This is a genomic window from Pseudovibrio axinellae (assembly GCF_900110875.1).
GTDB classification, from domain to species: domain Bacteria; phylum Pseudomonadota; class Alphaproteobacteria; order Rhizobiales; family Stappiaceae; genus Pseudovibrio; species Pseudovibrio axinellae.
The window spans coordinates 1-49,260 of sequence record NZ_FOFM01000017.1; the positions used below are offsets into that span (position 1 = coordinate 1).

At 51.0% G+C, this 49,260-nt stretch carries 35 protein-coding genes and 5 pseudogenes; 13 read left to right on the top strand and 27 right to left on the bottom strand.

Going from position 1 to position 49,260, the window contains the following annotated elements:
- Positions 1 to 275: pseudogene (locus tag BMZ51_RS24165) on the top strand (IS5 family transposase); the annotation flags it as partial.
- A 296-nt stretch (positions 276 to 571) separates the two neighbouring features.
- Here BMZ51_RS24165 and BMZ51_RS21030 read toward each other — a convergent pair.
- The 4 genes from BMZ51_RS21030 to BMZ51_RS24810 form a co-directional block, all read right to left on the bottom strand.
- Entirely contained in the window at positions 572 to 1,825 is a 1,254-nt protein-coding gene (locus tag BMZ51_RS21030) for an NAD(P)/FAD-dependent oxidoreductase (RefSeq protein WP_068008943.1), read from the bottom strand.
- Positions 1,825 to 3,207, bottom strand: a complete 1,383-nt coding sequence (locus BMZ51_RS21035) for an FAD/NAD(P)-dependent oxidoreductase (protein WP_068008946.1) — start codon at positions 3,205 to 3,207, stop codon at positions 1,825 to 1,827. Before BMZ51_RS21035 ends, BMZ51_RS21030 begins: the two co-directional genes overlap by 1 nt.
- Entirely contained in the window at positions 3,197 to 3,601 is a 405-nt protein-coding gene (locus BMZ51_RS21040; protein WP_082825682.1) for a (2Fe-2S)-binding protein, read from the bottom strand. Before BMZ51_RS21040 ends, BMZ51_RS21035 begins: the two co-directional genes overlap by 11 nt.
- A gap of 845 nt (positions 3,602 to 4,446) precedes the next feature.
- Complete coding sequence (locus tag BMZ51_RS24810; RefSeq protein WP_420848502.1) at positions 4,447 to 4,629, bottom strand: helix-turn-helix domain-containing protein; 183 nt, start codon at positions 4,627 to 4,629, stop codon at positions 4,447 to 4,449.
- Between the two features lie 97 nt (positions 4,630 to 4,726).
- Between BMZ51_RS24810 and BMZ51_RS21050 the strand changes: the two genes are divergently transcribed.
- The 4 genes from BMZ51_RS21050 (at position 4,727) to BMZ51_RS21065 (ending at position 14,599) form a co-directional block, all read left to right on the top strand.
- A complete protein-coding gene (locus BMZ51_RS21050) occupies positions 4,727 to 5,230 on the top strand; it encodes a recombinase family protein (RefSeq protein WP_275078217.1) in 504 nt (167 codons plus the stop codon).
- Between the two features lie 574 nt (positions 5,231 to 5,804).
- The gene (locus BMZ51_RS21055; protein WP_068009450.1) at positions 5,805 to 6,254 is read left to right on the top strand and encodes a hypothetical protein; all 450 of its coding nucleotides are present in this window, start codon (positions 5,805 to 5,807) and stop codon (positions 6,252 to 6,254) included.
- 26 nt (positions 6,255 to 6,280) lie between these two features.
- Positions 6,281 to 7,336, top strand: coding sequence for a hypothetical protein (locus BMZ51_RS21060; RefSeq protein ID WP_068009454.1), 1,056 nt, complete (start codon positions 6,281 to 6,283; stop codon positions 7,334 to 7,336).
- Positions 7,337 to 7,492: 156 nt separating this feature from the next.
- Positions 7,493 to 14,599 (top strand): LamG-like jellyroll fold domain-containing protein, encoded by a 7,107-nt coding sequence (locus BMZ51_RS21065; RefSeq protein ID WP_068009456.1) that lies wholly within the window; start codon positions 7,493 to 7,495, stop codon positions 14,597 to 14,599.
- A 95-nt stretch (positions 14,600 to 14,694) separates the two neighbouring features.
- Here the strand turns inward: BMZ51_RS21065 and BMZ51_RS21070 are convergent.
- The 3 genes and pseudogenes from BMZ51_RS21070 to BMZ51_RS21080 form a co-directional block, all read right to left on the bottom strand.
- Positions 14,695 to 14,928 (bottom strand): annotated as a pseudogene (locus BMZ51_RS21070) (IS30 family transposase); the annotation flags it as partial.
- A gap of 46 nt (positions 14,929 to 14,974) precedes the next feature.
- A complete protein-coding gene (locus BMZ51_RS21075; RefSeq protein WP_275078220.1) occupies positions 14,975 to 15,619 on the bottom strand; it encodes a Tn3 family transposase in 645 nt (214 codons plus the stop codon).
- 17 nt (positions 15,620 to 15,636) lie between these two features.
- On the bottom strand, positions 15,637 to 18,528 hold the full coding sequence (locus BMZ51_RS21080; RefSeq protein ID WP_068009459.1) for a Tn3 family transposase: 2,892 nt from the start codon (positions 18,526 to 18,528) through the stop codon (positions 15,637 to 15,639).
- Between the two features lie 93 nt (positions 18,529 to 18,621).
- Here BMZ51_RS21080 and BMZ51_RS21085 point away from each other — a divergent pair, with 93 nt between their 5' ends.
- A complete protein-coding gene (locus tag BMZ51_RS21085) occupies positions 18,622 to 19,227 on the top strand; it encodes a recombinase family protein (protein WP_074882309.1) in 606 nt (201 codons plus the stop codon).
- Between the two features lie 508 nt (positions 19,228 to 19,735).
- On the opposite strand, the gene BMZ51_RS21090 is transcribed toward BMZ51_RS21085, so the two are convergent.
- From BMZ51_RS21090 to BMZ51_RS24650, 4 genes are all read right to left on the bottom strand, one after another.
- Positions 19,736 to 23,512, bottom strand: coding sequence for an Ig-like domain-containing protein (locus BMZ51_RS21090; protein WP_161941234.1), 3,777 nt, complete (start codon positions 23,510 to 23,512; stop codon positions 19,736 to 19,738).
- 458 nt (positions 23,513 to 23,970) lie between these two features.
- Positions 23,971 to 24,174: a hypothetical protein gene (locus tag BMZ51_RS21095; protein ID WP_068008495.1), complete on the bottom strand. Its 204-nt coding sequence runs from the start codon at positions 24,172 to 24,174 to the stop codon at positions 23,971 to 23,973.
- 75 nt (positions 24,175 to 24,249) lie between these two features.
- On the bottom strand, positions 24,250 to 25,641 hold the full coding sequence (gene mauJ, locus BMZ51_RS21100; RefSeq protein WP_068008498.1) for a methylamine utilization protein MauJ: 1,392 nt from the start codon (positions 25,639 to 25,641) through the stop codon (positions 24,250 to 24,252).
- 515 nt (positions 25,642 to 26,156) lie between these two features.
- The gene (locus tag BMZ51_RS24650; RefSeq protein ID WP_082825678.1) at positions 26,157 to 26,321 is read right to left on the bottom strand and encodes a PAAR domain-containing protein; all 165 of its coding nucleotides are present in this window, start codon (positions 26,319 to 26,321) and stop codon (positions 26,157 to 26,159) included.
- Between the two features lie 53 nt (positions 26,322 to 26,374).
- On the opposite strand from BMZ51_RS24650, the pseudogene BMZ51_RS21110 reads away from it, so the two are divergent.
- Positions 26,375 to 26,674: pseudogene (locus BMZ51_RS21110) on the top strand (IS6 family transposase); the annotation flags it as partial.
- Between the two features lie 44 nt (positions 26,675 to 26,718).
- Here the strand turns inward: BMZ51_RS21110 and tnpC are convergent.
- From tnpC to BMZ51_RS24575, 7 genes and pseudogenes are all read right to left on the bottom strand, one after another.
- Positions 26,719 to 27,819, bottom strand: coding sequence for an IS66 family transposase (gene tnpC, locus BMZ51_RS21115; RefSeq protein ID WP_208979614.1), 1,101 nt, complete (start codon positions 27,817 to 27,819; stop codon positions 26,719 to 26,721).
- Positions 27,820 to 27,848: 29 nt separating this feature from the next.
- Positions 27,849 to 28,157: an IS66 family transposase gene (locus BMZ51_RS24390; protein ID WP_208979615.1), complete on the bottom strand. Its 309-nt coding sequence runs from the start codon at positions 28,155 to 28,157 to the stop codon at positions 27,849 to 27,851.
- Positions 28,158 to 28,342: 185 nt separating this feature from the next.
- Positions 28,343 to 28,690: an IS66 family insertion sequence element accessory protein TnpB gene (gene tnpB / locus BMZ51_RS21120; protein ID WP_068006540.1), complete on the bottom strand. Its 348-nt coding sequence runs from the start codon at positions 28,688 to 28,690 to the stop codon at positions 28,343 to 28,345.
- On the bottom strand, positions 28,687 to 29,070 hold the full coding sequence (locus tag BMZ51_RS21125; protein WP_068006537.1) for a transposase: 384 nt from the start codon (positions 29,068 to 29,070) through the stop codon (positions 28,687 to 28,689). Before BMZ51_RS21125 ends, tnpB begins: the two co-directional genes overlap by 4 nt.
- 57 nt (positions 29,071 to 29,127) lie before the next feature.
- Positions 29,128 to 29,370: a hypothetical protein gene (locus tag BMZ51_RS21130; RefSeq protein ID WP_068006535.1), complete on the bottom strand. Its 243-nt coding sequence runs from the start codon at positions 29,368 to 29,370 to the stop codon at positions 29,128 to 29,130.
- 2 nt (positions 29,371 to 29,372) lie between these two features.
- Positions 29,373 to 29,519 carry a helix-turn-helix domain-containing protein gene (locus tag BMZ51_RS24570; protein WP_244271387.1) on the bottom strand — a complete coding sequence of 49 codons (147 nt, stop codon included), beginning with the start codon at positions 29,517 to 29,519 and terminating at the stop codon, positions 29,373 to 29,375.
- 57 nt (positions 29,520 to 29,576) lie between these two features.
- A pseudogene (locus BMZ51_RS24575) lies at positions 29,577 to 29,914 on the bottom strand (recombinase family protein); the annotation flags it as partial.
- Positions 29,915 to 30,045: 131 nt separating this feature from the next.
- On the opposite strand from BMZ51_RS24575, the gene BMZ51_RS21140 reads away from it, so the two are divergent.
- Entirely contained in the window at positions 30,046 to 33,063 is a 3,018-nt protein-coding gene (locus BMZ51_RS21140; RefSeq protein ID WP_068006533.1) for a Tn3 family transposase, read from the top strand.
- A 38-nt stretch (positions 33,064 to 33,101) separates the two neighbouring features.
- Here the strand turns inward: BMZ51_RS21140 and BMZ51_RS21145 are convergent, their stop codons facing one another.
- Positions 33,102 to 34,367, bottom strand: a complete 1,266-nt coding sequence (locus BMZ51_RS21145; RefSeq protein WP_068006531.1) for a DUF4158 domain-containing protein — start codon at positions 34,365 to 34,367, stop codon at positions 33,102 to 33,104.
- A gap of 147 nt (positions 34,368 to 34,514) precedes the next feature.
- Between BMZ51_RS21145 and BMZ51_RS21150 the strand changes: the two are divergent.
- Positions 34,515 to 35,156 (top strand): annotated as a pseudogene (locus tag BMZ51_RS21150) (recombinase family protein).
- Between the two features lie 79 nt (positions 35,157 to 35,235).
- Entirely contained in the window at positions 35,236 to 35,484 is a 249-nt protein-coding gene (locus BMZ51_RS21155; RefSeq protein WP_082825639.1) for a recombinase family protein, read from the top strand.
- Between the two features lie 164 nt (positions 35,485 to 35,648).
- Here the strand turns inward: BMZ51_RS21155 and BMZ51_RS21160 are convergent, their stop codons facing one another.
- The 5 genes from BMZ51_RS21160 to BMZ51_RS21180 all read right to left on the bottom strand — a co-directional run bounded on the left by BMZ51_RS21160 (position 35,649) and on the right by BMZ51_RS21180 (position 41,069).
- Positions 35,649 to 36,515: an endonuclease/exonuclease/phosphatase family protein gene (locus BMZ51_RS21160; RefSeq protein ID WP_068006529.1), complete on the bottom strand. Its 867-nt coding sequence runs from the start codon at positions 36,513 to 36,515 to the stop codon at positions 35,649 to 35,651.
- 3 nt (positions 36,516 to 36,518) lie between these two features.
- Complete coding sequence (locus BMZ51_RS21165; protein ID WP_068006527.1) at positions 36,519 to 37,577, bottom strand: ABC transporter ATP-binding protein; 1,059 nt, start codon at positions 37,575 to 37,577, stop codon at positions 36,519 to 36,521.
- 4 nt (positions 37,578 to 37,581) lie between these two features.
- Positions 37,582 to 38,682 carry a carbohydrate ABC transporter permease gene (locus tag BMZ51_RS21170; RefSeq protein WP_074882311.1) on the bottom strand — a complete coding sequence of 367 codons (1,101 nt, stop codon included), beginning with the start codon at positions 38,680 to 38,682 and terminating at the stop codon, positions 37,582 to 37,584.
- Between the two features lies 1 nt (position 38,683).
- On the bottom strand, positions 38,684 to 39,640 hold the full coding sequence (locus tag BMZ51_RS21175) for a carbohydrate ABC transporter permease (RefSeq protein ID WP_068006524.1): 957 nt from the start codon (positions 39,638 to 39,640) through the stop codon (positions 38,684 to 38,686).
- A gap of 64 nt (positions 39,641 to 39,704) precedes the next feature.
- Entirely contained in the window at positions 39,705 to 41,069 is a 1,365-nt protein-coding gene (locus tag BMZ51_RS21180) for a sugar ABC transporter substrate-binding protein (protein ID WP_068006522.1), read from the bottom strand.
- 157 nt (positions 41,070 to 41,226) lie between these two features.
- Between BMZ51_RS21180 and BMZ51_RS21185 the strand changes: the two genes are divergently transcribed.
- The 3 genes from BMZ51_RS21185 to BMZ51_RS21195 all read left to right on the top strand — a co-directional run bounded on the left by BMZ51_RS21185 (position 41,227) and on the right by BMZ51_RS21195 (position 45,061).
- Complete coding sequence (locus tag BMZ51_RS21185) at positions 41,227 to 42,321, top strand: ROK family transcriptional regulator (RefSeq protein WP_068006520.1); 1,095 nt, start codon at positions 41,227 to 41,229, stop codon at positions 42,319 to 42,321.
- 449 nt (positions 42,322 to 42,770) lie between these two features.
- Positions 42,771 to 43,373 carry a TetR/AcrR family transcriptional regulator gene (locus BMZ51_RS21190; protein ID WP_068006542.1) on the top strand — a complete coding sequence of 201 codons (603 nt, stop codon included), beginning with the start codon at positions 42,771 to 42,773 and terminating at the stop codon, positions 43,371 to 43,373.
- Positions 43,374 to 43,477: 104 nt separating this feature from the next.
- Entirely contained in the window at positions 43,478 to 45,061 is a 1,584-nt protein-coding gene (locus tag BMZ51_RS21195) for an AMP-binding protein (protein WP_068006518.1), read from the top strand.
- A 79-nt stretch (positions 45,062 to 45,140) separates the two neighbouring features.
- Here BMZ51_RS21195 and BMZ51_RS21200 read toward each other — a convergent pair whose 3' ends face one another.
- Genes BMZ51_RS21200 through BMZ51_RS21210 form a run of 3 tightly spaced genes read right to left on the bottom strand, consistent with a single transcriptional unit; the run spans position 45,141 to position 48,954 of the window.
- A complete protein-coding gene (locus BMZ51_RS21200; RefSeq protein WP_068006515.1) occupies positions 45,141 to 46,130 on the bottom strand; it encodes a HupE/UreJ family protein in 990 nt (329 codons plus the stop codon).
- The gene (locus BMZ51_RS21205; protein WP_082825637.1) at positions 46,130 to 47,011 is read right to left on the bottom strand and encodes a peptidyl-prolyl cis-trans isomerase; all 882 of its coding nucleotides are present in this window, start codon (positions 47,009 to 47,011) and stop codon (positions 46,130 to 46,132) included. Before BMZ51_RS21205 ends, BMZ51_RS21200 begins: the two co-directional genes overlap by 1 nt.
- A gap of 14 nt (positions 47,012 to 47,025) precedes the next feature.
- Positions 47,026 to 48,954: a DUF3604 domain-containing protein gene (locus BMZ51_RS21210; protein WP_082825636.1), complete on the bottom strand. Its 1,929-nt coding sequence runs from the start codon at positions 48,952 to 48,954 to the stop codon at positions 47,026 to 47,028.
- Between the last annotated feature and the right edge of the window lie 306 nt (positions 48,955 to 49,260).

The following is a 49,260-nucleotide window of genomic DNA, read 5'->3' on the forward strand; positions in this document are numbered from 1 at the left end:
CAGCTGTTTTAAGTCCTGAGGCTGACCGGAATCCGTCATCGCGAGATAAACATATTCTTGCGATCAAAGACAAAGGGCGCCTTGGCTGGCAAAAGCAAACAGGCTACAATCAGCGCTCCCGAATTGAAACCCAGATGGGACGCTGGAAACAGGCCATCGGCAACAAACTGAAGGCACGCACCTTTAACAATCAGAGGACCGAAACAAAGATTGGCGTTCGCATTCTCAACACAATAACCGAACTCAGCAGGCCCGCGTTCGAAGCAATCTCATGACCTGAATTGACGGGTTTGGGAGTGCTGTAAGCTATTCACGACCCCTGCAACAAGGCCATGCAGGGGTATCGATGACAGACAGCCGAGCAATCAGCTGCGTAGATCTTACTTTTCCCGTTTCTACTCTTCTGCATAACTTGGTAACCGCACCAGGTCCTCACTTCGTTTCATCAGAGTTCCCTCCACTTTTCATAAGCTAGTCCAGAACGTTTTGGTTGACATCAATTGTTTAGCGGCATCCATAAAATGCCCTAGGGAAGTTACCTTGCCCTAGGGCGTCTGACATTCCTTCCCTCTTACAGACTACTTTCCAGATGGTACTTTCCAGTCATCTCACCCTCAGCATTCAGAAATCTCCCGAAAGCAAACGGTTCAATGTCAACGGAAGTTGGCTGGCCTCGTACCAGTTCGTTCAAGACCTGACCGGTTATTGCCGAGGTCAACATGCCGGTGCGGAAATGACCACACGCATTGAAGTACCCTTCGACACCAAGGACTGGCCCAAGTATTGGTAACTCATCGGGTGAACCGGGGCGCAGCCCCGCCCAGCAACGCTTGATGTTCATTTCTTTCAGGGCGGGAATTGACTTCATAGCTCCTTGAGCCAATTGCTTGAGGTACCTGATATCGGTTGTGGTATCGAACCCTCGTTCCTCCGTTGTGGAGCCGATAAGAATTTCGCCATTGTCCTTCTGTGCGATGTAGCAGTCGCTCGTGGTCAAACAGCCGTTAAGCAGCTTCGGCAGCTTTTCGGAGACGACCACCTGTCCTTTGACTGGGAAGACTGGTAATGCATAGCCCGTTGCCCATTTGCAAATCGTTTCCGCCCATGCCCCAGCTGCATTGATCATTACCTTGCAAGGCAAAGTGCCGCTCTCGGTATCTACGGCAGTTATGCGGTTACCTTGACGCTCTACACCAATCACTTTGGTATTCAAGTAAAGCTCTACGCCATTTTGTCGTGCAGCCTCAAGATATCCTTCGTTAAGGCGATAGGGATTGATTTGATGATCACAGTCAAACTCCATTGCGCCAATCGCTTCCTGAGACACATGGGGCTCGCTGGCACGCAGCTCATCCTGATCTAACCAACTAACTTGATTTTTCCGATTTGGAACTGCCGCAGCAATTTGCTCGGCGTAGAGGCGATCGTATTTATCGAACATCACGAACTTCAATCCAGTGCGTTCGAATTTGAAATCGACGCCATGCTTTTCTAATAGCTCTTCATAGAGTGCTGGGTATATTGCATTGGACATCATTGCCATTTCGAAGAAACTCTCTGGCATGATGTGCGGTTTCATTTGCGGGATGTTTGTATCACCTGTTTCCTGCATCTGCTTGGATAGGGTTTTAAAAAGGATTACCCCGCAACCCAGGCCGGTTGACTCGCCCATTGGCCATAAACCGCCCGCAGAGGCGCGCGATGCATTGCCTGGATGTTTATAATCCACAAGGGCAATGTCCAGATCCTTTTGACGGCTGAGAAAATACGCAATTGCAGCGCCAATTACACCGCCGCCACAGATAACAACATCATACCTTTTCATTATTCGCCCTCCATCGCAGCAAAGGGAATTGGGTCAAGCGGAAATCTCGGGCGAACGAGACCTTGATCTTGACTGAAGCCTTCGTGTTTCAGGCGGTCGTAACAATAGGGTGAACAAATTTTTCCCTGACAGTCGCCCATTGTGACGCGTGTTCTCATCTTTAGCGTAATGATGTCACGGGTACCCTGTGCAATGGCTGCATCAATTGCTTGTTTCTCCACTTTTTCGCAACGGCAAATGATTGTGTCGTTCTTGGGCAGAGTGAGTAGACCCATCTTACGATAGCCCGAGCTATCAAAGCCCTGTCTGAAGCGATACTGACGCGCCAGTTTTCGCCGCAATGGAATGAGCTTACGCTCCGCAGCAGAATGGTCTACTTTGCCATGATCGCGTGCAACTGCCAGACCCGCGATTGTTCCCTCAATCATTGCAGCATCAGCACCAGCAATTCTGGCGCTGTCACCAGCACAAAAGACCCCGGTGTTGCTACTGCACTGCCACTCATCCACTTTTGGTATCGTACCGCACATATGGTCGTATTCAACATCAAGACCGATTAGTTGCGCTAACTGAGAGCGTGCCGTAAATCCATATCCTACACCCAGCGTGTCTGTCGAAAGCGTGACAGCTTGTGAGCGATCTGGTGTCCATTCATAATCATAGGGAGCGACGGTAGCTTCACTCACTTGATTATTGCCTGTTGCTTCAACCAAACCCCAACCATAATGAATTGGGATATCCTTCTTTTTCAGGTACCACATCATTGATAAACCGTTCAGCGCTTGCTGTGGGCGGTTTAACAATGCCAAGGCCTCTTTCGCGATATCGCTGAATTTAGCTGCCTCATAAACACCGAGGACGTCGCACCCGGCTTTACTTAATTGGCACGCCACAAGCACGAGCAGGGGCCCAGTTCCGGCTATGACCACTTTGTAACCCGGTCTCACGAGCCCACTCTTCAGCTGTAATTGAAGGCCACCGAGCAGCATAACGCCCGGAAGATGCCACCCGGGAAACGGAACGCTACGCTCCTGACATCCCGTTGCTAGAATGAGTTGATCATATTCCACAATGGAGAGTTCATTGTTTCTGGAGATCAGCAGGCTATTTGTGCTCAAAGGCCCCAAAACGCGTATTTGGGTTTGAAGATCTATGAAAGAAGAGTGGGTTTGATATGCTTGCTTGAGCTTGTCCATAGATGCAACGAGCTTTTCATCCAAGTGCGGCATGTCGGGTGTTTTACGCCAGGGGCCCCTATAGATAACCCCGCCTTGTTTCGGCGCTTCATCAAATACGGTTGTTTGGATGCCGTGTTTGGCCAGCTCAACTGCGGCAGAGGAACCAGCAGGGCCTGCTCCGACAATTACGACATTATCGGTCATGTTTTTCCTCCTGTTCCAAAACCATGTTCCGTTGAGTCTGGATGCGCATACCTGGCCTTACGATTGTTTGGCAGGCACGCTGTTTGTGCTTGCCGTCAATATGCAATAAGCAACAGTGACACACTCCCATTCCGCAGTAAGCCCCGGATAGGGTGCCATAATCGCTTTTCATTAATTGGCGAATGTCTGAGGCGAGCAGAGCACTAAGCACGTTTTCTCCCTCAAGCGCGGGAAACGACACGCCATCAACGTTGATCGTAAAAGGCCGGTCGACTATTTCTGTAATATCTTGTTTTCTTTTAACCGCCGGAATTGCAACCGGGATGTTGTCCTTAAATGCTTCGCCCGCGCGAAGAGGAACCGCATTGCAAGTTTTTTGAAATTCCTTTGTCATACCTTCATACCTTCATACCTTTTGAGGTAGATCCACACTCCCCCCAAATGGGCAAGCAGAGTCATTTCGGCGTATGGCATGCTTTTAAGCACTACCAACAATCCCAAACTCTCCGGCATCCCGCCGCCTTTTAGGCAGAGTGACAGCCATAATTTTGGACGGAGCTATCTTCTGCGATGAGAACGAAGTGGTGCGATGGAGTTGTTATGAGCTCCAAGGCATAGTTTATTAGCGACTAGAGAATGGGAGGGCGTAAGGGAGTATCTTGAAGTAAACTGGGAGGCTGAGGGGGCGTAAAACGCCCTCTAATTTTCGACCGCACCGGTGCTAATGGCGCCGAATAATAGCCAATAAAACAGCACGATTTGGTACAATTTGTAGAAGCAAGAGAAGAGTCACGTCTATCTTCAAGACAAAGGTCTGGAACACTCTTTATGACCAGATAGTTAGTCGTTGTTTTATATGTAGAGACGCCTGAGAGATAGGTACTATTATCGAAGTCGTGATACACGGAAGCGCTAGCAAAACTATGCATAGCTGAAATTGGCACAATGATAAATAATAGAAAGATTCTCTTCATAAGCGTTACTATCAGCTCATTTAAAGCACATCAATAGTAATATTGTTCACAAAAATGACATTTTACACTATCCTTAAATTTATTAACTTATAAGAGTCAGATTAATATCTAAATAATTCAATATTAACGCCGCTTACTAAGCGCTTCTGTAAGAACCTAAAGCTAAATCCAGCTCATGAATCAATCTTCTACTTACTCTTCTTATAAATGACGTACAGTATCGTTTCAGCAAGTTTCTTGACTTCGCTGGTCTTGACCTGACGGGCTATGTCCTCGGCAAGGCGCTTTTTTTTTGCTCCCAGGTATTGGGATGTGCGGCTGAGAGGAACGAAAAAGTACCACAAGGCAATTTTTTCTCCAGACAGCGATAAATTGTTGCCGGATGCACGCCAAATGTCCTTGCCACAGCACTGATTGATTTGCCCTGATGAACGAGGTCTCGGGCAATTTCTTTTTACTCCGGGCGCATCTTTTGTGGCCTGCCAAATGCCACGCCGCGGGCTTTGGCTGCCTCGCGTCCCTCTTGGGTTCGACTTAAAATCAGGGTGCGTTCGAACTCGGCAACACCGCCTTCCGGCACCACGAAAAATAGGCTTGCCCGCAATCGAATTATGGACTTGGCCCAAGCCCGAAAAATCGATGCTATTCTTGTGACTGAACTCTCTCGGTGGGGACGCTCTACTCAAGACTTATTGGATACTTTGAATAGGCTGGCTGGTTGGAAAGTCACCGTTATTGCCATGAACGGCATGACGTTTGAGCTCGATACTCCCCACGGACGCATGATGGCAACCATGCTCGCCGGTGTAGCTCAATTTGAGCGTGATATGCTCAGCGAACGGGTAAAATCCGGCCTTGCAGCTGCAAAGGCACGTGGCATAAAACTGGGGCGCCAGAAAGGGGACCGGCCAAAGTCAGATAGACTGGCTCCCAAGGTGATCGATGCCATAGAGAATGGTAAAAGCTACAGATGGATAGCCCGTGATTGGGTTCGTTCCAACAAAGGTACCAAAAGCCCCATAAATCAGAGAGAGGACCTTTTGTTCTGAAAACGGGTTTTCAGCGCAGAAGGGGCCAGAACAAGTTTTGCTCGCAGGCGTACGCTAAGCAATTTATCTTTTATAGTCAGTAAGGTGCCTAATATGTCCGTTTACGGATAGGGATAAATTACTTGGCCATAAAATAGGTAGATATCCTTTTGAACATTCCAACGTTCTCTGTTTGTCTGTCTTACCGTACGATTTTTGACAGATCTTGTCCTTGCCCCATCTCAAAAGCGACATAGACCAGATAAAATTATAGATCGCCAACGCTCAGGCTACGTAATTTTACTCCATATAAAATAACCCATGAAAATTAGTAGGAGGAAAGTTAGTTGAGGATTCTTCTGAGTTAATATTGATCTTTGTAATTATACGATTAATCATAAGTAACGATGATTCGATTATAACTAATATTACTCTTACTGTACGTGATCGTAGTATTGTTATTTATTTGCCGTGATATTTACATAGGGAATTCGATATGAGCAATTTGGGTTCTTATACATTTTCTTCGACATCATATAAGTCCACTTTAAACGCCAGCAGCGTGCTGGGGTCAGTTTCAAGTGTGACTTTAGATATGGTAGAAGTTACGACTGATGAAGCCACCGGCTATCAGAGGACGAACCTTTCCGCGAGTAGCCCGTCCGAGCCGCCGGATAGTGATGCTGTTTTGACGGGAAGCCTGTCGACAAAATGGAATGACGGTGATCGACCCGTTACGTTTTTGGTCGCTTGTAATAATAAATATCCAATCGGCGGATTTATCACGCTTGTAAGTGATGAAAGTCCTCCCACGATAAAGCTCGGTCCCGTTAAAGTTACTCAGCAAAACTTCATCACAAGCACAACTGTCGACTTAGCCGGTGACTACACCGGAACTTTATTGCTGAAGCTCTCTTTTGACCCTTCTGCCATGCCGGAAAGTGGCGCGTCCATATCTGTGAGCCCTTCTGTCCCCAAGGAAAACTCCGAAGATAAATCGCCACCACAGATGGTCCGGATCGGTGAGCAGACATTGACATTTTAAGAAGCATTTCAACGGAGAGTTTAATTATGGCAACTTGGGATGACGTATATTTTCGAAATAGCCTTGACGATGATCAGGGAACCTATCCGGTCAACGGCAGTTCGAGCTGTCCGGACATAATACCATGGGGGCCGGAACCCCTTGCAAATCCAGGGACGTATCTTAGCGAAAACTATGATCAAACCTGGAACAGGGCCTTGACGCCCGGGATTAGAAACTATGTGTATTTACGTGCAAAGAACTTGAAGAATGCCGCTCAAAGCGGGCATGTAAACCTTTACTACTCCAAAGCCTCATTGCTCATGTATCCATCTTTTTGGACTGAAAATGTTCTGGCCAACGAGAGTGGTGATCAAGATATCAAGTTCACGAATTTGGCGTCAGATGGAATATTTGTGACCGAAGAGCCTTATATCTGGACACCGGATGCAATTCAAAATGATCACTACTGCATGGTGTCCCGTGTTGTAACTCCTGATAATCCCAACCCGTTGCCAACAGAATCCAGCATCAATGATGTTGGGGGACTGAGAAATTATGTCGGTCAAAATCCAAATGTAGGTTGGCGCAATATTGCTTTGGGTGACGGCGCTGGTATCATTGAAAAGGTCTTGAACTTTTCTCAAGGCACAACTGAAGATCAAACCTATGTGCAGATCAGCGTAACCGGTGCACCAGGCGGTTCGGAAGTAGCGTTCAGCACATCAAAGCAGGGTCCAAACCCACCTTTAGTCCTTCAAAAAACAACGGTTCCAGACAATCAACCAAACTTTCAAGCAGGCCTTCAAAGCTTGGTTCCTGCTAATTTTAATGCGGATATTGTCTATCAATACTATTCAAACGGTAAGCCACCTACTGGCGACTTTAAATTGGAACTTACCTATTTCACATTTACGACACCCTCCAATTCGCACCAAGACGTTTATAACCGGTCAATGGATATCCGGCGTTTATCCTTAGCCGGTCATGAAATTGATGCACTGCGTGCGTGGTTCGGGTCTGATGTGCCCCGGGCATACGTTCTTGGCCGCCATACGACGCTGGACAGCAAGGTCGGGCGGGTTGCCAACGCCTGCTGCTAATTGAACGAGAGAGGGTTGAGGGCCTTTATAGCCCTCAACCCTGCCATTATTAAACATTATTTGGCCTGTCCAAATCGCTGAAACTCACCAGAGCTCAAGCGGTCTGGCTGGGCATGCGCAATCGTACTCTTCGCAGAAGTTTAAGGAGTGTGTCCTATGGTACAACGTCAATTTAAAGATGTACGCTTGATCACGTGTCAAGGAACCGTGGTGGCTCTCGCCCGCACCACAACTCAAACGCACTGTGATAGCTTGTGGTACAATATTCTCGATCTTGATATCGATTCCAGCAGTGATGCTTTAGACTGGTCCGGGTTTACCGAATTGGCGTTTCCAACGTGGTTGCGACCAGCGGGCATGGCGCTTGTTGATGCTGAACTGGATATGATTCCGGGTCTGCAGACTGCCGATGCACCTTTTGCTGCTTGGGCAGATAACGAGTTTATCTATATATTTCGGCAAAGCACGACGAACACTTTATGGTTTAACCGTTTTCGGCTGACACGGGACAAGCCCAATGACCAAGGAGAAGCGCCGCTTATCTTAACGCCCGCTTCAGAAGTCCGCTTTCGGGAAACCGGACGATATGCCTATGCCGACAGTACACGCGATCCGCAAAGCAGTTTGAATGCTGACGGAGCGCCCTACATTGAGCCGACCTACGACCTCTCGTTTGTGTCAGGTCTGGAGGAGGGACGGTTTACGGTTACTGCAACCTCATCGCCCTCAATAGGTGGACGGATCTGGCATATATTCACGACAACAGCCAGCTCGGGGACAATCAAGCTCTATGCAATTCCATCTACGGATGCGGCTATTTTTGACCTGTCAGGCACTACGATCAATAGTGACTATACGATTTCACCCACGAACACGATAGAGTTGCAAGATGAAGCGGGGAACGCCTTGAGTGCAACAGCCGGTCCGGCAACGGTTCTTTATGCACGGCGCGAACGCCATGTCACCGCCACCGGCGAATCCGAGCTAAACCGTGAACTTCGTGTTCTGTTTGCACAGCCGGTGGTTTCAGATGCCAAAAATGCGGGTACAGCCCTTCTGGATTTCGGTGTTGCGGCACAAGGTACTTTAGCCCGGCCAAAATCGACGCTTATGCTGCCGCCGCTGGCGCAGGCGAACTACTGTCTGGCATTTAAATCCGGTACGGATGTTACGCTGCCAAACTCGAACGACAGTTTAAATGTTACCGGCGGGTATAAAATCGATATCTGGCTTCGGCCAACCAGAAACCTTCCCAATCGGGTTCAGGTGGTTGGGGATGACAAGTCGGATAAGACACGCGGCCCCTATCTGGATCTGGTTGAAGGCGGGCGGGTTGCAATAGGCTTTGGAACCGGAAGCGCTACGGTTGAGGCCATTACCACCGATCTGGTGACACCTGTGAATACGTGGACGCATGTTGTGGCAGAGTTTGTGGCGGACGGTTCTGGTGGAACTTTTTCAGTTTTAATCAATGAGGACGCCGTGGATGTGGCAGGGGCGAGCGCTGCGTCATCGCCAAACGGACCAATTACACGCATTGCCAGACAAACTGGCGGGTATATTGGGGAATTGGACCAATTGGAGATCTCCATTGATGGCGATATTGCCGGAACATGGCCGCTGGATGCTGTTGACTATAATGCTGATCCACCTACGACACCGGACACGCATACTGGCAATGCAAACCCTGGAACCGTCCGCGGTGCAACATTGGTTGCAGCCGCAACACCGCTTCAAACAGGCAGTGGGGGGCATATTGATGTTGATAGTAACGGTCTTACGGTCGAATTCGGCTTAGCCGATTTTCTGTTGAGCGGACAAACGCCTTCACTTCTATCGGGTTCGGATGGATACCTTCACCTGTACCAAAGAGGTGAGGATAGTGTTTTCGAGGTTGCTCATTTCAGCACTTCTACAGCACGCGCATCCTTCCAGTCTGACTGGAAGGCGAATGCAACTTCCGAAGGGGGGGAGAAGCAAACAGGTATGGTCTCCTATGTCTCCAGACGCACGGGAACCATGATGAATGCCGCGACAACGACTGTCTCAGCAGCCTCTTCCGGTGATGCGGGCTTGTGCGATGTCATATTTGAAAGCACAACCGGTGGGGCCAAAGAAACATGGACGGGTGTTCCACGTCGGGCCGACGCCTTTGTTGCCGCACTAAACGGAAATGCAGTTGCCCAACCAACCAACTCAGAAATTGGAGCGGGCGGGACCATCTTCTTCGACTATGACGGGATTTTCCCTCAGGTGAGACTGCCAGTGGGGGAGGCCTTCTGGGAGGCCGTCTTGGTTCTGATCAGCCTGTTTCCCGAGAGTTGCCCACTAACGAAGGTGGATATCACCGAAAATGGCGGAGTGCTGGATCTTATACTCACCTATCAGCCAATGCTGTGGGACAACTCACCACCGGTGCCTTTTTCCCAAAAATGGGCAGGAGTTCCGGCAACTTCCCAAAAGTTACTCTCTGTACTTTCTGGCGTATCGGAGACCTATGACTACACTCCCACGGACAGTTACGGGGATTCCGGTGACCAGAGTATTTGGCAATTGAACCCACCGGGTAATGGGCTGGACAGTCCCAGCCTGCTCTTTCTTGGCAAGGCGGGCGTGTCTGATGTGAGCTTTAAGGTTTCAAAGGCTGCAAAAGCCGACCAAGCGAATATTACATGGGGCGCTAAAATCGGCAATGACGACAAATCAGCCAGTTTCAAGGATGTTCCCCGCGACCTGGCGAGTGTCGTTGATGTCTTGAACGGCACATCTTCTTCCTATGACTATTCCAATCTGTCTTCTGGAGATCGTCAGACGTTAAACGAAAACCTTATGGTGCTGGCGTCCGGCCCAACTGCAACACTTTCCGACATGCCGGAGACCTCTCTTCTAAAAGCTGACATGCTTGGCGGAGCCGCCATGCTGCGCATAATTCAATCTGGTGGCGAACAGCGCGATTTGGCCGTCAGCGCACCTGTTTCCAAGGCGGCCTCAGTTCTACAATCTGCCCATCTTGAAGGCGTCGGTACCCAAGGCAGTTCATCAAACCCGCTACGCCGGGGATCAACGCTGTTTGGAATTTCTGCTTCGCAAGCAAGCAATGGCGCGGTTCCCATCGTTCAGGATACGGCGCACCAGACTGGCGGAACTGCCAACCTGTCTATCCAAGGGACAAATGGCGGATGGATAAGAATAGCACCCCCTTTTGCTTTGAATATTTCGGCATCCACAACGACGGTAACATGGGACATGTCGGCGCCTCTTGCCCCCGTACTGGCACCTCCGGGAGACTTTTCGCTGGAGGGATGGCTGAAACAGCCTCTAACACAAGCGCCGATAACCAGTAATATTGACCGCGTAATCACTTACCAGCGCACTGGTACTCCGGAGTTCCCCACCCGTGTCTTCAAATGGATGGTTGGGACAAGGCCCTCGGCTACTTTAAAGCTCACGCCAACGACCCGCATCTATCAAGGGATCACCATGGCGCAGGGTGCAGGTACAATGGAATGGCGTATCGGTGTGCTTGGTGGATATACCGGATATATCGGCAGCATGAATGTCATCGGTGCCTCTACGGTTGTTTTTAAGGTCCGGTTGAATTCTGATAATACAATCGAGGTTCTGGATTCGGGTGGTACAGCCGTCGCAAGCTGGCCCACCGCGCTGGCGCCAAGTGAGTGGCACTATGTTTCCCTCGCATTTACAACAGATAATGGCACAATGTCCTTGCGCCTCTCGGTCGATGGGGGGGCTCAAGTTGCGGGCACGATCTCAAACCTTGAGAGTGATATCAGGCTTGGGCAGTGCTTCTTTGGGGATACGAGTCAGGGCCAAAATGCGGTCTACATCAATGAAGGGTCCATTTGGCGCCGCGCTTTGACCAACGAGGAGATGATTGAATCTGCAACCCGACCACTTTCCAACAGCTCCCCTGATTTGGGTGCAAGGTACCTGTTTACAGAGGGGAGTGGTTTAAAAATTGCCAATGTTTCAAGCGGCGGCGACACCTTGAATGTTTCCATTCAAGGTGAAAGCAATCCAAGTTGGCAAGCTGGTAAGGGTCTTTATCGGTTGCCAATGGCAGGAGTTGCGGAGCGGGCAATGCTGGCCTCTAGCTCGCCTTTGCTTGGTTGGTCACAATTTGCGTTAACATATTCAATCGGCAATGCGTTACAGACCCAAGATGGGTGGTGGGCCGAGGCTGGTACATCCAGTGCACTGAGCCCCGGAGCGGAATTAAGTTTGGAGACATGGGTAAATCCGTCCGTGAACAATGCCAATCCACAAGGACTTATCGCCCGTCAGGGCTCCTATATTCTGCGGCGGGAAGCCAACGGAACAATTACCTTCGAAGTTTCGACAAATCTGGGAAGTTTTCAGGTCTCGACCAGTCCGGACAGCAGTGGCATTGCACCGGCCAGCACCGCAACATACATTGCGGCCACGGCTTATACAGCGGTTGTCAATCCAACGACAGACCTGCAAGGCGAGCAAAAGATCCAGTATCAGCTGATCTTAAAGATTTATCTGAATGGCGAACTTGCTCAAGCCTATGAAAAGTCTGACTTCGATGACAGCATTACATTGTCCTCATCTGAAAACATCTTTTACATGGGGCGGGATGAAACCGGCGCACAGCCGTTTGACGGGTGGATAGCTCAAGTCCGCGTCTGGCAAACAGCGATGTCTGCCGGCCTCGTCGCCAATGCCTATGCAAGCCGCTGGATTCCCGATGGCCAAACGGGGATGGTGTCATTTTGGTCTTTTGAAGAGATGAGCGGCAAAACGGCTCAAGATCAGGAAAAAGTGGCCAATGCGAAGCTCACCAGCAATGAAATGTGGCTGTATCAGAACGATACGGGCCGCATATCGCTCTACGTCAATGGTGAAGCCTCTGCGCTCAGCGAAATATCCATCAAATCAATGGGAGGATATGGTGCGGACGATCAGTTCGTCGTGTCGAATGCGAACCTGGCGGCATCAGTACCTTACGCAGGGTTTTCGGGTTACATTGATGACCTGCGATTATGGAGTGTGGAGCTGACGGAAGAGCAGATCAGTGACAGCATGTTCCGGCTTCTTACGGGGGCGGAGACTAATCTGGAGGGCTACTGGAAGTTCGACAATGGATCTGGTTCTGTCATTACTGACTTTACGGGGAGAGGAAACACAGGAACCGTGACAGGGAGCCTTAGTGGAGTTTGGTCTGCCCAAGGTGCTCCGGTCAGTAATGAAGCCCCTGCGGTTTTAAATGTGCTTGGCGGCGTGGAAAACCGGCTGAACCGAAATATCAGTGGTCCCCCAACTGCCGTGGAATACAGCGATTTGCAACGGGATTCTTCTGGAAACCTGTTCAGCGTTATGAAGCGGGCCTATATGGCCCCCACCAGCGGCTTTGAACCCAATGGGCTCCTGACCGTCAGCGGCTTTAAAGTGGGAGATCTGGATACTGTCCATGTGGGTCAGGTCCAAACCCGCCCGAGTTTGATAGGCTTCATAGAAGGCGCGCCTCCTATTCCCTCAGAAAATCAAACCAGTCCCTATTACCTGACAGTTGGAACCTATTTCAAATATGTTGGTATTACCAAGGTTGCTCTTACACAAACGTCGGGGGTCGCCTATGGATTCTCAGCCAACGAAAGTCAGGATTATGCTTTCAAGATCGAGCCTAAACTAGGGCCCGCATTTGAAAGTGTTGCGGGTACTTCTGCCGGTATTGGCGCCGAGGTTCAGGTTGAACCTGTCAAGATCAAGTCCAAAATCACCTTCAGCGATGCTTTTTCATTCAAATGGGGCTCCAGTGAGAACGCAGGCCTGTCAATCGGCTCCATGGGCACGTTTTCTGACAGTCTGGCGCCTGCTGGAGTGTGGGAGGCCGAGGGGGAGGTGTTCAATCAAACAACAGGCAGGCGTTTCATCACTGATAGTGTTGGATATGCGCTCGTTAAATCCCTGACGGCGGACTTGTATTCCAGCCAACTCAAAGGAACCGACACGACGGTGAAGTTGACCGTTGTTCCCTCTGAGGACATCCCACCCGATGTCAATCTCATAGATTTTCCACTGAATCCGGCCTATATTCAGACAGGCTCACTGGATGGTAAAATCGGGTTAAAGGAGCTGCCGGAGAACACGCCAAGTTTCTTCAGACCGGTTGAGGCCTATGCGCTCAAACGAGAAGCGGAAAGAATTGAAGCCGAGGCCCAGACTTACTACGATTCCTTTGATGTTAGCACTTACCGCGCAAGCCGCTTTGCAAGCGAAACGGGGTTGGAGCGATTTAAAAATGACGCTGTTTCAGATGATCCGTCCTACAACTGGACGAGCGACGTTAATAAACGCTCGATCGTCAATACATATGTCTGGACTGCAGGAGGGGGGTATCACAGTGAGGAAACCCAACTGGCCAATACCTATTCCGAGAACTATGCGGGATTAACCGAGACGGCAGGCCAGATAAAACTGGGGTTCGAGTTTGAAGCCCCCGGTGTGCATGGCGGTGCGGACGCGACCTTCGATACTTCGGTAACGGTGACTGCGGAAAAATCCCGCGCTCGGGATCGCGGATTTGCCCTGTCTGCCTCTGTGGACGCGGATGGCTGGCTCAACAAACCTATCGTTCAAAACGAGACCTTTGCCGGTTATGAGACAAATGCAGCTCCCGGAAAAGTCGATAGCTATCGTTTCATGTCCATGTATCTTCCGCCCAGCCATGATGCTTTTAATATGTTCTTTGCGCAAGTGGTGGATCCTGTCTGGCTGGCTCTGTCAAATAGTCCGAATGCTGCGGCATTACGGGAGACGAGTATCGCAGAAAACGGATGCTGGCGCGTTCTTTACCGAACGACTTTTGTCTCCAGAATACCCCCTAGTTTTCAAACCGCCCCGACCACTGAGGACAGTCCGGACATAAACCCACCCCCGCGCGTCGCAGCGGTGAATTGGCTGACTGATATCGTAGAAGGCGAGTTAAAGGCCGCAGGTCACGATAAAAATCCAACTCCCGAACAGATCGGAACGGCTTTACAATTGGCGTTGGGAACAGGACCGTCCGAGACTGGAGTGCTTGGAACACTGATCCCATGGTGGCCGGCTTTTCTCACGGCTTCAGAGGACCTGCAAAATGAGGCATCTTTGATGAATTACGTTATCCGAACAGATGCATTGAATTGGATGAATAGTCGTTGGCTTGCAATAGAAGCGGAAACTGGTGCGACTTTGACAATGTCAAAACTCGTACCACAACTTAATCCGGTCGACTGATTAAGCATTACGCTCTGATCGATGCGGAACAACTGAAAGGGGTGCCCGCTACATGAGCTGCGACTCCTGCCTGAATTTAGGGTAAAGGATCGCGCTCAAGATGCCAGCATCTTTTCCCGGAAGACTTCAACCGGCGTCTTCCAGCCAAGGCCCTTTCGGGGCGTATTGTTGAAGCGGTCACTGATCCTTTTCAAGTCTGGTTCAACAACCTGGCGCATATCCAGTATGCGTGGCAACCATCGCCTTGCACGGCGGTTTGTGTTCTCGAAGGTTGGGTCCGTCCCCGCAAAAGTACTGAATGCGAAATAGGATTTCAGCCAAGGCATTGAAGTCTGTTGCTGATTTGAGTTTTTCTCCCCCATCGGTGGTCTGGGTTCATGGTCTGGTTTTCAGGGGAAGGATGCCGAAGTTGTCTGCGAGCTTTTTATCGGAGAAATCGTATTCTCCAAGCATGTTGATGTGCGCCCACGACTGCGGCGAGTGGGCCTTGATGATTTTCATCATTTCGGCACGAGTTTCGGGATCGGCTGCCTGTAGTTTCGTTTCGAGATAGAGATAGTTCCAGCAGATTATGGCGTTCTTGATCAGTCGGTTGCAGGCTTCTGCCACCTGCTGGTCTTCCTGCAGGGCGAAGATGAACTCGCGCGGGCTGCCAACTGCCACCGCCCGGGTAAAGCGGTTGGCCAGTTCGACCTTGTTGAGCATGGCCTCGATATCCATTCGCAGACCGACACGATCGATGTAGCGCAGGATGAACAGGGTTTTGATGATGCGGCCGAACGTCTTGAGCGCCGTGTAGAGACTGTTCTGCCTGGAGTAGGAATTGAGCCGCCGGAAAATGTCCGAGGCCGTCGTTTCCTTGAGTTTGATGATAACCATGAGCCGCAGGATTTCCTCCCAGTGGCTGCGGATAACGTCTTCGTCGACATATTTATCCGGTTGCACTGCCCAGGTTTTCTGGTTTTCATGGGACATTGACTTGAAGCCGTAGAGGGGGGCCGTTCCAGTATGGGGCGGAATGACACTCTAAGGTTCAATCAGGGTTTCTTAGACCATCGATATTCCCCTGTGAGCAGTATATGTGCCCATCCTAGCGGAGAGACATGCGCCAAGTGTTCAGGTTGAACAGGCAATCTCGCACGCTTCCGGCTACTGACGGCCTCTCCCAGACGAGCAGTGGTCCAATAAATGACGATGGCAGTGAGCAGATTTAGACCAGCTATACGGTAGTGCTGACCTTCTGTCGTGCGGTCTCCGATTTCACCCTGACGCCCAATACGCAGAGCGTTTTTCAAAGCATGATGAGACTCCCCTTTGTTCAATCCTATCTGGGCACGGCGCTGCAAATCTGCATCCAAAATCCAGTCGATCATGAACAAGGTACGCTCGATGCGACCAATTTCACGTAATGCTGCGGCTAAGTCATTTTGGCGAGGGTAAGAAGCCAGTTTACGCAAGATCTGACTAGGGGCTACCGTTCCCGCCGCCATTGTAGCTGCAATCCACAAGATGACTGGCCAGTTTGTCGTAATTAGTTTTTCTTTGACCTTGCCGCCGATTAAACCGCGAAGTTCTCTCGGAGTAGCTTTGGGATTAAATACGTAGAACCGCTTGGATGGTAAGTCTCTGATCCGAGGGAGGAATTGGTAACCCAGTATCGAAGTGACGGCGAATACATGATCAGTGAACCCACCGGTGTCGGCATATTGTTCACGGATGCGCTGCCCTGTGTCATTCATCAGTAAACCATCCATAATGTACGGAGCCTCGTTGACTGTCGCCGGAATGGTCTGGATGGCAAAAGGGGCGAATTGGTCGGAGACGTGAGTATACGCTTTCAACCCCGGTTCGGTGCCGTATTTTGCGTTGATCAAGTTCATAGCCTCTCCTTGCCGCGTTGTGGGAAAGAATTGGCCATCGCTAGAAGCGGTAGTGCCCAATCCCCAGAACGCAGACATTGGAAGTTGAGCCTGAGCTGCAACCACCATGGCCAAAGCATCGTTCATTGCTTCGCTTTCGATATGCCACCGGGAAAGGCGCATCAGTTCCCAATATTCATGCGTGTTAGTTGCTTCAGCCATTTTACTAAGACCAAGGTTTATTCCTTCGGCCAACAGCACGTTCAACAGTCCTAATTTATCCTTGCAAGGAGCGCCCGTGCGCAAATGAGTAAAGGCTCCAGAGAAGCCTGTGGCGGCATCAACCTCCAACAAAATGTCAGTAATCCGCGTATCAGGAATACGTCTGTAAAGGTCGAGGAGCAGGTCTTCAGCTTCATTCGATGGATTGGCACTTAGTCGGCTGACATTCAGAACACCATTCTCAATACTACCTGAAGGAATTGTTCCAGAGCGGGCGGCTTTTGCTAATCGCCTCAGCCCAATGCTTAACCGCGCTTGCCGATCAGCAATCCAACTTTCAGGTGTGAAGGGCACGGCCAACCGAGCATTGGCGGTAACGGCCTCGGCCGGGATAAGGATTTGCTTCAAGTCAGCATAGCGGCGGGAGTGCCTTAACCAGATATCGCCGGATCGGAAGGCATCTCGCAGATAAAACAAAACCGACACCTCCCAAAGACGGTTATCATCAATGGGCTGGGCTTTAAGGTACCGGTGCCATTTCGATGTTTTGCGCAGGAAAGCAGTAGGCCGGCGCTTATGGTCTACGCCATCGCGCACCAAATTTGCTGCTTGCAACAGTGGCTCAGCAACGGATGCACCCTGAATTTCCAACACTCGTAACATCCGCGGAGCGTATCGCCGAAACCGGTTATAGCCTTTGATGACGTGGACCAATGGATCCGCCGACAATGTGTTAGTCAGGCGAGAGGCAGAGCTTACCAGAGCGCGTAACCCATCCCAGCCAAGATGTTCCGAAACGACCTTCTCGAGGTGAACAGCATCCTCATGTGCCTCCAGCAATGCTCCGCCGAGATCGACAAACGACTGCAAGGCGGAATTCACGGTTGTTTTTGCTTCGGTAATTTGAACATCACAGAGTTTTTTGGATTCTCGCCAGGTCTTACCAACAATACGATCGTGGGTTTCTATGAGGGTATCAGCCAGAGACGCCTGCCACTCCACAACGCAAACGGCCAGAATGGCGTATCTACGATCATCTGAAAGATCTCGCAGACCGTCTGCAAAGTAACGCTCCCCTTGTCTTTTGAGGCGGGTGATACGATGGAGTGCTACGCCTTCAATGACCTGTCTGGGTAGCTTCAGCTTCTGAAGGAACTCTAGTCTGTCTAACAAGCGACTTGCATCTGCGGAGTTAGTACCGGCCTCGAACTGTCGGAGCCAGACAAAGCGAGTTCGATGATCGTCAACCACTTCTGAAAGTAATGCGTTAAGAGCAGAACGCTGTTCATCGTCAAGTCGCTGCGCTATTCGCGCCTCGATCCTGCGCTCAGCCGCAACCAGAGCTTCGGCGCACAACCGCTCAATTGTAGAGATGGCTGGAAGTATTACCTGTAGGCGGCGGCATTCTTCAATCAGTCGTCGGGCAAGGTCTTCGTTCGAACGAGCGTCTTCGGCTTGTCTATTGAGCCAAACCTTTAGGTCACGGGCGCGTTGCCCGGAAAAAACTCGATAACCATAGATCGATCGGAGAGCCTCCATGTGTTCATGACGAGTTTGGCGACGAGACGCATATGTCAGCAGAGCATCCCCAGTAATGCCCAACTGTGCGCCGATGAACTTTAAAACCTCGGTAGGGATTAACTCACCTGAATAGAGCGCTCGCCCTGGAAACCTTAATGCACAAAGTTGAAGTGCAAAACCAATTCGGTTCTCAGCACGTCGTCGTTGCCGGATGTGCTGAAGGTCATCATCGGCTAGGGTGTAGTGCTTTAAAAGAGACGGGGTGTCGGTCGGCAGGTCGAGCAGGGCCGAGCGCTGACGCTCTGTCAGAATATGACGTCTTGGCATTCAAATTGTCCCAGTTGATCTTTAGTCTGTTTTGGACAACAATCGCATCAACAAATTCAACGACTTGCAAGGCAAAAATCCGGAGGGGTTCAATTGGGACAACGTGCCGCTATTTATGCCCGGGTTTCCACTTCCGATCAGTCCTGCGAACGCCAAATTGAAGAACTAACAGCCTTCGCTGAACGTGGTGACTTTGAAATAATCGGAAGCTTCAAAGAAACGGCTTCCGGCACCACGAAAAATAGGCTTGCTCGCAATCGAGTTATGGACTTGGCCCAAGCCCGAAAAATCGATGCTATTCTTGTGACTGAACTCTCTCGGTGGGGACGCTCTACTCAAGACTTATTGGATACTTTGAATAGGCTGGCTGGTTGGAAAGTCTCCGTTATTGCAATGAACGGCATGACGTTTGAGCTCGATACTCCCCACGGACTCATGATGGCAACCATGCTCGCCGGTGTAGCTCAATTTGAGCGTGATATGCTCAGCGAACGGGTAAAATCCGGCCTTGCAGCTGCAAAGGCACGTGGCAAAAAACTGGGGCGCCAGAAAGGGGACCGGCCTAAGTCAGATAGACTGGCACCAAAGGTGATCGATGCCATAGAGAATGGTAAAAGCTACAGATGGATAGCCCGTGATTTAGGGATCAGCAAAAACACCGTCACCGATATTGTCAAAAGGCACGCCCAAAAGCCTTAGAGTGACATTCCGCCCCCTACTGGATCAGACCCCTTTTACGCCGTTATCATGACAGACAACGACATCGGCCTGCTGCGCCAGACCCCAGAAAACTCACGCACTACCTGAAACAAGCTCAGCAACAGGCCCGAACCGGGTACCCGATCCCGATATTCCAACTGCCACACCTGTGCCAAGAAAATAGAGCGTTACTGCTGAACGCAGGTCCGTTTAAAGCAGTTTACTAACGTAGCACGTAGCAGTGTGACCATTGCTGTCGTTGGCTTAGTCACGGATCAGCCCCATCCAGAGCGAGATGTCATTCTAGGATTGACCTTAATCAGCTTGTAATCAGGGCCAAGAGCCGCCGTTAGGGTGTTTCCAGCAAAGGTTGAAGCGGTCCGAGTTGCGGCGGTTGGAGTTGGTACAAGGCAGAAACTACACAAAAGGAAGAATTGCTTTTCGGATTAGTCGAAAAAACGGTGGTGCCCGCATTTATCATAATGCAAACACCACCATATGCTTATGATCAGACAAATTCAAAGTCGTCTGAATGAAGTTCAGAGACCAGAACACCTGTTAGGGTCACGGAGTTGTCTTCATCAAGCACAATAACTGTATTTGACCCATCATCCGTCGCAGCGGCCACAACAGCATCATAATCAGCAAACACATCCGCATCAAAACTGATCACGTCTTCGGATCCCTCTCCGGCGGTGAAATCTGCAATGACATCATTGCCGAAGGAAGAACTATCAAATACAAAGGTGTCGCTGCCGTCAGCTCCTAACAGAACATCATCCCCGGAAGTTCCTGAGATAATGTCATCTCCATCCGTTCCAGTCAGCTGAACACGCCCGTCATCCAACAGTTCAATGCTGCTGAGCGTCGTACCGTCAGCAAACTCAAAGCGTTCAATTGTCTGAGAAAGGCCGGATATCCTTAGCTGATCACCGCCCTCATTTCCAATCCAATTGAATTCCAGGACCGTTCCATAAGGGCTTTCATCGCCGTATTCGTAGGTCGTAAAAGTTACGCCCTGCAAGCTGAGGTCCTTGAAGATAACCGTATCACTGCCATGATCGGCTGACTCGTGAATAAGTGTATTTCTACCACCGAGACCGAACAAGTAAGTATCATTTCCATCGTATCCACGCAGATGCTGACTTCCACTGCTTGCGGTTCCAGCATCCAGGATATCGCTCCCATCGCTGCCAAAAATAAGGTCAGCGTTTGTAGTACCGTAGACAACATTGTCTGCACCTTCAACCCCGTAGAGTTCCAAGCGCCCATCATCCCGTACGGAAATATTGCTCAACACCGTCCCATCAGCAAACTCATAGCATTCGATATTTTCTCCCATATTAGCAATCTGCAACTGGCCCGCGAGGCGATCGCCATCTGCTTCCCAGGAGATCTTCAGAGCAGTCCCGTTACCATCATCGTGCTCAACCGTAGTGATGATCAGGTCAGAAAGAGACAGATCCTCAAAGACAATCGTATCAAACCCGCCATCAGCAATTTCCGTGGAGTAGTCAATCATAGATGATCCACTGTTGGCCCAGATGGAATATGTATCATCTCCCGTAGTGCCGCTAAGGATTTCACTGTCCCCTGCCACAGTTACAGTAGCCGTCGCCGTTGAGCTTTCTCCTGCGCCGTCTGTAACCGTGTAAGTGAAGGTGTCTGTAAAAGTTTCACCAAGACCAAGTGAGCCCACCAGATTTGTCGGATCATAAGAGAGCGTACCATCCTCGTTCACTGTCAATGACCCAGCCGTGCTGGTGGTATCCACGGTGAGACTATGCATGTCGGAACCATCAGTATCAGAATAATCCGGCGTGACTGTAACAGCGCTGTCCTCATCGGTGCTGGCTGTGACCGCCGCAGCCACAGGCGCATCATTAGCACCGTTAATTGTTACAGTGACCGTATTCGTAGAGCTTGCACCGGAGCTGTCGGTTACCGTGTAGCTGAAGGTATCTGTGGTGCTCTCACCAACGGCCAGGTCCTCAAACGCACCATTGGGATCATAGCGGAAGCTGCCATCAACCAGAGTGACAGCGCCCGATGTTTCGCTTGCATCAAATGAGATCGTGTGGGTGTCTGAGGCTTCCGCATCTGTAAACACCGGGTCGATCAGGACACTGGTGTCCTCTGAGGTTTGCGCAGAAAGACCAGAAACAACAGGGGCATCATTCACGCCTGTGATTTCAATTGTGACGGTTTCAGTGGAACTCGTGCCGGAAGCATCTGTAACCGTATAGGTAAAGGTGTCTGTGGTTGTCTCACCAGCTGTCAACCCATCAAACGCACCACTCGGGTCATACGAAAACCTACCATCCTCATTTACCGTCACCGAACCAGCCGTATCGGAGGTATCCACGCTGAAACTGTGGGTGTCTGAAGTGTCTGCATCTGAATAATCCGGTGTGATCGTGACAGAGCTGTCCTCATCGGTACTCGCGGTAACTGCAGCAGCCGCAGGCGCATCATTAACACCGTTGATTGTCACCGTGACAGTATTTGTGGAGCTTGCACCACTACCGTCCTTTACCGTGTAGCTGAAGGTATCTGTGGTGCTCTCACCAACGGCCAGGTCCTCAAACGCACCACTCGGATCAAATGAGAACGTGCCATCGTCATTCACCGTCACCAAACCAGCCGTACTGGTGGTATCCACGCTGAAACTGTGGGTGTCGGAACCATCAGTATCAGAATAATCTGGCGTGATGGTAACAGAGCTGTCCTCATCGGTACTCGCCGTGACCGCAGAAGCCACAGGCGCATCATTGGCACCGTTGATTGTCACAGTAACGGTATTCGTGGAGCTTGCACCGGAACTGTCCGTCACCGTGTAGGTGAAGGTATCTGTGGCGTTCTCGCCAGCGGCCAGGCCCTCAAACTGACCAGTCGGGTCATAGTGGAAGCTGCCATCAACCAGAACAACTGCACCCGATGTCTCGCTTGCATCAAATGTGATGGTGTGGGTGTCTGAAGCTTCCGCATCTGTAAACACCGGGTCGATCAGGACACTGGTGTCCTCTGAGGTTTGCGCAGAAAGACCAGAAACAACAGGAGCATCATTCACGCCGGTGATTTCAATTGTGACGGTTTCAGTGGAGCTTGCACCGGAGCTGTCTGTGACCGTGTAGGTGAAGGTGTCTGTGGCCGTCTCACCTGCTGTCAGCCCATCAAACTGACCACTCGGATCATATGAGAATGTGCCATCGCCATTGACGGTAACTGAACCAGTCGTATTGGTGGTATCCACACTGAAACTATGCGTGTCAGACGAATCTGCATCTGAATAAGACGGCGCAATCGTAATGCTGCTGTCTTCGTCCGTTTCGCCTGAAACTTCAGCGGCCACCGGCGCATCATTCTCTCCGGTAATGGTAACTGTAACCGTCGCGGAAGCACCACTCCAAGATCCATCAAGTGCCATATAGACAAAGCTGTCCGTTGCCGTTTCACCTGCTCCCAGATGGTCGAACTGGCCGTTTGCATCGTAGGTAAACGTGCCGTCAGAATTTACGAGGACACTCCCTTGTGTCTCAGCATTGTTGACACCAATCAGATGTGTGTCTGATGTGTCCACATCGCTTACACCATTATTGATGATAATGGTTCCACCTTCATTCACCTCAGCTTCTACAGCCACAGCAACCGGCGCATCATTCTGGCCGGTGATGGTCACAGTCACCGTCTCAGTGGAACTCTCACCTGCAGCATCTGTCACTGTGTAGGTAAAGCTGTCCGTGGTTGTCTCCCCAACCGCCAGATATTCAAACTGGCCCGCCGGATCATAGGAAAAGGTTCCGTCATCATTCACAGTGACCGTGCCGAGCGTTTCGGTGGTATCCACGCTCAAGCTGTGCGTATCAGAGGCATCCGCATCAGAAAAGTCGGGAGTGATTGTGACTGAACTGTCTTCACCCGTGGTCTGACTGGTTGCGACAGCCACAGGACCATCATTCTGGCCGAGAAGTCTGACGGTAACGGTTGCTGTTGAACTCGCCCCGGAGCTATCTGTCACCGTATATGTGAAACTGTCATATGCAGTTGTGGTGTCATCTTCCAGGTCCCCCGCATAGGCTGCCAGATAATCAAACTGGCCATTTGGATCATATGAGATTGTTCCGTCATTATTTATGGTGACAGACCCAACCGTCCCTGTCGTATCAACAGTGAAACTGTGTGTATCCGATGTATCAATATCAAAGAACGAAGGCGTAATCACAACAGAGGTATCTTCAACCCCTGTTTCTTCAAAAGAATTGGCAACAGGAGGGGTATTTGTCATTTTGAAAGCCCATATATGAATCATGAAATCACTATCCATATATATATGCATGAGTAATTAAGATTGTAAATTTATTTTAAAAAACCATAGGTTGATGGAATTCAACAGAACAATGCACAGTAAGAAATGCACCCGCTATGACTTTTTTTGAAAGGGAATACCAAGGGAGTTTTACGCTGCGGAGACAGCCCTATAAACAAACATAGCCCTATGCGCTTGCAAAATAGCCGATAAGTGCTGCAGGTTATATTATGCCCCACAAGCGTGTCTTCTTTCCGTTCCCCATCGCGAGTTGAGAAAGGTCAATCAGAAGAAGCAGGGCGCACTGGCAAGGCGCGCGCAGTAGCTGTCTAAATGTCAGCATCGGTCACTCAGCAACAAACTAACCAAAACCGACCTATGGTTGAAGTCACGCGCGACCTAAAGTTCCTAGATTAAGGCCGAATGTCTGCAAAGGGTCAGTCGGGTATTTCCAGATCGTCAATAAGAGCGACTGTAGGAGCCTTCAGTTGGACGTGTCTCAACCCATAATGGAAACGCCCGAAGGTCAGCTCATGACCATTAGCGGCCATTCGGCCTAAATCTAAACGTCTCCAGCCGGTACGTGACTTCAACCATGAGTCGATTTTGCTCAGCTTGCTGTTGATGGCGATATCAGTCATCCGCTGCGGCTCCGTCCGTCGAAGCGACCTTTACGATATAAGCTAACGTTCTTGCCCTAAAGATAGCTTGGTGCGTCAGGTAGTGCTTTCGATTTTGCGCCGTGTATCTGCAGTAGAGAGCCAGAACTTAATATCCTTGTCGAACTCTTCTGGATTCACGAGCACATTAACTGGCAAAAACGCGTCCTTTCGCGAAATTTCCTCACCTGTTTCTGTATCTACAATCTCTAGGCTGCCATTCAAGTAGTACCACTTGAAAAACTCTATCATTTGAGCTTTGGTTTCGGCGTAGTCAGCGGATTCATCGTCGGAAATCCCATAGATGCCATCATGAATATCAAACTCCAATTGTTCATCTTTGAAGTTGAGATTGAATTTCACCCCCAGTGAGCCGTCTTCTTTGCCGTAACTTAGTTGAACATTGGACCCAACTTGTTGCATTTGTTTCGGCAGTAAGCCTTCCAACGAGGGGAAACTCGGCCTACCCCTCAAACGTAGCGATATAACAGGGAGGCCAACACGCAAGTCTCCTTGAATCTGTTCAGAGCTCTTAAGTTTCTCGACAAGCTCGCTCCCAAAAGCTTTCTTGAAACCTTCTAACTCATAAAGGTGCTCGCGATCGATTGTTGACGTAGTTTTGACCCCGAACTTTTCTTCTATTGCCAAGACAGCGAGGAACTCAATTAACGGAAGCTCGCTAGACAACCGGTTTATGTCTGCTGGGTCGTCCGGGTTGATAATTGGATCTTTGCCTGCATGTGCAATCGCGCAGCGGCTTGCCTCGAAGAGATGTTTCGACACCTCTTTCGGATCTCTTTTTTTCAAATTGGTTAGGGCATCTAACGCAAGGCTGTCTTGATAGCCACTGATTAGCACTCCTTTTGCCTTCAAATTTGTTGGAGCATCTACCGAACAGCTTTCTTGAATGCGAACTATTGCGTCAATCATCCATTTTTTTCGATCTTCCGAGTTGCTGTACGCAACTTCACAGACACGAAAATAGTTTAAGAAAGAGAAGGCGGCGTGGTTCAATTCGCGCCCTTCGCGCATCAAGGCCAATGCCAACTTTGCTTGATTATCCTCTATTTTGGGTAGGTAGGGGTAATCAAACTCCTCTCGGATAGCATAGCCTCCTTCATGACCTCGCCTCTTTGAGCGAGGTAAATCACCCATTGTAAAGGAGTTTACGACAATGCTGCGACTATCTACCCACGAGATAACGCTAAGAAATTGTAAGGTTCTTTTCTGCAATTCTTCAGCGGTGATGTCTTCCGCGCATGCTGCAACACCAGGGTAGGCATCCTTAGTTACTGGAATGATCCAGTAATGGATGCCTTCATGAATGATTGTGTGCAACTTCGTCGGCCACGAAACTGACGTATCAATATTGGCCACGACCCAATTTCCGGTGCGCTTGAGCGCTCCCGTCCAGACGTCTTTTATATCCAAGGTTTCAGGTTTCATCATCAGCTAACTAATCTCTGGGCACTCACCGAGCAGCGTTACGAACAACACAACCTAAAAATCTTACGCAAATTATTGTTTAAAAGAAACAATATACTCATGTGGGAGAGTAATAAACTATCATCCTAACCCGCATCGCAAATGGCAGAAAACGGCCGGTACACAATGCCTCGTAGAACATAAAGTTTCATACTCATCGCGACTAATCAGCTCTTAGCGACACTTTTTCTTAAGTAATAAAGATTCATACCGAAAGAGCCCTTTGCTGACCTTCATCGGAGCGCGATTTTTCGCAGGTGCGGCATATTACTGTCTGACCCTTTGCGGACATTCGAGCCGACATGGGACACAGACCGCTGGGACGTTCTTGCTATTTCTGATTGTGTTCATTCTACACGGTCGCACGTCACAATTTTTGGGCTACTTACAGTTCCAGCTCGAGAGTTTATAGACTTCTCTAAAGCAAGCTTACTTGCAGACACCGAACAGATGAGCGCTATTACCTGAATCCTAGCGCCTTATTCAATTGTCACAACCGGTGATCCAGAAGTAATGCTTCCACCGCAGCCGATTGCATCACCGACACGGGCAGCAGGTTTACCGTCAATCGTCACTATTGAAGAACCTGCCGAGACTGAACGTGGATGCGGTGGAGCTGGGCAAACAGGGCAACCATGTGGAATTAGGGTGTTATCAAGTTAACTTTGGCTCCAGCTCCGATTGGTAGTTGGGCAACATGACTTGTGCTCCGATCAGTTACAAACGCCATCGCTTTCCACCCGAAATTATCGCTCACGTTGTTTGGCTCTACCACCGCTTCTCCCTCAGCCTGCGCGAGGTTGAGGAGATGCTGCTGGAGCGCGGCATAACCCTGTCCTATGAAACCATCCGCAAGTGGGGGATCAAGTTTGGCCCAATTTACACTCGTCAGTTACGCCGCAAAAGAACACAAAGCTCGGATATCTGGTATCTTGATGAGGTTGTGATCAAGATCCAGAACCAGCGATACTACCTGTGGCGGGCTGTTGATCAGGAGTGAGCGTCCGGCGAACCTGACCTATTTAACTTGAACAGCTTCAGTTACGCTGATTTATCAGCGTAACACCATGGCATGAGGTCGTTGATGCGGTTGATCTTGTGATCAGCAATTTGAGCCAGCATCCATGTGAGCCAAGCTTGCGGGTCGATATCATTGAGCTTTGCTGTTTCAATAAGGGTATAGGCGATAGCCGCTGCTTTTCCGCCACCTTCTGATCCCATAAAGAGATAGTTTTTTCGTCCAAGTGCCACTGGCTTCATGGCCCGCTCGGCCGTGTTGTTGTCGAGTTCCAGATGGCCATTATCCAGATAAGGACGTGCTTTGGGCAGGCGCGTGAGGGCATAGCGGATTGCTCCGGCCAAGGCTGACTTGCCGGATATTCTGGAAAGCTGCGTATGCAGCCAGTCTTCCAGATCATCGAAGACGAGCTTGGCTTGTTCTTGCCGTTGTCTCACTCGCTCCGGCGGCGGATTGCCGCGCACCTGTTTCTCGATCTCATAGAGTTTTGCAATCCACTGGATGGCCTCGCCCGCGATACTTGAACCTTGCGAGGCGTGAACATCGGCGAACTTTCGACGAATATGCGCCATACAGGCCATTTCTACAGCTTTGTCTTTTCCAAACAATGCCTTGAAACCCGCATAGCCATCAGCATGTATCCAGCCTTTGTAGCCGCGCAGATGTCCTTGCGGGTGCTCGCCTTTGCGGTTGGCGGTAAACTGGTACCAGGCCAGAGGAGGAGCCTGTCCCCTCCAGGGACGCTCGTCCCTCACATAAGCCCAGATCCGGGCGGTTTTTGTCTTTTTGTTACCCGGTGCCTGAAGCTTAACCGGGGTGTCATCAGCAAAAACCGCGTTGCCCTGCCTGACCATCCGGCCAATGGCATCAGCAAGTGGCTCCAGCAGAGCAGTGGAGCGGCCAACCCAATCGCTCAACGTGGAGCGGTCCAAATCAATGCCCTCCCGGTCATAAATCTGAGACTGGCGATAGAGCGGCAGGTGGTCGGCAAACTTCGAGACTAAAACATGAGCCAGCAGCCCCGATCCCGGACGACCGCGCTCGATTGGCCGGGAGGACAGCGGGGATTGAACAATTTTCTCGCAGCATGAACATGACAGCCGCGGGCGAATAATCCGGTTCACGACAAAACGCCGTTCGGAGGGCAAATGATTCACTGGATCATTTGCAATTCCGCCTCACTATACTCCAGTTCTTCGGTGATATCCTCGCCAAACTGCTTCAGTGCAACACCACAGCAGCGACAATTATCGCCGGGAACAAGCACCGTATCGCTTCGCTCCAGATGAGCTGGCAGCGGCTTGCGGCTGTACTGGCGCTTTTCCTTTTTGTCTGAAACTGAGGTCGCATCCTGCTGTTCCTGCGCAGCCTCGCCGATCTCCTTGTCCTCAGTATGATTGAGGTTGAGCTTATCAAGGGTTTCCGATTTCGATCCGAACCGGTGCCGATTGGCACCATGCAACTAATGCTGGAGTTGCTCAACCTTCAGTGTTAAAGCCTTCACTTCCTCAGTCAGAAGCTTATTGACGGCTTTCAGTTCAGCCGGAACTTCCGAAGAGATGTTGAGGTCCTTGAGCATGAAGAGAGTATACAGGCACTCCCGTAAAAAGCTAAGAAAAATCACCTCAACCTATTGCAATTATTTATCTATCCGGAGGTTAAAGGCGTCCAGGTACGAGCCGGTGTGCGCCAATCAATCCCTTCGAGCAACATCGACAACTGGGCAGCTGTTATATGGGCTTTGCCTTCCTTGGCCGCAGGCCACACAAACCTTCCCTTCTCAAGCCGCTTGGTGAACAGGCACGCGCCCTGGCTATCCCACCAAATTATTTTCAAAAGATCCCCCCTGCGCCCACGGAACACGAACAGGTGGCCCGAGTAAGGGTCCTCCGCCAAAACCTGTTCTGCTTGAGCCGCCAGAGTATTAAAACCCCGCCGCATGTCCGTTACACCTGCTGCCAGCCAGACACGGGTATTGCTCGGAACCGGGATCATGTGCACAGCTCCCGTAAGATCTGCGCCACCAGAGCAGAGTTGACTGGCCCGCTCAGATGAACGTGATGACCGCCCGCAAGCCGGTTTTCCAGGCAGAGCGGTTCCCGATCTCCCTCAGCTTGCTCAGCATTCACCACAGCCGAACTCAGCATGTTCTCTTCGACGATGCGAACAGAAACAAAACCTGCTCCAGTTGTGGCTATTGAACTCCCTTCAAGCGTGGGATTGTAACGCGGATCTTTCAGCCAGTAATAAAGCCGCGCTTTTCTTATACCATGGCGCTTTGCCACCTGAGCTACTGGTAAACTCCCCTCCAGAGCCTCCTGACAAACCGCGCGCTTGTCCTCGTCACCCCAACGTCGTCCTTGGCTTTCTGTCATTATCGAATTCCATGCAGATAAAACTACACGCAGATTAACGAAGAAAAACCACCGCTGTTAGGTCGGGTTCACCGGACGCACACGCCGGAACTCCGCACCGTATCCGACCGCTTTTCGCTCCGTGGGATCAAGAAACCCGGAGGGCGCGGATCTGGTAATCTGACCATCGGTTTTGCGGAAATGGTCCAGCGCTGCCAGCAACGGCTTGATGTGTGGTTCCGCCTGGAAAGACAGGGACTTCACGACGCCCGACACCTGGTTTTGGGATGTGCGGCTGAGAGGAACAAAAAAGTACCACAAGGCTATTTTTTCTCCAGACAGCGATAAATTGTTGCCGGATGCACGCCAAATGTCCTTGCGACAGCACTGATTGATTTGCCCTGATGAACGAGGTCTCGGGCAATTTCTTTTTGCTCCGGGCGCAACTTTTGTGGCCTGCGAAATGCCACGCCGCGGGCTTTGGCTGCCTCGCGTCCCTCTTGGGTTCGACTTAAAATCAGGGTGCGTTCGAACTCGGCAATACCGGAAAAAACTGTCATGATCATCTTTCCGGCGGGCGTTGTCGTATCCGCCCATGGCTCTTCAAGCGATTGTAATCCTGCTTGTTTTTCATTGATGATCTCAGTGACACGCAAAAGCTCAGATGTAGATCGGGCAAGACGGTCCAGCCTTGTGACAACCAGCACGTCGTCTTTCCGCAACTGACTAAGGAGCTTTTCCAGCTCCGGCCGGTACCGGAGACTTTTTCTTCAAACAGCATTTCACATTCGGCCTGTTCCAGCCGCTGAGCCTGTCGATCCAGGGTTTGATACTCGGTTGAAACGCGTGCATATCCCAGTTTCATACAGCCTCTCTTGTGAGTGTGCAAAAATTATTGCAAAAGTAGTTATTTTCGCACATATTTTTTGCGAAGGATTCCTTGTGTTTTTCTCGTGTGCTCCGTAAGCCTCGCAAAACTTGTAAGATTTGCAAAACATGCCCACCCGCCACCTTACTGCTGATCTGCGTAACACCTTGGGCCGCTTTACTGCCGATCCGACACCTGAACAGTTGGCCAGATACTTTCATCTCGACCACAGCGACCTTGATGTCATTCGAACGCTTCGCGGCGAACGCAATCGCCTCGGATGCGTGGTCCTGCTCTGCAGTGCTAGATTTCTTGGCACTTTTCCCAGAAGCGAAGAGGACGTCCCGCAAGGTGTTATCGTTAGCTTGTGTGGACAGCTGGATTGTACGCCTGACACAGACCTCTCCAGCTATTTCGACCGCAAAACCCAGACTTTTAAGCGGCACAGTTTTCTGGTGCGGGACAAATTTGGGTTCACCGAGTTTGGTAACAGCGGTTTTGCCTATTTCCGTTTGTGTCGCTGGCTTTATTCTCAGTACTGGAGCGGTGAAGATCAGCCCGGACTTTTGGTCGAGCGAGCTGTTTCTTGGCTGGTTACAAACAAAATTCTGCTGCCCGGCATCTCCACTCTTGAAAGGCTGGTTGGCCGCGTCAGGGAACGAGCGCAGACCAGATTGTGGCACCGCCTGATTGCAGGGCTTACTGACGAGCAGCGTCAGCCTATTGCAGCTTTGTTTCATGAGAGTGATCCGGCTGCCTTTGCCGCTTTGGATTCTTTGCGCACAGCTTCCAAAAAGCGGGCTTCTACGGAGTTCTTCCGTCATCTTGACAGACTTGATGCAGTCCGTGCCTTTGATATGCGGCCAATCCCGCCCAAAGGTGTTCCAGCGGTCAGTCTTGAACGATTGGCTCGTGTTGCTCGTACCAGCAAGCCTTCTGCTATTGCCGCTTTGCAAGAGCCACGGCGCACCGCCACTGTTGCCGCTCTTTTTTACACTCTCGAGGCAACCGCGCAGGATGATGTTACTGAACTTGCCGAAGCCCTGCTGGCGGATCTGGTTCGTGATGCGGAAGCAGCCAACAACCGAACCAGATTGAGAAGTCTGCGTGATCTGGATGATGCAGCTCTTGTTTTGAGCGAAATGGCCCTTCTCGTCATAAGCGAAAATCGTATGCCGCTGAACGACTGGCAAGAAGCATTGTTCAAAAAGTTGCCACGCCCTCAGATTGAAGCGGCAATGGGGAAAGTCGCTGCGATTGCTCGGCCCAACCCCTCCAAGCCTTATGATGAGTTGCGTTTGCGCTGGCGTCGAACCCGGCGTTTGTTTTTTAATATTACAACCCGCATTGAAACCGGATCTGCACCAGGTGGAGAAGATCTCGCCAAGGCCGTTTCTGATCTTAAATCCAAGCAGGATTGGTCGAGGGCAACCATGCGAGATGCACCGACCAGAGCCATTCCAAAGCCATGGCGGCAATACGTACTGGATCAGAACGGTCAGGTAATTGACCCGAAGGCGTACGTGTTTGCCACTATTGATGCTTGGCGTAGCGCTCTTAAACGGCGCGATGTTTTTGCTAAGCCGGGTATTAGATATGGTGATCCTCGCCTTGGTATGCTTGAGGGATCCCGCTGGCAAGAAGCCAAAGCAATGGTCTGTCGCAGCCTGAGACGCTCCCTCGATGCCACAACAGAGCTGAACAAGCTCTCCGACCTGCTTGATAAAGCCTATCTTCGCGTCGCTGATCGTGTCCCCAATAACCCCGATTTGCGCATTGAAAATTCTGAGGGGAAACCAAGGATTGTTGTGACACCACTGGATCGATTGGAGGAACCCGACAGCCTCAAAAAGCTTCGCCCGATGGTTCACGCCCTGGTGCCCAAAGCAGGTATTACCGATATCTTCCTTGAAGTCATTGCCCGTACCGGGCTTGCTAAAGCCTTTACTCACTTGAGCGAGCGTCAGGCCCGGGTAGAGGATTTCGAAATCAGTCTGTGCGCCGCTTTGATTGCACAGGGCTGCAATGTTGGTTTCGAACCCCTGATCCGCCCCGATATTCCAGCGCTGCGTCGCAGCCGGCTGTCGTGGATCATTCAGAACTTCATTCGTCCAGAAACCATAAGTGCTGCCAATGCACTTTTCATTTCCGCTCACAGCCGGTTGCCGATCACGGCGCACTGGGGCTCGGGAGAAGTTGCCTCTGCAGACGGCATGCGCTTTGTCGCACCCTCGAGTGCGATCCATGCTGGACCCAATCCCAAATACTTCGGTCAGGTGCGGGGAATAACCTGGTACAATATGATCTCGGATCAATTCAGCGGTCTGGGAGCCACCGTAATTCCGGGAACCTTGCGGGACAGCCTCACAGTTCTTGCCCTTCGGCTCGAACAGGAGAGTGAGCTGGAGCCGCTGGAGGTCATGACAGATAGCGCGGCTTATTCCGATGCAATATTTGGGCTGTTTTGGTTGCTTGGCTACCAGTTCAGCCCGCGGCTGGCGGATATAGGTGGCGCCAAGCTGTGGCGCATCTATAAGAATGCCGATTACGGCCCCTTTGATGAGATTACCGATGGCACCGTCAACATTCAGCTTATCAGTGAAAACTGGGGGGATCTGATCAGATTGGCAGGATCGCTTAAGCTTGGCCACCTGAAAGCCGCCAGTGTCATGCGCATGCTGCAGATCAAGGATCTCCCGACCACTCTTGCCAAGGCCCTTTCCCAGCTTGGGCGGATCATCAAGACACTGCACATCCTGCGATATGTTGATGAACGGCCGTTTCGGCGGCGCATTCTGACCCAATTGAACCGTCAGGAACTGCGACATAAGCTTGGCCGTCGGATCCATCACGGCGAACGGGGAGAAATCAGAAAACCTATGCGTCATGGCCAAGAAGAGCAGCTTGGAGTTTTGGGGTTGGCCCTCAACGCTGTGATCCATTGGAACGCAACCTATATGCAGGAAGCGCTGCAGTGCATCAGCAATCAAGGTATGAATGTCGACCCCGTTGATATCGCCCGCCTGTCTCCAATTTTCTGGCGTCATATCAATTTCCTCGGACGATATGAATTCGCCCTGCCGGAAAACGTCCGAAGAGGGGAACTTAGGCCTCTTAACGATCCTAGTTCCGAATACGACTTTTGAAAAGACCAATCAATCCTTGTGGTACTTTTTCGTTCCTCTCAGCCGCACATCCCGTTTTGCAGGCGTCGGGATCTGGCTTCCAGAATATCATAATATCGGGCATCCTCGGCCTGCGATACACTTGCATCGTTCTTCATGTCTTTCAGGATGGCATCCGATAGCACCGGTTCGGCATCGACTGGAAACAACAGGAGATGCAGGCTGTCCAGCTTGTCGGCGTTGGTGAGGTCGTCGGCTTCGAACACGCCGCGCAGGGTCGCCATGGCGGATTTGAAGTGATCCTGGAAAGCCTGAATCTGCGCCCGCAGTTTTGCCGCCTGCGACTTTCTCTCGACATAGCACCAATCCTTGAACTCGCGGGTTGCCGCAGTCTCGGTCGTCTTGACGGAACTGAGCAGCGTGGCAACGAGATTGTCCTGGAGGGCATAATATTGATGGATGACAAAGGCGATGAGGTGGAGGTAGCGGTCGGCTGGCTTTCGACGCCGCAGATCGTGAGGATCTGATTTCATCACGGTGAGCGCGTAGTTGCGTGCGCTGTTCCGATCCCAGCTCAATATCTCGATGATCGGCTCGAGTTGCTGGTACAGCGCTGACAGATCGGTATGATTGGCCAGTCTGTTCTTTACAGCCCGGGGACGAACGGATTGAGAGTTCTGTTTCAGGACAGCCAACCGGCTGCGTGTGATCCCGTCACCTTCCTGGCTCTCACCCAAAAGCAGATCAAGTTCGTTGGCAAGCTTCTCCGGCAAATGGGCTTCGACCAGGGCTGTCTCGCGGGTTCTGAAGCGCCCTATGGCTGACAGGATCATTTCTTGCAAGCGGCGAAAGCCCGGGATTGCGATCCGGTTCGTCAGCAGATGGTCAACCGCGACCTGGAAAATAGCTTTTGGTTTTTCGTGTACCCTGACCTTCTGGTCGATCAAATGAGATAGCTGCAACTCGCCGTCACCCTTCAGAGACCGGAAGCCGGACAGGCGCTCTATGGCGCGTTTGTGACGCTGACGCGTCCGATCTCGGTAGGCGCCTGCCTCGAACAATGCCGCGTCATGCCCCAGCCTGCCGGCAACGTATGCAATGTCGTTGGAGTAGAATGTCTCCGGAGCGAAGCATCGCCGACCATGGCGGAAGTAGCCGGCATTCAGACAAAATCCGATCTGATGAAACGGGTTTCGCAATTGCTCGGCCTCCTTTTGGAAACCGAGCGGAAAATCGAAGGCAGCTTTGCGCTGCGCGGCGTTCATCCGGGGCGGTGTGTCGAAGGCGCGCTGTTCGGCCGGCGAGAGAATTTGCATGCGTGGCATGGGGTGCGTCTCTTTTGGTATCGAGGGAGGTTTGGTATTCTTTCTTCGTGAGAGGGGATGTGATACATGTCTAGCCTTGTCGGCGGGCCGTTTTGCTGACGTCACACAAACGGTCGTCTGTGATACACCCATGATAGGAGTGTAAGCATGAACCTCGGATATGCCCGGATTTCCAAAGCTGACGGCTCACAGGCCCTCGACCTGCAGATAGATGCGCTCGCCGCTGCTAATGTGGCTCCTGATCACATCTACAAGGACAAAGCGTCGGGAAAACGGGAGGACCGGTCTGGCCTGGAGGCTTGCCTGAAAGCCCTGCGTAAAGGTGATACTCTTTATATATGGAAGCTCGACCGGCTCGGACGTGATCTCAAGCACTTGGTCACCACCGTGCGTAACCTCTCGGAACGAGGTGTCGGGCTCTGAGTTCTCACTGGCCAGGGCGCCAATATCGACACAACTGCGTCAAGCGGAAAACTGATATTTGGGATATTCGCGGCGCTGGCCGAGTTCGAGGGTGATCTCATTCGCGAACGCACCATGGCCGGTCTCGCTGCTGCCCGCACGCGGGGTCGTAAAGGCGGACGCCAATTCGAATTGACCAAAAACCAGATCCGCCTGGCTCAGTCCGCCATGGCCAATCGGGACACCAGTGTCGCTGACCTGTGCCGTGAACTCGGCATCAGCCGCGCAACCCTCTACCGCTACGTCGGGCCGGCAGGCCAGCTACGTGATCACGCAAGGCGCGTCCTGAAAGTTGAGCGCGATACACCGCCTGGAGCCAGTACATGACCAAAAGCCAATCTGATCAGGCAAATAACAGGGCCGTAAATCCTATGTCGCATTCGGTACCTTTGCGGGGATAGACCCCATGATGACGCAAATGCTCGGCTCCTTTGCTGAATTCGAGCGGGCTATCATGCGCGAGAGAACAATGGCTGGCTTGCAGGCCGCCCGTGAGCGAGGCCGAAAAGGAGGGCGTCGTCCAAAACTGACAACCGAACGACGCTCTGAAATCATAGGTATGTTGAAAGAAGGTCGCTCGGCTGCTGAGATTGCCAGAATCTTTCGAGTTCATAGGGCGACCGTGGGGCGCATTCGCGCAGAGGTCAAAAAATAAGTTCTCTTATTGTTCTCTTACGTGGCCATTTTCGCAGCGACGTTCACACTGGGCCTGCCACCCTGCCCACGTAGCGGGTGAGCAGGACCCGATTTACAGCTTGCGCCCATCACGTGAGCGCAACACCCGCCAGTATAACCGGCGAGCCATTTGCACAATGCCCTTTAAACATCCAGTTCCACATGAAGCGGGTAATGGTCTGATCCTTGTGCTTTTACATCTATCCAAGCTTTTTGCAGTTTGGGTGCAAGACTGCTGGAAATGAAGCAGTGGTCAATCCGGTACTGTTGACTGATGACCGAATACCCGCTTTGCTCCTCATGACCGGCCAGCACATATGCATCTGCAAATCCTTGCGGATTAATGAGCCTGCCGTATTTCTCGCAAGTCACGCCCACAATCATTGCGTATTCTGGGGAGGCATGGGTAAAGTTCATGTCGCCCATCAAAATGGCCTCGCGGGGCATAGGCGGCATTTCACCTTGCGTCCAACCGGCACGAGGGTCGGGATGACCACCACACCACGCGCCGCCCTCCAGCGGAGCCCGGTTGACGATATCCATGAGTGCGCCGACCTGCGGACGTCGTGTTTCGCTACATAGGTGGGACAGGTGGGTGCAATAGACACGTAATGGCGCACTGGGCAAATCCAGCACCGCCTCCAACACCCCTTGCTGGATGGAATGCTGTGTCATGGTCCCGTATTTGGGCAACGGAAAATTGCGCGAAGAGACAATCGGGTGGCGCGAGAGGATCATCGTGCCAAACTGGCGGCGCCGGTTTTGCACCGCTCCATTTGCATCCTTGTGGGATGCGTCCATATCCAGGTTCGCCCCATAGACCCAGTAATACTCTGGAAGCAGTTCGGCGAGTAGTGCTGCCTGGTCAACATCACCGGAGCGCTCCCAAAACCGCTCCACCTCTTGCAGCGCAATCACATCCGCCCCGCGAAGCTCACTTGCAATGCGGGCAAGGTCGTTCTTACCATCCGCGCCAAACCCGTACTGGATGTTATAACTCGTAAATTTCATTGGTTATGCTGCCAGTCTGTGTTGGGTACGCTGCCCATCAGTTCGATCAAAAAGAACGGCCTTGTCCGTATCAACTGCAATTTTCACCCCATCCCCAGCTTGCAGGCGGGGCAGGGCACCAACCTCCAGAACGCGCAGCACACCCAGATCAGTGCGAACAGCATACAAAACCTCACGACCCATCGGCTCAACACCAATGACCTCCCCTGCAAAGCCTTGCTCTGCAAAGTGAAGGTGCTCTGGCCGCAGACCGAGCATAACGTCTCCTTCCAGCATTCCGGCAATACCCATTTGCACAGAACCGCAGGCCAGATTGGTGCCCTTTGCGGTCGCAGGAAGCAAGTTCATCTGAGGCGAGCCGATGAACCCTGCAATAAACAGACTGGTGGGCCTCAAATATAGATCATCTGCAGACCCGGATTGTTCTATGCTCCCCGCATTCATACAAACCACCCGGTCTGCCATTGTTGTGGCTTCCAGCTGATCATGCGTCACCAAAATGGTCGTCACCCCAAGCTCGCGTTGCAGCCTCTTGATTTCCGTACGCATGGTCATACGCAGTGTTGCATCTAGGTTGGAAAGCGGCTCATCCAGTAGCAAAAGGTTGGGTCGTTTGATCAATGCGCGGGCCAGAGCCACCCGCTGTTGCTGACCGCCAGAAAGCTGGGCAGGGCGGCGCTCCAGCAATGCGCCAATTTCCACCAGCTCTGCCATTTCCCTGGCCTGCCTGCGCTCGTTTTCTCCCACTTTGCCTTTGAAACGGAGGGGAAACAGGATGTTATCCTCCACGCTCATGTTTGGGTAAAGCGCATAGGACTGGAACACAATTCCAACATTGCGGTCCTTGGGCTCAACATCATTGACACGCTCTCCATCAAATAGAATGTCACCTGATGTGGGCGCATAGATGCCAGCAAGCATCATCAATGTGGTCGACTTGCCACAGCCCGAAGGACCAAGCAGCGCCACCAGCTCCCCATTTGCAATCGAAAGGTTCAGGCCGTCGACAGCAGGTTTGTCACCCCAGGACTTGGAGATGTTTTTAAGATCAATTTGAGACATGAAGTTACCCTTTAATTCCGCCTACAGACATCTGCGTGAGGTACTTTTGAGTGAACACATAAAGCAGCAAGGCAGGCAGCAGGTAGAACACGCCAACAGCTGCAACAAGGCCATAGTCAACGCCCATTACATCCTCAGAGACGTAGTAGAGGTAAAGGCTCATCACCCAATATGAGGAGCCAGTGCGAAGGGAGGAAACAAAGATGTATTCTTCCCAGCCTTTGATAAATGCAAAGATTGCAATCGCCATCATGCCCACACGTACCTGGGGTAATATGACTTTGGCAAACGCTTGCTTGCGGCTTGCGCCATCGACAAGGGCGCTCATCTCAATGTCCCAGGGTACTGCATCAAAGAACCCCTTCATAATAAAGATGAAGAACGGTAGTTCCAGCGCGGTAATAACCAGCATTGGTGCAACCAGCGTGTTCAACAAACCGGCATAGTGGGAAATGAGGAAGATCGGGATAATCAGCGTCATAGCCGGGAAAGCCTGCAAAACCAGCAGGCTTTGCAAAAACCCAGCACGCCCTACAAATGCAAAGCGAGACAGATAGTAACCTGCAAGCGTTGATACGATGACGACAATGAGCGTTTGCGCACCAGCCAGCAACAACGAGTTTCCAAAGGCTTCCCAAACCCACGGGAACTGACCTCCCGCAGTGCCTTTACCAAGTGTGCCTTCAACAAGATCAGGCGTCACAAGGAAACGGTAGTTGAAGAAATGAAATTCGCCGCCGATGAAATACACCAGCAAGGCAACAGCAATCAGCGCCATTACACTGCCAGTGATAATCCGCGCACGGGTTGTTTTGAGCAGCATGTGGGCTGCTCCATAACTAAGGACAAGCGGGCCAAGGATTGCACAGGAAATCCACATGGACCCAGATTCCGGTTCACCCAGCTTTGCGGTGAACGAAATCATGAACATCCAGAAATAGGGCAGGATCACTGGCAGACTGCAAACCGTCAAAAACACCAGTAGCAAGCCCAAACGCACGCGCCGTGCCAGCTTTGACTTTCGTGCAATTGCTGTCCAGTCACGCGGCGCAACGTGCTCAGCGTCAGGTCTAGGTGATGTGGGAGCGAGAAGAACCTCAGTCATCTTAGTGTACCTCGATTCTCGGTGCTTGAAGCAGCTTCTTCATGTTGGTTAGCCGCCACAGGCCCAACGCTGCAATCACACCAATAATGATCAAAATGAGAGAAATAGCAGCACCATAAGCGTACTGCCCACCGCCCACGCCTGGTGCCAGAGATTTGGTAAAGGCAAGCATGGCCAATGTCATAGTTGAGCGCGCTGGCCCCATAAGAAGCCAGATATATTCAAAGGAAACCAACAGTGCGAGCGTCTGATAAACGGTGATGTAGCTCAGCGGCCAACGCAGCGCAGGGATCACGACAAAGCGGATTATGGCAAGTGGACCAGCCCCATCCACTTTTGCAGCGTAAAACAGATGTTTGGGAATACTGCGGATCGCACTTGTGAAGATAATCATGCCCATGGAGGCGCCGATAAATCCGTTCGCCAGAATTATCAGAAGCATAGGGTTATCGAGCTTCAGGTTGATGGGCTCTAGACCGGAGTACACCAGTATCTGGTTCAGCAAACCAGTTTCCGTGGGCGTAATCGTCCAGTGCCACAACAGGGCATACACCACAGAAGGGCTCATGCGTGGCAGCAGCCAGACCGCCCGATAAAATGTGCCAAGACGTTCTGGAATGGATGTGGTTGTGATAGCAAGGATCAGGCCGAAACCGACATTAAAGAACAAGAGTGTGCAAAACACATAGATGGCAGAAAGGATTAGTGCCTTGTTGAAGGCATAGCGCAGAGAGAACCCGAGTAAGGCCTCGTCATCTGCTATAAACAGCTTGGCAAATTGTTTGGTTGTAAACTCGCGAAAATCTACCGTTTGATGCATGTCGGAAAAAGCGACAAACAGGTTCAGGATGATCGGCGCAACAAAGAACAGCAGCAGCAGAACAATTGCTGGCCCCATAAACAGAGCTGCATTTGACATTTGCCGTCGTTTGCTGCGGTTCATCAACGTGGTTTGCATGAATAATGGCCTTAACAAAGAAACCGGAGGAGTGAACTCCCCCGGCATTGGTTTAGCGACTGCCTCAGTCCAGAATAATCACGTCATCGCTGAGCTCAGCTTCCAGCTCCTCGATCACAAACTCAGCAGCTTCTTGCGGGCCCATTTCGCCAGTTTCTACCGCCTGCACGCCCTGGAAGGTGATCGAGTTGTACTGCCCGATTTTTGAATGATTTGGCATGAACTGCGCGTATTTGAGCAACGGAGTACCTGCAATCTGCAACCACCCTTTTTCGACGAAGTCAGGCATGGCAGTTTGGCCGAAGGTGATTGGAGTATGGTTGGTGGTCACTGCGTGGCGGGTATTTGGAACGGGCTGAGAGGCCAGAGCAACCAACATTGCTGCAAGTTCTTTTTGGTCCGACTGCTCGTTGACCACATAAACGATCGGATGCGACATGTTGGAGGGAGACCCACCCTTTGCTGCCGCTGGTGCATTCGTCCATGTGATTTTATCGAAGTACCCGTCTTTATCATCCAGCTCCAGACCAAAGGCCTTAATCTGGTTGTTGCCATGCCAAATACCATGGAACTTGATAAGAGCTGTTTTTTTGCCTCTGAACGCGTCGTGAACAGAAGACCAGTCCCAGGAGGTAATGTCAGCAGGGATTGCCTTCTTTTCTACGCAGTAGCGCAGCCAACCGTAATATTCGGTTAGCTTACTCTTTGAGATCTGAAGCTTGGCCTGCTCCTGATTATACATTTCGATGCCAAAGGAGGCCATAAGCATCTGGAAGTCCGGTCCGATATTGGGCCGGTGCAGCAGTCCTTGCTCTGCAATTCCTTTTTCAACGGCTTCACCTGCAACATCGCACAGATCGTAAAGTGTAAATTCTCCAGAATTTACCGCAGCAGGCAGGCCCGCAATAAACTCCTCAGATTTGCCAAGCGCACGCAGCTTGTCGTTGTTGTAAAAAAACATGCGCACTTCAGAATCCTGCGGCACGCCATAGCGGTTCCCCTTGTAGGAGACAGAGGTCCACAAGGAGGGGATCATATCTGCATAAAGATCCGGGACAGAGGCAATATGCTCCTCCATGTTGGCTGCAAAACCTGCTTCCACAAACGAACCGATCCATTCGTGTGCAGCAACCGCAATATCTGGCGCTTCGCCAACACTATGCGCTTTCAGCAAGTCAAGAGCATCAGCATCAAAACCCTTTGCGTTGGTTTCGATCAACTCCACCTTGACGCTCTTTTCAGAACCAGAGGCCTTGAGCATGGCATTGAGTGTTTCGGCAGCAGCAACGATATTGCCTGCCCTTAGCGGACCAGCACGATCGGCACGAGACCAAAGTTTAACTGTAATTTCCTCAGCCATAGCTGCAGGAGCAAACGAAAGAGCGGTCGCAGCAACCACAGCTGAACCAACAATCGATCTGATTGACATAAGAACCCTCCCAGGGATGAAATGAACATCGGCAAAAAGCCGTCAGAGACCGGATTATTTTTATTTAGTTAGTTTGACTAATTAATGACAGTTTGGCAAGTATGGATTGTATTACCCAATTTATACGCCGTGTTGTAAGCGGCTCGAGGCCCGGACTTTGCCCCTTTCTCTTTCTGAAACACAACGCCAAATCATCGACTTGTTGCGCCGCGATAACAGCCTTTCGCGGGTGGACCTGTCAGATAGAATTGGAATCACGCCAGCATCGATCAGCGTCCAGATTCGCACGATGCTCGGCACCGGGCTGCTCCAGGAAGGGCAAAAAAAGCGCATTGGTACCCGCGGTCAACCTGCGGTGTCACTAGAGTTGATCGGCGATGCAGCCTATGCCGCCGGCCTGTCCATGTCCCCCGATCACATAACGATGATTATCATGGATTTGGCGGGCAAAGTACGCGGCGAATATCGTCAGGAAAACACGTTTAGCTCCGTGCAAGAAGCCAGCTCATTTGCAAGCCAGAAACTGCTGAATCTCATGGCAGAACAAAACCTGCCGCGAGAGCGCCTTACAGGTATTGGTCTGGCGCTTTCTGGTAACTTTTACGCCGACAAACAGGGCCTCATTCTTTCCAGCAGCATGCGGGCGTGGCATGCAGATGAGCTTGTTGAGCAGCTAAATCAGGCACTGAGTGTCCCCGTGGTGGTGGAAAATGACGCCACCGCCGCCGCAACCTTTGAAAACATGCTCGGCAATCCCAGCGGATATGAGGGGTTCTTTTATGCCTATATCGGCAAAGGCATCGGCGGCGCCTCTGTGATGCAGGGTCAGGTTTATCGTGGTCATAACGGCAATGCAGGAAACCTTGGCGTGCTAACCCGGTGGGGCAAGTCGCGCCCTTCCTCGCAAGACTTATTGGAGTATCTTAAACAACACGGAGAGGATGCATCCTCTTCCTCCAAGCTCATTGCAATCTATAAGGCAAAACCAAAGCTGTTTGATCCATGGCTGCAAAAAGCCAGCCTTCAGCTCACCGACATGCTCTTTCTGGCCACCGCCTTTTATGATCCGCAAGGCATAATCCTTGGCGGAACCATGCCGCCGGAGATTCTGCAGGCGCTTGTTGAACGCGTCGATTTTGAAAAGCTGGATCAGATGGACCGGGCAACATTAACACAGCCGCCTGTTTCCGTATCACAGTACTCTGGCAGTTATGCCTCCGCACGCGGCGCTGCTGCACTCGCACTACGCTGAGCCCGACACAACCTGACTATGTGCCCTTGTTGGCACTTGTCCCGCACTGCAAAAATGTTGAGGAGCCACCCTTTCGAAAAGGGAAAGGGGGCTGCATAACCAGCCTACGGCACACAAATACAAACGATAAAAACAACAGAATTTCCAATATCGAGAAGTATATTTACAGAACCAACTTCACTTCCTTCCTATGAAAATTGCATAACTGAAGTTTTAATCATGCTCCTGTGCACGAAAATGCTGCACCTGCACAACGTTCCATCTCATATCCATCACCATTCACTAATATACCAGCAAATTATATTTATGATCCGATATTTATTCTTCTCCTAAAAAGAATACCTGCATATTTAAACTTAGTTTTTTGGCAAACTAACGTTTACGCAACAAAAACACTCTGATATATCTGCTAAACGTTCAACTAATATGTTTTGCTTAAGCGGGTTGGTTTGGAAAAGAAAAAGACACAGGGTGAACGGCGGGAGGAATCAGAGCGCAGGCTGCTGGATGCATTGGTTGAAATAATCAATGAAGACGGTATCCAGATGGCGACATGCGAAAGCATTGGCCGCAGGGCAGGGTATAGCCGCGGCCTCACCATTCAGCGTCTGGGCAAAAAAGACGAAATGTTCGTCACGCTGATAGACCGCATGGTCACTGAAACCAACCAAAACCTTGCATGTGAAATTCCCAAGGAAACCTGTGCGCGCGAGGCAATCCACCGCTACATCGATATTCATTTTGATGATTTACAAAACAAGCCGAGCTACCGGGCGTATTTTGCGCTGGTTGCAGGCAGCATGACAGATATCGCCTTGCTTGGGGAGGCCATCAAGCAAGCGCACGATTTTATTAAGCAGATATTGGTGGCAGTGCTGGAACGCGGCAAAGCCTCAGGAGAGTTTCCCGATGAGATGGATACGGCCATACGGGCAGTTTCCATCGGCAGTTACTTGCTTGGTGTCGCGCTTCAACAAAAGCTGCACCCAAAGCTCGACATTAAACTGCTGAAACCAGCAGCCTATGCATTGATACCTTTAAAGCCTGAATAAAAACAATCGCGGACCAGCGTTCGCGCAACGGGAGAACAGGCATAACTTTTTAATAACACCAGCGCACCTTCTGCGCTGAACAACCTATAACTTGGGAGGGGAATATGGTTGCATCTGAATACTCGGTACGGTCCGGGGATTTGAATTTCGATAAATTCGTCAATTATCTTGGCAGCGTTGAGACCGGTAAACCGTTAATGAACGACCTTAACGGGCGGACGCTCACCAGTAGGCAGTTTGCCATGCGTGCACGCCAGTTTGCAGGGGGGGTAACTTCACTTGGCATTGAAAAAGGAAGCCGCATTGCAATACTTGGCCTCAATTCCTTTGAATATGTAGAGGTAATGGTTGGCTCAATTCTGGCAGGAATGATCACTGTTCCCCTTAACATCCGCTGGTCACCGAAAGAGTTTCTCTACGCTATCGACCACTCCCAGATAAACACCATTGTTTATGACGATACATTCGCCCCAATGGTTGATGGGATCAAAGAGAACGCAGGTTCGCTCGTAAATTTTATTCACATCAGCGAAGGCGACGTGGGCGAGGGTGTAATACGCTATGAAAGCTTGCTTGACGCCCCTTGTGAGTTAGAGCTTGCTCGGGATGTGAGCACCGAGTGTTTCATGAGCTACACTGGTGGTACCACCGGGTTCCCGAAAGGCGTGGTGCACACTCATGAGTCCATGATGTCCTGCGCAAACATTTTGGCCACAAACGGCTGCCCAACATTGCAGGGCACTTCCATGGTGGTCATGCCGATATTCCACCTGTCCGGCTACGGGCCCATTTTTGCCCGTCTGTTGCAAAACAGACCGACCGTGATCGTACCAATGTTCCGACCTGACCTGGTGGTTGCTGCGGTCAAAAAATTTGATGTCTCATCCTTCCTTCTGGCGCCAATCATGTTTCAGATGCTCATTAATGCACCTGAGTTTGAGCCTAAAGATTTCGAAAATGTGGCCCAAGTCGTCTATGGTGCCTCTCCAATCTCTGAAGCACTGCTAAAACTGGTTCAAAAGAACTTCCCGAAAACAGATCTGACACAGGCCTACGGCATGACAGAGGCGGGCGCAGGTGTGTATTTGTGGCCGCAATTCCATGCCGGCGAACTTGCCCGCCCTGGCGCAGCAGGCCAGGCCAGCTCACCATTGCTTGACGTTCGCGTTGAGGATGATGATGGCAACGAACTGCCAGCCAACAGCATTGGAGAGGTGGTGTTTTACACCCCGTCCATAATGAGCCGTTACTACAACGCCCCAGAGCAAACAGCGGCGGCGATCCGTAATGGCGGCTATCGCACAGGAGATGTTGGCATGAAGGACGACTTTGGGGTGCTCTTCCTCAAAGATCGCTTAAAAGACATGATCATCACAGGGGCAGAAAATGTTTATACCGCTGAAGTAGAAAGCGCTATTTCGCTGCACCCAGACGTTGCCATGGTCGCTGTGATCGGTATTCCGAGCGAAACCTACGGTGAAGCGGTTCATGCAGTGATCGTGCCGCGTGAAGGAACTGCACCAACATTTGAAGAGATCCGAAACCACGCGAAAGAACGCATTGCTGGCTACAAATGTCCGCGTTCAATCTCCTTGGCTGACGAGCTGCCTCTTTCTGCAATGAACAAAGTATTAAAGAACAAACTTCGCGAAAAATTCTGGGAAAACCATAACCGCGAGATCGCTTAGTATCTGGCGGGGCACCACCAGCGCCCCGCCTTTTCGCCAACTCCACTGCGTCGGTAAAACCATCGCAAACGTTTTGATCCTATGAAAGACCGTTGAACAACATGTAGCTGCGCTCCGTCAGCCAATAAGCCGCGATGGTGCCGGACGCAAAGATAATGATCGCCGAAAACGCTGCAACGCGTTGCTGTGGTACCCGTAACCCTCTTGAAGCCAGTTGGTATGCAGCCAAGCAGAGGGCCACGAATAAAATTTGCCCCAACTCCACGCCTAGGTTGAAGAAGGCCAATGCCGCAAATTGCAAATTTGGAGGCAACCCTACCTCTAAGAGGACACTTGCAAAGCCAAAACCATGCAGCAGACCAAAACCAACGGCGATCAGTGTCGGGTAACGCCACGCTAAAGTTCCACGGTTTCCCCTGCTCACCTCGGCAGCAAGAACCACAATACTCAGCGCAATAAGGCACTCAATAAAGACAGGTGGCACATAAACGACCTGCAACACAGACAGCGCCAGTGTTATGGAGTGCGCTATTGTAAAACCCGTTATTGTAAGGAGCGTTCTGCGCAGCCCCCGTGCAATAAACAAAAGGCAGATCACAAACAGCAAGTGATCATATCCGCTGAGAATATGGGTTATGCCAGAGGTGATATAATCACCAGCAACTTGCCACAGGCCACTTGTGACAACTGGCTTTAAGCGCGTTTGATCAGGGCCAAAAATTTGCTGGACCTGATCTCCTGTTTCATCCTCATAAACAAGCAGTGTTGAAAGACTTGGATTGCCTGACGGATACTCCAACACAACTTCAATTGCCTCTGAAGCACCTTGGCATTCATAAAGCGTATGCCCGTGTAATGAGCGATACAGCAGCGGGTCTGAACGCTGGCAAGTGGGGTTAGAGAGTTGGATTAGTGGCTCTTTGCCCTGCGGTAGAACTGGAGGGGTTTTCCATTGCAGCGCATAGCTCGTTGCACCCACGTGGGAAAGTTTGACGTAAACGGGCCGCCCTTCATGCGCCTGCGCTATTGAGGCCCAAAAAAACAAACAAACCATATATAACAGAGGCATCAGTTTTCACCTCTGTTCCAGGTGACCTTGTAGGTTTGCCGAAGCTTTTCATAAGCCAGCCTCTTACTCTCACCTTGCTGATAACGCCGGTAGTCTTGCAATACGATTGGCGCAACTTCAGACAGTTCAGGCAGACGCGAAGGCATGCTGGCATTCACCCAAAGAAGGTGCGCACCATATTGTGAGATGATGGGCCCTTGCCAGTGGTCAGCAGGTTTAAGTGAAAAGGCCGCCTTTGCAAAACTCTCCCCAAAATGACTGGAGATTAACGTTTTGGTTCGCACCTGATAGCTTCGGTTGAAATGAAAGCGCTTGCCATACTCAGAAGCTTCATTCGCTGTGGTCTTATTTTTATTCAAACGTGGCAGCAGTGTCTCAGCTTCTGCAGCGGCTTTTGTTGCGCTTTCTTTGTGATGGGGAAGGTAGATGTGAGTGAAGCTGATAGCAGCTTCGTCGATGTAATCTGACCTGTTTGCAGCAAAAAACGCATTCAGATCACTTTCAGAAGGGGGCTTGGCGTCCTCGACGAACCCCTTGGCAATAAACTCCATTTTTTGAATGAGCCGCCGCCGTATGATTTCATCATTCTTCTCAAGCCCCAGCGCCAGCGCTTCACGGTAAAGCACCTGATCCCGAACATAGTCTTGTGCCAGTCTGTTTTGCTCTGCAGGGGCCAAGCTGGCAAACTTTTGCTCAGCATTATCCGGCGTAAACGACTTTGCCTGAAACTGCATGTATTGCGTCAGCGCGGTATCATCTACGATGATCTGCTTGCGATCGTTGCTGTAGAGCTGATCAGGTGCGACCAGCTCAACAGCTACAAAAAGCACAAGTCCCAACACCATGAATTGTATGAGTGGTTCTGAAAATAGCCGTCTCATGTGCGTCACCCTTATCAAGTCTGTGGCGTGTACCAAATAGGAGAGGTGTAAGCCCGCTCCTGTAGCGTGGCGGGGCCCTCTTTTGGCGGGTCAATTTTTAAAGCAATGCCATCCAGCAGCGAGTGACGCGGTGTTGGAATTTGCAAGACGCGAACGTAGTAAAATGAACGGTGATCCGGCTCGAAATCCGGGTCTTGCCAGACCACAGATAATTCAGGGCTACCGATGGAGTTTTCATAATGCCCCGTATTTAAGTCCACCGTATTGCCGATTGGTGGAAGTGATCCGTCCGCTCGTACATTGCGGTCACCAGCCCAGGAAACATTGTAGACCTTCTCGTGCTGTTCGCCCGCACTGTCTACCCAGCCTTTGACAACTTGAATTCGGTCAAGATTTGCCGCAACGGGGTCTTTTGTTGCGCGGATTAAGAGGGAGGGAGCTGACTGGGAGTTCTCAGGTTGGGGGAGTAGATCTCCGCCCATGGGGACACCTTGTGCGTAGCCGATCTTGGCCAGGTCTTCAGCGTCATGCGCCCCGTCTTCAAATTTCCAGCCTGCAAACATGCGCACAGCTATGCGCGGTCCGGTCGTCGCGTAGACTTCCTTGCGCTTAAAAGCTGCGTAGATTTCATCGCGGGTGTTTTCATTGACCCATACAGCCGCTAAACCTGAGGCTGACATCTCCCAACCATTCCCAATCGGGCCGCCTTCCTCATGAGATCCATCCTTTTGGGCAGGTACTGAATCACCAGCAAACTTGCCCCAAAAATTATCCTCTTCTGCCGAAGCGATACCTGTATGGGCGTCGGTGGACCCAATCATTCCAAATTTGTATGGATTAACGCCCACCTTCTCCTCAATTGCCATGCCGCGCTTTAGGGCCGAGCGAACAAAATCTGCTGGTTTAGCCTCATAAGTGCCACCACCAGTTTGGATGTAAGAGGTGTAGGTCTCAAAATCAGCAAACTCATCTTGTGGAGATAGTTTTGGGTGTGTCTCTGAATCACCTTTGATCTGCGTGACCTCAACCACAGGCTCCCATTTAATTCTTGTTCTTGCATACTCTTGTGTGATGGGCCTTCCTTTTAGGCTTGTTTCCGCAAACATATAGCCTTTTGAAATGTTTGAGTTATGCGGAATTGCAAGGAAGCGTGTTCCGGTTTCCTGTGAGGTTTTATCCAGCCACTGCCAAAGCTCCTCCGGGTATTCGCCGTCATCTGAGCCAAAGGGAACAAATTGCTTGGCATGCTTGCCTCCATCCGGTGTCAGGACAACGCGATGCAAATTGGCACCTGTTGGAACCGAACTCCACTCCCAGCCGATCAAAGATGTAAATTTACCCGGTTCATTATGCTCTTCTGCTGCATCAACAATTTCATGCCATGAGCGCGTTTCGGTCTGGAGCGTGTCCCCTAACGTAGACCTGCTTTTCGGGCTATTGTGGTTTGGATCCGTAACAGGGTCACCTGATGCATTCGCAGCAGCTTTAGGGAGCAGGCTTGCAAACAACTCATAGCCTTCTTTCGGGTCCTTGACCGCATCGCGCAACATGCGCACAGCGACCCAACGCTTCAGCGAAGCAAACAATCCTAGGTCAGGCTCAATTGCGGTGTTTGAGCTTAGCGCCCTGACAACTCCCATCCCCTCAGCGTGATCTGAAACAACCAAAAAATCCAAAGGTGTTTTGATCTGTACGCGAACGCCGCTAAATGGGTGTATGACCGGCTTTCCCTTCGCCCATCGGTAGGCTGTGTCTGGGTCTGCACTATGATTTTGGTTCATAAATGCATCAAAAGAGTAGCTTGTATGTAAGTGAGTATCTCCGAACAGTAATTTACCGCGTATTTCTTCTCCATATGACATGGATGAATACAAAAAAGTTGAACAGAAAAGGCCTATAGCTATCTTCCTGCCACTTATACTTACACCTGAAACGCATAGCATCAATGAATCCCCCCTCAAAGAACCACAGATGCTGACTTTATTAAATTCACCAGCATAAATATAATCAATTTAATCTGCATGAGTGATAGCAATCATTGATAACCCTAGGGAAGACCACACAACCAGCTCTAACACTGAGGACGTGCGTTCAAGGATAGTGATATCGAGCAATTCTCCTTAGCGTCAACTTGATCATTGCGGCAGTCATCAGGGCCTTGTTGCAGAAATCGAATTCAGAATGCAGGTTGCTCTTACCCGTTCAATTCAGGTCGCGAGTACGCGCTCGAACGCCGGGCGTCCAAGTGC

Excerpts from the sequence above, each read along its gene's own strand:
- BMZ51_RS21030 (WP_068008943.1), bottom strand. The coding sequence starts at position 1,825 with ATGAAAAGGTATGATGTTGTTATCTGTGGCGGCGGTGTAATTGGCGCT.
- BMZ51_RS21060 (WP_068009454.1), top strand. The coding sequence starts at position 6,281 with ATGGCAACTTGGGATGACGTATATTTTCGAAATAGCCTTGACGATGAT.
- BMZ51_RS21125 (WP_068006537.1), bottom strand. The coding sequence starts at position 29,070 with ATGACAGAAAGCCAAGGACGACGTTGGGGTGACGAGGACAAGCGCGCG.
- BMZ51_RS21175 (WP_068006524.1), bottom strand. The coding sequence starts at position 39,640 with ATGCAAACCACGTTGATGAACCGCAGCAAACGACGGCAAATGTCAAAT.
- BMZ51_RS21145 (WP_068006531.1), bottom strand. The coding sequence starts at position 34,367 with ATGCCACGCATGCAAATTCTCTCGCCGGCCGAACAGCGCGCCTTCGAC.
- BMZ51_RS21210 (WP_082825636.1), bottom strand. The coding sequence starts at position 48,954 with ATGCTATGCGTTTCAGGTGTAAGTATAAGTGGCAGGAAGATAGCTATA.
- BMZ51_RS21090 (WP_161941234.1), bottom strand. The coding sequence starts at position 23,512 with ATGACAAATACCCCTCCTGTTGCCAATTCTTTTGAAGAAACAGGGGTT.
- BMZ51_RS21080 (WP_068009459.1), bottom strand. The coding sequence starts at position 18,528 with ATGCCAAGACGTCATATTCTGACAGAGCGTCAGCGCTCGGCCCTGCTC.
- BMZ51_RS21155 (WP_082825639.1), top strand. The coding sequence starts at position 35,236 with ATGATGACGCAAATGCTCGGCTCCTTTGCTGAATTCGAGCGGGCTATC.
- BMZ51_RS21055 (WP_068009450.1), top strand. The coding sequence starts at position 5,805 with ATGGTAGAAGTTACGACTGATGAAGCCACCGGCTATCAGAGGACGAAC.
- BMZ51_RS21035 (WP_068008946.1), bottom strand. The coding sequence starts at position 3,207 with ATGACCGATAATGTCGTAATTGTCGGAGCAGGCCCTGCTGGTTCCTCT.
- BMZ51_RS21180 (WP_068006522.1), bottom strand. The coding sequence starts at position 41,069 with ATGTCAATCAGATCGATTGTTGGTTCAGCTGTGGTTGCTGCGACCGCT.
- BMZ51_RS21065 (WP_068009456.1), top strand. The coding sequence starts at position 7,493 with ATGGTACAACGTCAATTTAAAGATGTACGCTTGATCACGTGTCAAGGA.
- BMZ51_RS21040 (WP_082825682.1), bottom strand. The coding sequence starts at position 3,601 with ATGACAAAGGAATTTCAAAAAACTTGCAATGCGGTTCCTCTTCGCGCG.
- BMZ51_RS21200 (WP_068006515.1), bottom strand. The coding sequence starts at position 46,130 with ATGCCTCTGTTATATATGGTTTGTTTGTTTTTTTGGGCCTCAATAGCG.
- BMZ51_RS21140 (WP_068006533.1), top strand. The coding sequence starts at position 30,046 with ATGCCCACCCGCCACCTTACTGCTGATCTGCGTAACACCTTGGGCCGC.
- BMZ51_RS21095 (WP_068008495.1), bottom strand. The coding sequence starts at position 24,174 with ATGACTGATATCGCCATCAACAGCAAGCTGAGCAAAATCGACTCATGG.
- BMZ51_RS21205 (WP_082825637.1), bottom strand. The coding sequence starts at position 47,011 with ATGAGACGGCTATTTTCAGAACCACTCATACAATTCATGGTGTTGGGA.
- tnpB (WP_068006540.1), bottom strand. The coding sequence starts at position 28,690 with ATGATCCCGGTTCCGAGCAATACCCGTGTCTGGCTGGCAGCAGGTGTA.
- BMZ51_RS21195 (WP_068006518.1), top strand. The coding sequence starts at position 43,478 with ATGGTTGCATCTGAATACTCGGTACGGTCCGGGGATTTGAATTTCGAT.
- BMZ51_RS21170 (WP_074882311.1), bottom strand. The coding sequence starts at position 38,682 with ATGACTGAGGTTCTTCTCGCTCCCACATCACCTAGACCTGACGCTGAG.
- mauJ (WP_068008498.1), bottom strand. The coding sequence starts at position 25,641 with ATGATGAAACCTGAAACCTTGGATATAAAAGACGTCTGGACGGGAGCG.
- BMZ51_RS21165 (WP_068006527.1), bottom strand. The coding sequence starts at position 37,577 with ATGTCTCAAATTGATCTTAAAAACATCTCCAAGTCCTGGGGTGACAAA.
- BMZ51_RS21160 (WP_068006529.1), bottom strand. The coding sequence starts at position 36,515 with ATGAAATTTACGAGTTATAACATCCAGTACGGGTTTGGCGCGGATGGT.